At 64.1% G+C, this 56,288-nt stretch carries 54 protein-coding genes (2 of these 54 only partly in view); 31 read left to right on the forward strand and 23 right to left on the reverse strand.

The genetic code is table 11. From position 1 onward, the window contains the following. The 10 genes from AC3A4H_RS18475 to AC3A4H_RS18520 all read left to right on the forward strand — a co-directional run. On the forward strand, window positions 1-1,607 hold the 3' portion of the coding sequence (locus AC3A4H_RS18475) for a malate synthase G (protein WP_487768007.1). 565 nt of this gene lie to the left of the window's left edge; the window shows 1,607 of its 2,172 coding nt (coding positions 566-2,172); its start codon lies beyond the left edge, outside the window; it ends in the stop codon at window positions 1,605-1,607. A 22-nt stretch (window positions 1,608-1,629) separates the two neighbouring features. Next, window positions 1,630-2,307 carry a tRNA (adenosine(37)-N6)-threonylcarbamoyltransferase complex dimerization subunit type 1 TsaB gene (gene tsaB / locus AC3A4H_RS18480; protein ID WP_487768008.1) on the forward strand — a complete coding sequence of 226 codons (678 nt, stop codon included), beginning with the start codon at window positions 1,630-1,632 and terminating at the stop codon, window positions 2,305-2,307. Continuing rightward, entirely contained in the window at window positions 2,307-2,795 is a 489-nt protein-coding gene (locus tag AC3A4H_RS18485; RefSeq protein ID WP_487768009.1) for a GNAT family N-acetyltransferase, read from the forward strand. The genes tsaB and AC3A4H_RS18485 overlap by 1 nt, the downstream gene beginning before the upstream one ends. 38 nt (window positions 2,796-2,833) lie before the next feature. Beyond that, window positions 2,834-3,628 (forward strand): lyso-ornithine lipid O-acyltransferase, encoded by a 795-nt coding sequence (gene olsA / locus AC3A4H_RS18490; protein ID WP_487768010.1) that lies wholly within the window; start codon window positions 2,834-2,836, stop codon window positions 3,626-3,628. A gap of 81 nt (window positions 3,629-3,709) precedes the next feature. After that, window positions 3,710-5,107, forward strand: coding sequence for a tRNA (N6-isopentenyl adenosine(37)-C2)-methylthiotransferase MiaB (miaB, locus tag AC3A4H_RS18495; RefSeq protein ID WP_487768011.1), 1,398 nt, complete (start codon window positions 3,710-3,712; stop codon window positions 5,105-5,107). Window positions 5,108-5,173: 66 nt separating this feature from the next. Next, a complete protein-coding gene (locus AC3A4H_RS18500; protein WP_348779227.1) occupies window positions 5,174-6,169 on the forward strand; it encodes a PhoH family protein in 996 nt (331 codons plus the stop codon). Between the two features lie 17 nt (window positions 6,170-6,186). Further along, a complete protein-coding gene (ybeY, locus tag AC3A4H_RS18505; protein WP_487768012.1) occupies window positions 6,187-6,693 on the forward strand; it encodes an rRNA maturation RNase YbeY in 507 nt (168 codons plus the stop codon). 26 nt (window positions 6,694-6,719) lie between these two features. Further along, window positions 6,720-7,793 (forward strand): hemolysin family protein, encoded by a 1,074-nt coding sequence (locus AC3A4H_RS18510; RefSeq protein WP_487768013.1) that lies wholly within the window; start codon window positions 6,720-6,722, stop codon window positions 7,791-7,793. Window positions 7,794-7,865: 72 nt separating this feature from the next. Beyond that, entirely contained in the window at window positions 7,866-9,446 is a 1,581-nt protein-coding gene (gene lnt, locus AC3A4H_RS18515) for an apolipoprotein N-acyltransferase (RefSeq protein WP_487768014.1), read from the forward strand. Window positions 9,447-9,560: 114 nt separating this feature from the next. Then, on the forward strand, window positions 9,561-9,995 hold the full coding sequence (locus AC3A4H_RS18520; RefSeq protein ID WP_487768015.1) for a helix-turn-helix domain-containing protein: 435 nt from the start codon (window positions 9,561-9,563) through the stop codon (window positions 9,993-9,995). A 155-nt stretch (window positions 9,996-10,150) separates the two neighbouring features. Here the strand turns inward: AC3A4H_RS18520 and AC3A4H_RS18525 are convergent, their stop codons facing one another. The 6 genes from AC3A4H_RS18525 to AC3A4H_RS18550 form a co-directional block, all read right to left on the reverse strand. Next, complete coding sequence (locus tag AC3A4H_RS18525) at window positions 10,151-11,875, reverse strand: ABC transporter substrate-binding protein (protein WP_487768016.1); 1,725 nt, start codon at window positions 11,873-11,875, stop codon at window positions 10,151-10,153. 79 nt (window positions 11,876-11,954) lie between these two features. Beyond that, the gene (locus tag AC3A4H_RS18530; protein ID WP_487768017.1) at window positions 11,955-12,242 is read right to left on the reverse strand and encodes a DUF2160 domain-containing protein; all 288 of its coding nucleotides are present in this window, start codon (window positions 12,240-12,242) and stop codon (window positions 11,955-11,957) included. Window positions 12,243-12,245: 3 nt separating this feature from the next. Beyond that, window positions 12,246-13,130, reverse strand: coding sequence for a carbohydrate ABC transporter permease (locus AC3A4H_RS18535; RefSeq protein WP_487768110.1), 885 nt, complete (start codon window positions 13,128-13,130; stop codon window positions 12,246-12,248). Window positions 13,131-13,167: 37 nt separating this feature from the next. Further along, on the reverse strand, window positions 13,168-14,034 hold the full coding sequence (locus AC3A4H_RS18540) for a carbohydrate ABC transporter permease (protein WP_348779094.1): 867 nt from the start codon (window positions 14,032-14,034) through the stop codon (window positions 13,168-13,170). A gap of 1 nt (window position 14,035) precedes the next feature. Continuing rightward, the gene (locus tag AC3A4H_RS18545) at window positions 14,036-15,103 is read right to left on the reverse strand and encodes an ABC transporter ATP-binding protein (protein WP_487768018.1); all 1,068 of its coding nucleotides are present in this window, start codon (window positions 15,101-15,103) and stop codon (window positions 14,036-14,038) included. A gap of 11 nt (window positions 15,104-15,114) precedes the next feature. Then, window positions 15,115-16,194, reverse strand: coding sequence for an ABC transporter ATP-binding protein (locus AC3A4H_RS18550; RefSeq protein WP_487768019.1), 1,080 nt, complete (start codon window positions 16,192-16,194; stop codon window positions 15,115-15,117). A 735-nt stretch (window positions 16,195-16,929) separates the two neighbouring features. Between AC3A4H_RS18550 and metK the strand changes: the two genes are divergently transcribed. The 11 genes from metK (at window position 16,930) to AC3A4H_RS18605 (ending at window position 30,212) form a co-directional block, all read left to right on the forward strand. Further along, window positions 16,930-18,210, forward strand: a complete 1,281-nt coding sequence (metK, locus tag AC3A4H_RS18555; protein WP_487768020.1) for a methionine adenosyltransferase — start codon at window positions 16,930-16,932, stop codon at window positions 18,208-18,210. Between the two features lie 33 nt (window positions 18,211-18,243). Then, entirely contained in the window at window positions 18,244-18,945 is a 702-nt protein-coding gene (gene trmB, locus AC3A4H_RS18560) for a tRNA (guanine(46)-N(7))-methyltransferase TrmB (protein WP_487768021.1), read from the forward strand. 195 nt (window positions 18,946-19,140) lie between these two features. Continuing rightward, window positions 19,141-19,770: a ribosome maturation factor RimP gene (gene rimP / locus AC3A4H_RS18565; protein WP_348779099.1), complete on the forward strand. Its 630-nt coding sequence runs from the start codon at window positions 19,141-19,143 to the stop codon at window positions 19,768-19,770. Between the two features lie 40 nt (window positions 19,771-19,810). Next, window positions 19,811-21,403: a transcription termination factor NusA gene (gene nusA / locus AC3A4H_RS18570; protein WP_348779100.1), complete on the forward strand. Its 1,593-nt coding sequence runs from the start codon at window positions 19,811-19,813 to the stop codon at window positions 21,401-21,403. A gap of 38 nt (window positions 21,404-21,441) precedes the next feature. Next, window positions 21,442-22,092, forward strand: coding sequence for an RNA-binding protein (locus AC3A4H_RS18575; RefSeq protein WP_348779101.1), 651 nt, complete (start codon window positions 21,442-21,444; stop codon window positions 22,090-22,092). Next, a complete protein-coding gene (gene infB / locus AC3A4H_RS18580) occupies window positions 22,089-24,653 on the forward strand; it encodes a translation initiation factor IF-2 (RefSeq protein WP_487768022.1) in 2,565 nt (854 codons plus the stop codon). The genes AC3A4H_RS18575 and infB overlap by 4 nt, the downstream gene beginning before the upstream one ends. Window positions 24,654-24,817: 164 nt before the next feature. After that, window positions 24,818-25,228, forward strand: a complete 411-nt coding sequence (gene rbfA / locus AC3A4H_RS18585; protein ID WP_348779103.1) for a 30S ribosome-binding factor RbfA — start codon at window positions 24,818-24,820, stop codon at window positions 25,226-25,228. After that, on the forward strand, window positions 25,228-26,178 hold the full coding sequence (gene truB, locus AC3A4H_RS18590; protein WP_487768023.1) for a tRNA pseudouridine(55) synthase TruB: 951 nt from the start codon (window positions 25,228-25,230) through the stop codon (window positions 26,176-26,178). The genes rbfA and truB overlap by 1 nt, the downstream gene beginning before the upstream one ends. A 58-nt stretch (window positions 26,179-26,236) precedes the next feature. After that, window positions 26,237-26,614, forward strand: a complete 378-nt coding sequence (rpsO, locus tag AC3A4H_RS18595) for a 30S ribosomal protein S15 (protein ID WP_487768024.1) — start codon at window positions 26,237-26,239, stop codon at window positions 26,612-26,614. Window positions 26,615-26,933: 319 nt separating this feature from the next. Next, window positions 26,934-29,081 carry a polyribonucleotide nucleotidyltransferase gene (gene pnp / locus AC3A4H_RS18600; protein ID WP_487768025.1) on the forward strand — a complete coding sequence of 716 codons (2,148 nt, stop codon included), beginning with the start codon at window positions 26,934-26,936 and terminating at the stop codon, window positions 29,079-29,081. 111 nt (window positions 29,082-29,192) lie between these two features. Continuing rightward, window positions 29,193-30,212, forward strand: coding sequence for a class I SAM-dependent methyltransferase (locus AC3A4H_RS18605; RefSeq protein WP_487768111.1), 1,020 nt, complete (start codon window positions 29,193-29,195; stop codon window positions 30,210-30,212). A gap of 79 nt (window positions 30,213-30,291) precedes the next feature. Here AC3A4H_RS18605 and fabI read toward each other — a convergent pair whose 3' ends face one another. From fabI to fabA, 3 genes are read right to left on the reverse strand one after another with little or no spacing between them, the layout of a single operon-like run. After that, window positions 30,292-31,101, reverse strand: a complete 810-nt coding sequence (fabI, locus tag AC3A4H_RS18610; protein ID WP_348779107.1) for an enoyl-ACP reductase FabI — start codon at window positions 31,099-31,101, stop codon at window positions 30,292-30,294. Window positions 31,102-31,114: 13 nt separating this feature from the next. Continuing rightward, window positions 31,115-32,335 carry a beta-ketoacyl-ACP synthase I gene (fabB, locus tag AC3A4H_RS18615; RefSeq protein WP_487768026.1) on the reverse strand — a complete coding sequence of 407 codons (1,221 nt, stop codon included), beginning with the start codon at window positions 32,333-32,335 and terminating at the stop codon, window positions 31,115-31,117. Window positions 32,336-32,368: 33 nt separating this feature from the next. Further along, window positions 32,369-32,884 carry a 3-hydroxyacyl-[acyl-carrier-protein] dehydratase FabA gene (gene fabA, locus AC3A4H_RS18620; protein WP_348779109.1) on the reverse strand — a complete coding sequence of 172 codons (516 nt, stop codon included), beginning with the start codon at window positions 32,882-32,884 and terminating at the stop codon, window positions 32,369-32,371. Between the two features lie 237 nt (window positions 32,885-33,121). Between fabA and irrA the strand changes: the two genes are divergently transcribed. Next, complete coding sequence (gene irrA, locus AC3A4H_RS18625; protein WP_487768027.1) at window positions 33,122-33,550, forward strand: iron response transcriptional regulator IrrA; 429 nt, start codon at window positions 33,122-33,124, stop codon at window positions 33,548-33,550. Window positions 33,551-33,687: 137 nt separating this feature from the next. Here irrA and AC3A4H_RS18630 read toward each other — a convergent pair whose 3' ends face one another. Then, window positions 33,688-34,248, reverse strand: a complete 561-nt coding sequence (locus tag AC3A4H_RS18630; RefSeq protein ID WP_487768112.1) for an SH3 domain-containing protein — start codon at window positions 34,246-34,248, stop codon at window positions 33,688-33,690. Between the two features lie 163 nt (window positions 34,249-34,411). Between AC3A4H_RS18630 and AC3A4H_RS18635 the strand changes: the two genes are divergently transcribed. Continuing rightward, a complete protein-coding gene (locus AC3A4H_RS18635; RefSeq protein WP_348779112.1) occupies window positions 34,412-35,413 on the forward strand; it encodes a 2-hydroxyacid dehydrogenase in 1,002 nt (333 codons plus the stop codon). A gap of 9 nt (window positions 35,414-35,422) precedes the next feature. On the opposite strand, the gene AC3A4H_RS18640 is transcribed toward AC3A4H_RS18635, so the two are convergent. From AC3A4H_RS18640 to AC3A4H_RS18700, 13 genes are all read right to left on the reverse strand, one after another. Then, window positions 35,423-35,860: an aconitase X swivel domain-containing protein gene (locus tag AC3A4H_RS18640; RefSeq protein WP_487768028.1), complete on the reverse strand. Its 438-nt coding sequence runs from the start codon at window positions 35,858-35,860 to the stop codon at window positions 35,423-35,425. Next, a complete protein-coding gene (locus AC3A4H_RS18645) occupies window positions 35,857-37,098 on the reverse strand; it encodes an aconitase X (protein ID WP_487768029.1) in 1,242 nt (413 codons plus the stop codon). The genes AC3A4H_RS18640 and AC3A4H_RS18645 overlap by 4 nt, the downstream gene beginning before the upstream one ends. A 103-nt stretch (window positions 37,099-37,201) precedes the next feature. Next, a complete protein-coding gene (locus tag AC3A4H_RS18650; RefSeq protein ID WP_487768030.1) occupies window positions 37,202-37,969 on the reverse strand; it encodes a molybdopterin-synthase adenylyltransferase MoeB in 768 nt (255 codons plus the stop codon). Between the two features lie 31 nt (window positions 37,970-38,000). Continuing rightward, a complete protein-coding gene (recF, locus tag AC3A4H_RS18655) occupies window positions 38,001-39,143 on the reverse strand; it encodes a DNA replication/repair protein RecF (RefSeq protein ID WP_487768031.1) in 1,143 nt (380 codons plus the stop codon). Between the two features lie 40 nt (window positions 39,144-39,183). Beyond that, complete coding sequence (dnaN, locus tag AC3A4H_RS18660; RefSeq protein WP_487768032.1) at window positions 39,184-40,302, reverse strand: DNA polymerase III subunit beta; 1,119 nt, start codon at window positions 40,300-40,302, stop codon at window positions 39,184-39,186. Between the two features lie 201 nt (window positions 40,303-40,503). After that, window positions 40,504-41,973, reverse strand: a complete 1,470-nt coding sequence (dnaA, locus tag AC3A4H_RS18665; RefSeq protein ID WP_487768033.1) for a chromosomal replication initiator protein DnaA — start codon at window positions 41,971-41,973, stop codon at window positions 40,504-40,506. Between the two features lie 894 nt (window positions 41,974-42,867). Beyond that, the gene (gene rpsT / locus AC3A4H_RS18670) at window positions 42,868-43,134 is read right to left on the reverse strand and encodes a 30S ribosomal protein S20 (protein ID WP_348779119.1); all 267 of its coding nucleotides are present in this window, start codon (window positions 43,132-43,134) and stop codon (window positions 42,868-42,870) included. Between the two features lie 165 nt (window positions 43,135-43,299). Beyond that, complete coding sequence (locus AC3A4H_RS18675) at window positions 43,300-44,073, reverse strand: enoyl-CoA hydratase (protein ID WP_487768034.1); 774 nt, start codon at window positions 44,071-44,073, stop codon at window positions 43,300-43,302. 55 nt (window positions 44,074-44,128) lie between these two features. Then, the gene (gene mutM, locus AC3A4H_RS18680; protein WP_487768035.1) at window positions 44,129-45,019 is read right to left on the reverse strand and encodes a bifunctional DNA-formamidopyrimidine glycosylase/DNA-(apurinic or apyrimidinic site) lyase; all 891 of its coding nucleotides are present in this window, start codon (window positions 45,017-45,019) and stop codon (window positions 44,129-44,131) included. Further along, window positions 45,012-46,253 carry a phosphopentomutase gene (locus AC3A4H_RS18685; protein WP_487768036.1) on the reverse strand — a complete coding sequence of 414 codons (1,242 nt, stop codon included), beginning with the start codon at window positions 46,251-46,253 and terminating at the stop codon, window positions 45,012-45,014. The genes mutM and AC3A4H_RS18685 overlap by 8 nt, the downstream gene beginning before the upstream one ends. Window positions 46,254-46,362: 109 nt before the next feature. Then, complete coding sequence (locus AC3A4H_RS18690; protein WP_348779123.1) at window positions 46,363-46,959, reverse strand: TadE/TadG family type IV pilus assembly protein; 597 nt, start codon at window positions 46,957-46,959, stop codon at window positions 46,363-46,365. A 63-nt stretch (window positions 46,960-47,022) separates the two neighbouring features. Further along, window positions 47,023-47,607 carry a TadE/TadG family type IV pilus assembly protein gene (locus tag AC3A4H_RS18695; protein ID WP_487768037.1) on the reverse strand — a complete coding sequence of 195 codons (585 nt, stop codon included), beginning with the start codon at window positions 47,605-47,607 and terminating at the stop codon, window positions 47,023-47,025. 120 nt (window positions 47,608-47,727) lie between these two features. Beyond that, entirely contained in the window at window positions 47,728-48,153 is a 426-nt protein-coding gene (locus AC3A4H_RS18700) for a pilus assembly protein N-terminal domain-containing protein (RefSeq protein ID WP_487768038.1), read from the reverse strand. Between the two features lie 311 nt (window positions 48,154-48,464). On the opposite strand from AC3A4H_RS18700, the gene AC3A4H_RS18705 reads away from it, so the two are divergent. The 8 genes from AC3A4H_RS18705 to AC3A4H_RS18740 form a co-directional block, all read left to right on the forward strand. Further along, entirely contained in the window at window positions 48,465-48,635 is a 171-nt protein-coding gene (locus AC3A4H_RS18705) for a Flp family type IVb pilin (RefSeq protein WP_348779126.1), read from the forward strand. A gap of 172 nt (window positions 48,636-48,807) precedes the next feature. Beyond that, window positions 48,808-49,329, forward strand: coding sequence for an A24 family peptidase (locus tag AC3A4H_RS18710; RefSeq protein WP_487768113.1), 522 nt, complete (start codon window positions 48,808-48,810; stop codon window positions 49,327-49,329). Between the two features lie 184 nt (window positions 49,330-49,513). Beyond that, window positions 49,514-50,326 (forward strand): Flp pilus assembly protein CpaB, encoded by an 813-nt coding sequence (cpaB, locus tag AC3A4H_RS18715; RefSeq protein ID WP_487768039.1) that lies wholly within the window; start codon window positions 49,514-49,516, stop codon window positions 50,324-50,326. 101 nt (window positions 50,327-50,427) lie between these two features. Continuing rightward, window positions 50,428-51,915, forward strand: coding sequence for a type II and III secretion system protein family protein (locus AC3A4H_RS18720; protein ID WP_487768114.1), 1,488 nt, complete (start codon window positions 50,428-50,430; stop codon window positions 51,913-51,915). Between the two features lie 14 nt (window positions 51,916-51,929). Beyond that, window positions 51,930-52,619, forward strand: coding sequence for a CpaD family pilus assembly protein (locus tag AC3A4H_RS18725; RefSeq protein WP_487768040.1), 690 nt, complete (start codon window positions 51,930-51,932; stop codon window positions 52,617-52,619). Window positions 52,620-52,645: 26 nt separating this feature from the next. Beyond that, window positions 52,646-53,926: a CpaE/TadZ family protein gene (locus tag AC3A4H_RS18730; protein WP_487768041.1), complete on the forward strand. Its 1,281-nt coding sequence runs from the start codon at window positions 52,646-52,648 to the stop codon at window positions 53,924-53,926. A 29-nt stretch (window positions 53,927-53,955) separates the two neighbouring features. Beyond that, complete coding sequence (locus tag AC3A4H_RS18735) at window positions 53,956-55,419, forward strand: TadA family conjugal transfer-associated ATPase (protein ID WP_487768042.1); 1,464 nt, start codon at window positions 53,956-53,958, stop codon at window positions 55,417-55,419. 13 nt (window positions 55,420-55,432) lie between these two features. Then, window positions 55,433-56,288, forward strand: the 5' portion of a protein-coding gene (locus AC3A4H_RS18740; RefSeq protein ID WP_487768043.1) for a type II secretion system F family protein. Its footprint extends 158 nt past the window's final position; only the first 856 of its 1,014 coding nucleotides appear in the window; the start codon lies at window positions 55,433-55,435; the stop codon falls past the right edge of the window.

A 56,288-nucleotide genomic window follows, 5' to 3' on the forward strand; every position in this document is an offset into this window, starting at 1 on the left:
AGGCCGGCCCGCTCACCGTGAAGGATGGAAAGCTGGCCGTCGGCGAAACCGGCCTGGCCGACCCGGCGCAGTTCGTCGGCTATCGCGGCGAGGCGTCCGCACCTTCTGCGGTGCTGCTCACGAAGAACGGCCTGCATGTCGAGATCGTCATCGACCGCAACAGCATCATCGGCAAGACCGACCCGGCCGGCATCGCCGACCTCGTGCTGGAAGCGGCGCTGACCACGATCCAGGACTGCGAGGATTCGGTCGCGGCCGTCGATGCCGAGGACAAGGTGCTGGCCTACCGCAACTGGCTCGGCCTGATGCGGGGCGACCTTGCCGAGACCTTCGAAAAGGGCGGCAAAAGCCTCACGCGCAGGCTCAGCGACGATCGCGAATACACCGCGCCTGACGGCGGCAAGCTCGTGCTGCCCGGCCGCTCGCTGATGCTGGTGCGCAATGTCGGCCACCTGATGACCAATCCGGCCATTCTCGACCGCGACGGCAACGAGGTACCCGAGGGCATCATGGATGCGGCCGTCACCGCGCTCATCGCGCTGCATGACGTCGGGCCGAACGGCCGCCGCGCCAATTCCCGCGCCGGCTCCATGTATGTGGTCAAGCCCAAGATGCACGGGCCGGAGGAAGCAGCCTTTGCCGTCGAGCTGTTCGAGCGCGTCGAAAAACTGCTCGGCATGGCGCCGAACACGATCAAGATCGGCATCATGGACGAGGAACGGCGCACCACCGTCAACCTCAAGGAGTGCATCCGCGCCGCGAAGGACCGGGTGGTGTTCATCAACACCGGCTTCCTCGATCGCACCGGCGACGAGATCCACACCTCGATGGAAGCCGGTCCGATGATCCGCAAGGGCGACATGAAGCAGGCGGCATGGATCTCCGCCTACGAGGCGCAGAATGTCGACATCGGCCTGGAGTGCGGGCTTTCCGGCCGCGCCCAGATCGGCAAGGGCATGTGGGCCATGCCGGACCTGATGGCGGCGATGCTGGAGCAGAAGATCGCGCACCCGCAGGCCGGCGCCAACACCGCCTGGGTGCCTTCGCCGACGGCGGCGACGTTGCACGCCACGCACTACCACAAGGTCGACGTGCAAGCGGTGCAGGAGAAGCTGAAGAACCGGCCGCGCGCCAAGCTCGACGACATTTTGTCGGTGCCGGTGGCCGTGCGGCCCAACTGGACGCCGGAGGAAATCCAGCACGAGATCGACAACAACGCGCAAGGAATCCTCGGCTATGTCGTGCGCTGGATCGACCAGGGCGTCGGCTGCTCCAAGGTGCCGGACATCAACGATGTCGGCCTGATGGAAGATCGCGCCACGCTGCGCATCTCCTCGCAGCACCTCGCCAACTGGCTGCATCACGGCGTGGTCACGCATGAGCAGGTGATGGAGACGATGAAGCGCATGGCAGCGGTGGTCGACCGGCAAAATGAGGGCGATCCGCTCTACCGGCCGATGGCCCCCGACTTCGACAATTCCATCGCCTTCCAGGCCGCCTGCGATCTCGTCTTCAAGGGCCGCGAGCAGCCCAACGGCTATACCGAGCCGGTGCTGCACCGGCGCCGGCTGGAGCTGAAGGCGCGCGACCGGGCGGCGACCAAATAGTCGCCCGAAGGTCACGCCTCCGATGAAGCTTCTCGCCATCGATTGCTCGGCCCGGCTCTGCGCTGCCTGCGTCTACGACGCGGGGGCGGGGCAGGAGCTCGGCCGCCAGGTGCTCGATCTCGGCAAGGGCCACGCCGAGCACCTGATGGGCGTGATCGAGGAGGCGATGAAGGCGGCGGGCGTGGGCTTTTCCGATCTCGGCGCCGTCGCCGTCTCGGTCGGCCCGGGCTCCTTCACGGGTGTGCGCGTCGGCGTCTCGGCGGCGCGCGGCCTTGCGCTGGCGCTCAACGTTCCGGCTATCGGCGTGAACACCCTTGAGGCGCTGGCCGCCGAGGCGCGGGCGCTGCATGGGGCCCGCACCGTGCTAACCGCGCTCGACGGCGGTCGCGGCGAAATTCAGGCCGCAGTCTACGACAATGTCGGCGCAGTTCTTTTCGCCCCGGCGGTGATCGACCTCGAACGCGCGACGTTGCTGGCGACCGAACACTCCGCTGCCCTTGCCGGCACTGCGGCGGAAATGATTGCCGCCGCCCTGCCTGGGCAGAACAATCGCGTCGGCCCACTCGGATCGACGGCCGACATCGGCACCTATGCGCGCCTGGCTGCGGGCAAGGAGCCCGGCGAGCGCCCGAAACCGCTTTATCTGCGCGAGCCGGACGCCAAGCCGCAGGCAGGCTTCGTCCTGCCGAGGAGCGGCTGATGCGCATCCCCTTCGTCACCTCGCGCGAGTTTTCGCTGGAGCCGCTGACCGTCAGGGACAGCGATGCGATTTCCACGCTGCACCGCGAGGATTTCGTACGGCCGTGGACGGGGGGCGAGTTCGCCGATCTCCTGGCGCAGGAAACCGTGTTCGGCTTTGCCGCGCGCGAGGTCGGCCGCGGCAAGGGCCCGCCCATCGGCTTCGTCTTGGCGCGGCTGGTGGCCGGCGAGGGCGAAATCCTGACCGTGGCGGTGGCGCGTTCGCACCGGCGGCAGGGGCTCGGCTGGCGGCTGATGGATGCGGTGCTGCGCGAACTTCACTCCCAGCGCGCCGAGGCGCTGTTCCTCGAGGTGGACGAGACCAATGCCGCCGCCATCGCGCTCTACCGGGGGCTCGGTTTTCGCGAGGTCGGCAAGCGCGCCGACTACTACCGCACCGGCGGCAACGGCGCCAATGGCGCTCTTGTCATGCGCCGGGATCTCCGCTAGCCGCCATATGAGAGCAGGCTGAAGGAACTGCGCGGCGCATGATCACTTCGATCCGGATATGGCTGGCGTTCCTCTGGGTGGCGATGGGCCTGGCCGCACTGTTGCCGCTGGTTTCGCTCGGCATGAGGACCGGCCTCTATCAGCCGAACCGGCTGCGGCGCTGGTGCCATGGCCTCATCGTGCGCGCGCTGGGTTTCCGGGTTCATGTCCACGGCACAATCGCCCCGGTGCGGCCGCTGCTGCTTGCCGCCAATCACATTTCCTGGACCGACGTGATGGTGCTGGCGTCGTTCAACGACGTGTCCTTCATCGCCAAGTCGCAGATGTCACGCTGGCCGCTCATCGGCTGGATGGCGCGGCTGCAGCGCTGCGTCTTCGTCGAGCGCGAGCGCAAGCGCAAATCCGGCGAGCAAGCGAGCGAAATTGCCACGCGCCTGGCAGCCGGCGACGCGATAGTGCTTTTCGCGGAGGGCACGACGGGCGACGGCAACCTCATCCTGCCGTTCAAGAGCACGCTGTTCGGCGCCGCGGCACTTGCCATCGACGAAGGCGAGGTCGAGCAGGTTTTCATCCAGCCGGTGGCGATCAGCTACACGCGCCTGCACGGATTGCCCATGGGTCGCCAGCACCGCCGCGTCGCCGCCTGGATCGGCGACCAGGACCTGCTGCCGCACATCAAGCTCCTGCTCGCCGAAGGCGCGGTGGATGTGGAGGTGCATTTCGGGGAGCCGGTCGCCTTCTCGGCCGGCACCAACCGCAAGGAGACCGCGCGCCGCATGGAAGCGCAGGTCAGGACGATGATGCAGCGGGCCCTGCGCGGGCCCCGGTCGTGACAGGGTCGCGGCTTGGCCAGCGGGGCCGCGCGGTCAAGATTGGTCTGTTTTTTGCCATCGAAAAGCGTTAGAAGCCGCGACATGGAACTGGAGCAGATTTCTCAGGACGGTGCCGAGACCCTTGAAGGGGCGGCGGGTGTGGCCAAGAAGGTTTTCGTCAAGACCTATGGCTGCCAGATGAACGTCTACGATTCCCAGCGCATGTCGGATGCGCTGGCCGCTGACGGCTATGTCGCCACCACGGCCATCGAAGAGGCCGACCTGGTGCTCCTCAACACCTGCCACATCCGCGAAAAGGCCGCCGAGAAGGTCTATTCCGAGCTTGGCCGCATCCGCGAGCTGAAGGCCGAGCGGGCCAGGAATGGCAGCGAAATGGTCATCGGCGTTGCCGGCTGCGTCGCCCAGGCCGAGGGCCGCGAGATCATCCGTCGCGCGCCGGCGGTCGATCTGGTGATCGGGCCGCAGACCTACCACCGCCTGCCCGAAGCGCTGAAGAAGGTGCGCGGCGGCGAAAAGGTCGTGGAGACCGAATACGCGCTGGAAGACAAGTTCGACCACCTGCCGCAGCCCAGGCGCGCCGAAATCATCGGCCGCGGCGTGACCGCCTTCCTCACCGTGCAGGAAGGTTGCGACAAGTTCTGCACCTTCTGCGTGGTGCCCTATACGCGCGGCTCCGAAGTGTCACGTTCGGTCGCGCAGATCGTGGCCGAGGCGGAGCGCCTGGCGGCCGCCGGCGTGCGCGAGGTGACCCTGCTTGGCCAGAACGTCAATGCCTGGCATGGCGAGGGCCCGGACGGCAGCGAATGGGGCCTTGGCCGGCTTCTGTCGCGCCTGGCCGAGATCCCCGGCATTGCGCGGCTGCGCTACACCACCAGCCACCCGCGTGACATGGACGACGAGCTGATCGAGGCGCATCGCGACCTGCCGTCGCTGATGCCCTATCTGCACCTGCCGGTGCAGGCGGGCTCCGACCGCATTCTGAAGGCCATGAACCGCAAGCACACCGCGGCCGACTATCTTCGCCTCATCGAGCGCATCCGGGCGGCGCGACCCGACATCGCCATGTCGGGCGACTTCATCGTCGGCTTCCCCGGCGAGACGGATGCCGATTTCGAGGATACGATGGAGATCGTGCGCGCGGTGAACTACGCGCAGGCCTTCTCGTTCAAATATTCGCCGCGCCCCGGCACGCCGGGCGCCGAAATGGCCGACCATGTCGCCGAAGAGGTGAAGGACGAGCGCTTGCAGCGCCTGCAGGCCCTTCTCAACGAGCAGCAGAACGCTTTCCTCGGCAGCCTTGTCGGCCAGACGATCGAGACGCTGATCGAGAAGCCAGGCCGTCAGGCCGGGCAGATCGTCGGCCGCTCGCCCTGGCTCCAGCCGGTTATCCTTGATGAAGGCGCCGGTGGAATTGGTGAGATTATCCAGGTAAGAATCACGAAGACGGGCCATGCCAGCCTGTTCGCCGAGCGGGTCTGAGGGCGCCGAGATGAGGAGATACGGTTGAACGCCGACGCGAAGAAAGTGCCCGCAGGGGCCTCGGACATGGCGCATATCGTTCTGACCTTCGACGACAACAAGCTTGCCAGCGCGCTTTACGGCCAGTTCGACGAGAACCTGGCCCGTATCGAGCAGAAGCTCGGCGTCGACATCAACTCGCGTGGCAACAAGCTGACCATCAAGGGCGATCCTGCCGCGGCCGAGCAGGCCCGCCGCGCGCTGGACCATCTCTACGGCATCTTGCAGAAGGGGGCCGAGATCGCCCAATCCGACGTCGACGGCGCCATACGCCTGGCCATAGCGCCCGACGACCAGCTCACCTTGCCGACGCTGGAACGCAAGGGCAGGGTGGCGGCCGCGCAGATCTCTACGCGCAAGCGCACCATCTATGCCCGCTCGCTCAACCAGGACGCCTATATGCGCGCGCTGGACCGGGCCGAGCTGGTATTCGGCATCGGCCCGGCCGGCACCGGCAAGACTTATCTGGCGGTGGCGCACGCCGCCATGCTGCTGGAGCGCGGCATGGTCGAGCGCATCATCCTGTCGCGTCCGGCGGTGGAGGCTGGCGAGCGCCTCGGCTTCCTGCCCGGCGACATGAAGGAGAAGGTCGACCCCTATCTGCGCCCGCTCTACGACGCGCTGTATGACATGATGCCTGCCGACAAGGTCGAGCGTGCCATTGCCGCCGAGGTCATCGAGATCGCGCCGCTGGCCTTCATGCGCGGCCGCACGCTGTCCCATGCCGCCGTCATCCTCGACGAGGCCCAGAACACCACCTCCATGCAGATGAAGATGTTCCTGACCCGCCTGGGCGAGAACTCGCGCATGATCGTGACCGGCGATCCGAGCCAGATCGACCTGCCGCCCAACACGCGCTCGGGCCTGGTCGAGGCGCTGCGCATCCTCGACAACGTGCCGGGCGTGGTGACGGTGCGCTTCAACGACAGCGACGTGGTCCGCCATCCGCTGGTTGCGGAGATCGTGAGGGCCTATGAGCGCGACGGCAAGATCGAGCGCGGCCTCGGCGGTTCCGAAATCTGATTGGCTGACGGGACGTGATGGAAAACACCGCGGAAATTGGCGCCGCAGCGCTTCCGGTCGAGATCGACCTGATGGTGGAGGCTGGCGCCTGGCCCAGCGAGGATGAACTGGAGGCGCTGGCGCGCCGCGCAGTGGCCGCAGCCCTTGCCGAAACCGGCGCCACCGCTCCGACAGGCACCGAGCTCAGCCTCGTCTTTTCGGACGATGCCCACGTTCAGGTGCTGAACGCGGAATGGCGCGGCAAGGACAAGCCGACCAATGTGCTTTCCTTTCCGGCCTTTCCCACCGAGCCCGGTGCACCGCTGCCGCCGATGATGGGCGACATCATCCTTGCCGCCGAGACTGTCGAGCGCGAAGCGGCACTGGAAGGCAAGCCACGCGAGCATCATATTATTCACCTGGTGATCCATGGTTTCCTGCATCTCATGGGCTATGATCACGAGACCGACGCGGAGGCGGAGGAGATGGAGGGATTCGAGCGCCGTGCGCTCGCAAGACTTGCGATCCCCGATCCTTACGCGTAACAGATTAGGCAACAAACCGGACGACAATGAGCGAGAAACCAGACACTGCCGCCAAATCGGAGGTCGGCAGCGCGCCCTCCGCGCCAGAAAGCGCTGAAGAGGACCCTAGTCCCAATGCGGCGCTCAACAGCGCCGCAAGCGAGCCCGGCTCTCAGCGGCCTTCGCTGCTGGAGCGCCTTGCCGGGCTGTTCAGACCCCGTAATGGCTCGAGCCTGCGTGACGATCTGACCGATGCGCTGGCGGAAAGCGCCACCGAAGCGGAAGACTTTTCGCCCGGCGAGCGGGCGATGCTCAAGAACATTCTGCGGCTGCGCGAGGTGCGCGTCGAGGACGTGATGGTGCCGCGCGCCGACATCGAAGCGGTGGAACTCAACACCACGCTCGGCGATCTCATGGTGGTCTTCGAGCAATCGGGCCATTCGCGCATGCCGGTCTATGCCGAGACGCTGGACGATCCGCGCGGCATGGTCCACATCCGCGACGTTCTCGCCCACATCACCAGGCTGGCGCGCACGAAGAAGGGCAGGTCGTCCAAGAAGCCGATCGGCGGCGCGGCTCTTGATTTTGCCACTGTCGACCTGGCGCGCACGCTCGGAGAGCTGAATCTCATCCGCACCGTTCTTTTCGTGCCGCCGTCGATGCTGGCCTCCGACCTGATGGCGCGCATGCAGGCAGCGCGCACCCAGATGGCGCTGGTGATCGACGAATATGGCGGCACCGATGGGCTGGTTTCGCTCGAAGACATCGTGGAGATGGTCGTCGGCGACATCGAGGACGAGCACGACGAGGAAGAGCCGCTGATCACCCAGACCGGCGAGGGCGTCTTCGTGGTCGACGCGAAGGCGGAGATCGACGACGTGGCCAAGATGATCGGCGAGGATTTCACCGCCGGCGAGCATGGCGAATATGTCGACACCATCGGCGGCATGATCTTCAACACGCTCGGCCGGGTGCCGACCCGGGGCGAGGTTGTCCAGGCGATCCCCGGCTTCGAGTTCCACGTGCTCGACGCCGACCCGAGGCGCGTCAAGCGTGTGCGTATCGTCCACAGCCAGAAGGGCGACCGGCGCCGCCGCGCCGCCCGCACCGAACAGGCCTGAGACGGCGGCATTGGAGCGTGGGCCTCTTGCTGATAGACCTTCGTGGGTGATTCACGCGATGAGGGGCCGCCGATGGAGCGCCTTGCAGGGCGGATAATTTTGCTGTGGGGGTGGCGGCGCGCGCTCACGGCTTTCCTTGCCGGCGCGCTCGCCGTTCTTTCCCAGGCTCCTTTCGATTTCTTCGCGGTCTGCTTCGTTTCCTTCCCGGTGCTGGTGTGGCTGCTCGATGGCGCGACGGGCGCCCCCACCGGCCCGATGCGACGGCTCATGCCGGCCTTCGCGACAGGCTGGTGGTTCGGCTTCGGCTATTTCCTTGCCGGGCTGTGGTGGATCGGCGGGGCCGTACTGGTCGAGGCTGACAGCTTCGCCTGGGCGCTGCCTCTGGCGGTGGTGGGCATTCCGGCGCTGCTTGCGCTGTTCTACGGCCTGGCCTGCGCCGTGGCCCGCCTTCTCTGGAGCGATGGCATCGGGCGTATTGCCGCGCTGGCCTTCGGGTTCGGGCTGGCCGAATGGCTGCGCACTTTCCTGTTCACCGGCTTCCCGTGGAATGCGATCGGCTATGCCGCCATGCCGATACCGCTGCTGATGCAAAGCGTTTCGGTGGTGGGCATGATCGGCATGAACGCCCTGGCCGTCTTCGTGTTCGCCATGCCGGCATTGCTGGCCTCGCAGCGGCATCTGCGGCTGGGCGTCACATTGGCCGCGCTTCTGATGGCCGCACACGTGGCCTTCGGCTATGTCCGTCTCAATGCCCCGGTCGAGACAACTGGAGAAAACCTTTCCGTCCGCATCGTGCAGCCCAGCATCGACCTGAGCGAGAAATGGGACGCCGAAGTGCGCGATCGCATCTTCCGTACGATGCTGGACCTGTCGGGCGCGCCGGCGGAACAGGCAAGGCCGCAGCTGATCCTATGGCCCGAGACCTCCGTTCCGTTCTTTTTCACCGAGCGGCCGGACGCGCTGGTGGCGCTTGGCGACCTGCTGCACGATGGGCAGACACTGATCGCCGGCGCGATGCGCGAGGAAGGCGCAAGCATCGGCAGCGATGCGCGCTACTACAATTCCGTCCTTGCCATCGACGCCGCCGGCGAGATCGTCGACGCGGTGGACAAGCTGCATCTCGTTCCCTTCGGGGAATACATACCTTTTGCGGATCTGTTCGCCAGTTTCGGGCTCAGCCAGCTCGTCGCCGGACCGATGAACCTGGAGCCCGGCAACGAACGGCATCCGATCGCGCTTGCCGGAGGGGCGAAGGCGCTTCCATTCATCTGTTACGAAATTATCTTTCCGGCGCTGGTGGCTGTTGACCTTGCGTCAACGGATATTATTGTAAATGTTACGAACGACGCATGGTTCGGCGATACGCCGGGCCCCTACCAGCACTTCCGACAGGCGCAGATACGTGCCGTGGAAACGGGGTTGCCGTTGATACGAGCCGCCAACACAGGGATTTCGGGAGTGGTCGATCCTCGTGGTCGAATTGTAGACGCCTTGTCCATGAATGCCCGGGGTGTGCTCGATGCCGTCGTTCCGCTTGTTCGACAAGACAAGAAAATGTTCTGGAAGCACTCCGTTAATGGTTTGGTCATCCTGTTTTTCTTTGGCGCCATCGCTGCCGGGCTGGGGCTTGGACAACGGTTGCGCCCGAATTGACAGTCCGACAGAGCGGGATTCATAGTACGCCGCCCAAGGGGGAGGTCGGCGACAGGAGGAAATGGGAAGGCCAGCTCGCTAATCGATGAAAAATAAAAATAGAATAATGCCGAAATGGCGGCCGAGGACGAAATGAAGGAAAAGGAAAACAAGAAAAAGCCGAACCCGACCGATATCTATGTCGGAAGCAGAATTCGGCTGCGTCGAAACATGCTTGGAATGAGTCAGGAAAGCCTCGGCGAGCAGCTCGGAATTACTTTTCAGCAGATCCAGAAATACGAGAAAGGAACAAATCGCGTCGGCGCCAGCCGCCTGCAGGCGATTTCGTCCATTCTCAACGTGCCGGTGTCGTTTTTTTTCGAGGATTTTCCCAACCAGGAAGGCGCAGGCAAGGGCTTCGCCGAAGATGCTTCCTCCGGCTTCGGCCTGGATCTGGTTACCAGCCCCGAGGGGCTGCAGCTGAACCGCGCCTTCTTCAAGATTTCGGATGTGAAGGTGCGCCGCAAAATCATCGAACTGGTCAAGACGCTGGCCTCCGACGACGAGTGATCGCCGCCGACATCCGGCCATAAGTCACTGCAAAAAGCGCGTGCGCCTGAGCCCTGTCTGCTCTTGGTTGTCGGGAGCGGCTGCTCGCGCTGCGCCACGGGCAGGCGAAACTGGGAGAGGCGGGCGCCTGGCGCCGCCTCTCCCAAACCGGCGGCTTATTGCTGCCAGCTCTTTACCAGTTCGTCGTAGTTGATGGTAATCGGCTTTTCCTTTTCGTTCTCGACCTTGAACTGCGGGGCAATATTGCCCTTCGAAGCGGCATCCTTGCTCCAGTATGCGAGGTCGTGTTCTTCGGCCAGCTTCGGGCCGATATCGCCCTGGACGCCCGACTTCTCGATGCGGGCCATGACCTTCTCCTGCTCGGCGCAGAGCGAGTCCATGGCTTCCTGCGCGGTCTTTGCGCCGGACGAAGCATCGCCGATTGCCTGCCACCAAAGCTGCGCAAGCTTCGGATAGTCCGGCACGTTGGTGCCGGTGGGCGACCACTGCACCCGCGCCGGCGAGCGGTAGAACTCCACAAGGCCGCCAAGCTGTGGAGCACGGTCGGTGAAGCTCTGGTGATGGATCGTGGAGTCGCGGATGAAGGTGAGGCCGACATGGCTTTTCTTCACGTCCACGGTCTTTGAGGTCACGAACTGCGCGTAGAGCCAGGCGGCCTTGGCGCGGTCGTCCGGCGTGGACTTCATGAGCGTCCATGAGCCGACGTCCTGGTAGCCCAGCTTCATGCCATCCTTCCAGTAGACGCCGTGCGGGCTTGGCGCCATGCGCCACTTGGGCGTGCCGTCCTCGTTCATCACCGGCAGGCCGGGCTTGACCATGTCGGCGGTGAAGGCCGTGTACCAGAAGATCTGCTGGGCGACGTTGCCCTGTGCCGGCACCGGGCCGCTTTCGGAGAAGGTCATGCCCTGGGCCTCGGCCGGCGCATAGGCCTTCAGCCAGTCGAGATATTTCTGGATCGAATAGACCGCCGCCGGGCCGTTGGTGTCACCGCCCCGCGCCACGCAGGAGCCGACGGGACGCGAGTTCTCGTCGACCTTGATGCCCCACTCGTCGACCGGCAGGCCATTTGGCAGCCCCTTGTCGCCATTGCCGGCCATGGAGAGCCACGCGTCGGTGAAGCGCCAGCCGAGCGACGGGTCCTTCTTGCCGTAGTCCATATGGCCGTAGACCTTCTGGCCATCAACATCGCGACCGGTGAAGAATTCGGCGATGTCCTCATAGGCCGACCAGTTCACCGGCACGCCGAGGTCATAGCCGTATTTGGCCTTGAAATCGGCCTTGTTCTTGTCGTCGTTGAACCAGTCGTAGCGGAACCAGTAGAGGTTCGCGAACTGCTGGTCGGGAAGCTGGTAGAGCTTCTTGTCCGGCGCGGTGGTGAAGGACGTACCGACGAAGTCGTCCAGGTCGAGGTTCGGATTGGTGACGTCCTTGCCCTCATTGGCCATGAAATCGGTCAGGTTGCGCACTTGCTGATATCGCCAGTGCGTGCCGATCAGGTCCGAGTCGTTCACCCATCCGTCATACAGGTTCTGCCCGGTCTGCATCTGGGTCTGGATCTTCTCCACGACGTCGCCCTCCTGGATGATGTCGTGGGTCAGCTTGATGCCGGTGATCGCAGAGAATGCGGGGGCCAGCACGTCCGCCTCATACTGGTGCGTCGTGATGGCTTCCGACACCACCTTGATTTCCATCCCCTGGAAGGGCTTGGCGGCGTCGATGAACCACTGCATCTCCTTTTCCTGATCCGCCCGCGAAAGCGAGGAAAGATCGCCAATTTCCTTATCCAGAAAGGCCTTGGCTTCGTCCATCCCGGCATGGGCACTGCCTGCACCGACAAGCAGGACAAGCGCGGTACTCGATGTTAAAAGCTGCCGTCGCATTTCGTCTCCTCCACAAACAAGGTTTCAAGTGCGATCCGGAGCGGTCGCCGGCACGCGGCCGCTCCGACAGTTTCCCCCTCTATACGTAGCGGAACACCCCCACGGCATAGACTACGGAAAGAGCGAGAGCCCACCACAGGTTGGGACCAACGAGACCCAGCCAAGCGAGATGGATGAAGGCGCTGCCAAGCAGCGAGATGAACAGGCGATCGCCGCGCGTCGTTTCGAAGCGCAGGACGCCGACGCGCGGATTGCCGCCGGGCGAGACATATTCCCATGCGCCCATGGCTGCCAGCATCAGCGCTATGACGACGAAGAAGGCGGCGGTCGGCCAGGTCCACGCCATCCACGAGAAATCGAGGTTCATGCGTCAGACCCTCCCCAGCGCAAAACCCTTGGCGATGTAGTTGCGCACGAACCAGATCACGAGCGCGCCCGGGATCAGGGTCAGTACGCCGGCGGCGGCCAGAAGTCCCCAGTCCATGCCGGCTGCGGAAACGGTGCGCGTCATGGTCGCCGCGATGGGCTTGGCGTTCGTCGTGGTCAGCGTGCGGGCGATCAGAAGCTCCACCCACGAGAACATGAAGCAGAAGAAGCAGGCCACGCCGATGCCGCTCGCGATCAGCGGCATGAAGATCTTCACGAAGAAGCGGGGGAAGGAATAGCCGTCGATATAGGCGGTCTCGTCGATTTCCTTCGGCACGCCCGACATGAAGCCCTCGAGTATCCACACCGCCAGCGGCACGTTGAACAGGCAGTGCGCCAACGCCACGGCGATGTGCGTGTCGATCAGGCCGAAGGCGGAATAGAGCTGGAAGAAGGGCAGAGCGAACACGGCAGGCGGCGCCATGCGGTTGGTAAGCAGCCAGAAGAAGAGGTGCTTGTCGCCCAGGAAACGGTAGCGCGAGAAGGCGTAGGCCGCCGGCAGCGCCACCGCCACCGAGATCACCATGTTCATGACCACATAGATGATCGAATTGATGTAGCCGGAATACCAGGCCGCATCAGTGAAGATGATGCGATAATTGCGCAGCGTCGGCTCATGCGGGTAGAGCGTCAGCGAGGACACGATCTCGTTGTTGGTCTTGAAGCTCATGTTGATGAGCCAGTAGATCGGCAACAACAGGAAGACGATGTACAGCGTCGGAACGATCCACCACCAGCGGCTTTCCTGCCCACGGCGACGCATGCGGTGCGCAACCGAGCCCTGCGCCAGGTCGCTCTCCAGACGGCTGACAGCGACCCTCTCGTTCATCGTGCCTTGCCCTGTCCTCTCGTTCGCGCTGTTCATCTCAGCGCTCCGCATCGTAGTTGGTCATCACGGTGTAGAAGACCCATGACAGAAGCAGGATGATGAGGAAGTAGACCAGCGACATGGCGGCTGCCGGCCCGAGGTCGAACTGGCCCAGCGCCATCTTGACGAGGTCGATCGACAGGAAGGTCGTCGAGTTGCCGGGGCCGCCGCCGGTGACGACGAATGGCTCGGTGTAGATCATGAAGCTGTCCATGAAGCGTAGCAGCACCGCAATCAGCAACACGCGCTGCATCTTGGGAAACTGGATGTAGCGGAACACTGCCCAGCGCGACGCGCCGTCGATCTTGGCCGCCTGGTAGAAAGCGTCGGGAATGGCAACCAGCCCGGCATAGCAGAGCAGCACAATGAGGCTCGTCCAGTGCCAGACGTCCATGACGATGACCGTGACCCAGGCGTCGAACGGGTTCTGGACGTAGTTGTAGTTGATGCCGAGCGCGTTGACGGTATAACCCAGCAGGCCGATGTCGTTGCGGCCGAACACCTGCCAGATCGTGCCCACGACGTTCCACGGGATCAGCAGCGGCAGCGCCATCAGCACCAGGCACACCGGCACGCCCCATCCCTTGCGCGGCATGTTGAGCGCGATGAAGATGCCGAGCGGCACTTCGATCACGAGGATGATGAAGGAGAAGAGCAGGTTCCGGAACATCGCCTGCCAGAACCGGTCTGAGGCCAGCAGGTCCTCGAACCATTCGGTGCCTGCCCAGAAAAACTGGTTGTTGCCGAAGGTGTCCTGGACCGAATAGTTCACCACCGTCATCAGCGGGATCACGGCCGAGAACGCCACCAGCACCAGCACGGGCAGCACCAGGAACCAGGCCTTGTTGTTCTGGGTCCTTTCCATCTCACGCTCCCATCTCGACGCGCCAGGAATCGGCGTAGATGTTGATGCCCGCCGGGTCGAAGCTGATCCTGGGTTCGGCTGGAATGGCGTCGTCCTCGCCGATGATCGCCGCGATGTCGCGGCCTTCCAGGCTGGCGCGGACCACCTTGTGGCGGCCGACATCCTCGACCTTGCTGACAGAGACAGCCATGCCATGGCGGCCGAGCCGAACATATTCGGGCCGGATGCCGAGTTCGGTCACGCCGCCGATGACACCCGGCGCGCCCGGCAGGTCGATCGTCTGCGAGCCCAGCCGGGCGGTCCGGCCCTCGATCTCCACCGGCATGACGTTCATGCCGGGCGAGCCGATGAAATAGCCGACGAAGGTATGACGCGGCCGCTCAAACAGTTCCTCGGGCGTGCCGATCTGCACGATACCGCCGTCATACATCACCACCACCTGCTCGGCGAAAGTCAGCGCCTCGGTCTGGTCGTGGGTGACATAGACCATGGTGTAGCCGAAGCGCCGGTGCAGCTGCTTGAGCTGCGAGCGCAGCACCCATTTCATGTGCGGGTCGATGACGGTCAGCGGCTCGTCGAACAGGATGGCGTTGACGTCGGAACGGACCAACCCACGTCCCAGCGAGATCTTCTGCTTCTGGTCGGCGGTCAGGCCCCTGGCTTTTCGCTGTGCCCAATCGGCGAGGCCTATCATGTCGAGCGTCTCGCGCACGCGGCGCTCGACATCCGCTGCCGGCACGCCGCGGTTGCGCAGCGGGAAGGCCAGATTGTCGTAGACGGTCATGGTGTCGTAGATCACCGGGAACTGGAACACCTGCGCGATGTTGCGCTCCTGGGTCGAGAGCTCGGTCACGTCCCGGCCGTTGAACAGCAGGCGGCCATGCGAGGGATGGACGAGCCCGGAGATGATGTTGAGCAGCGTGGTCTTGCCGCAGCCGGAAGGCCCCAGCAGCGCATAGGCGCCGCCGTCCTCGAAGGTCTGCTGCACCTCCTTCAGCGCGAAGTCGGCCTCCCTGATGGGGTCCGGCAGGTAGGAGTGGCGGATATGGTTGACGTCGATGCGCGCCATTACCGTTCCCCTCAAGCCATCGGTTTCGGCTGGCCGATGGCACGGCCGCTTGAATCGAACACCATGATGTGGCGCGGATCGACGAACACCTCGATCTCGTCGTCTGCCTGCAGGTCGCGGATGCCGTGGGCGAGCATGACCCAGCGCGCGTCGGCCAGGCTGAGGTGCACGAAGCTCTCCGAGCCGGTGATCTCGGTGATCGCCACCTTGGCGCGCAACGGAACGGCGGCAGCGTTCGGCCGCTCGAGAAAAAGATGATGGGGCTGGAAGCCGATCGTGTAGCCGGTGTCGGAGATATCGGCGAGTGCGGCCGGCACGGGCAGCTTCATGCCGCCATCGAGAAGGAAATGCGCGCCCGCTTTCCGCAGCTCGATCGTGTTCAGCGGCGGATCGGCGAAGGTCCTGGCCGTCACCAGATCGACAGGCTTTCGGAACACTTCGAGGGTCGGCCCGAACTGCGTGACCCGGCCTTCCGAAAGGGTGGCCGTGTTGCCGCCGAGCAGCAGCGCCTCGTGCGGCTCGGTCGTCGCGTAGACGAAGATGGTGCCGGCCTCCGCGAAGATCTTCGGCAGCTCCTCGCGCAGTTCCTCGCGCAGCTTGTAGTCGAGATTGGCCAGCGGCTCGTCGAGCAGAACCAGGCTGGCATTCTTGACGATGGCGCGGGCCAGCGCCGTCCGCTGCTGCTGTCCGCCGGAAAGTTGCAGCGGCGTGCGCTCGAGATAGGGCGTGAGCTTGAGCAGTTCCGCCGTCTTCCTGACCTGGCGATCGACCTTGGACCGGTCGACGCCGGCGACGCGGAGCGGGGAGGCGATGTTCTCGTAGACCGTCATCGCCGGATAGTTGATGAACTGCTGGTAGACCATGGCGACGTTGCGCTTCTGCACCGGCAGGCCGGTAACGTCGCGGCCATCGAACCATATCGAGCCAGAGGTCGGCGCATCGAGCCCTGCCATCAGCCGCATCAGGCTGGTCTTGCCCGAGAGCGTCGGGCCGAGCAGCACGTTGAGGGAGCCGTGCTCGAGCCTCAGCGATACGTCGGTGATGTGGGTCGCGGCGCCCACCACCTTCGAGACCTGCCTGAGCTCAAGCATCAAGTCCTCCCCTCTCTGCCGCGCTATCCGGTCGCCGAGGTTCGTGGTCCGGCGACAGGCGCAAGAACTCCTCCCGCAGCGAAGCCTGTTCCGGGCTGAAACGCAACCCGCATTTGGTTCTGCATCACGTCCTCGGGCGTCGGCGCCCATTCGTCCTGCCGAGCAGCGCGGCCGCGCCGTAGGCCCCGGTCAGCCGCCGGGCACGGGCCGCACCGAGGTAAGTCCTCCCGTCGAATTCGTATCGCAAATTTTTTGGCTTATCGCGAAATCCCAAGCCGATTTATTTCGAAATAATAATGAGTGTCAAACGAAAAGAAACTGAAAGTTGTTCGGCCACAGCAGTTTTTTCTTTCTTGCTACTTTATACCCAAACAGCACTATCCGAATTGCAGATATCGCATTGTGTTATCACTTCAAAATGACATGTCTTGCCAGTGGCTTGGCGATCGCTGTGTGAATTTGGATTGTGCTATGGCTGGGCGATGTGGGAATAGCGCTCAGACGAAACTTTCGTTCTTCATCTAAATATCAATAAAACGAAAGTTGTCGCTTGCGGTTGTCGGCTAATCGCCAGCGGATGCCCTGTGCGACGGGGATGCGGGGATCCGCCGGGCGCCAATGCTCAAAAGGGCTTGATCCACGCCACAAGCAATCTTGCGGGCTACGCAGGGTTTCGCTAACGGTGTGTGGCCACAAGGCGGCATCCGGCCGCCCGTTTTTCTAGAGGGGACACCCGTGACGCGGCACAACTATTTCTTCACAAGCGAATCCGTTTCCGAAGGCCATCCCGACAAGGTGTGCGACCGCATCTCCGACGAAATCGTGGACATGGTCTATCGGGAAGCAAAGAAGGCCGGCATGAATCCGTGGGACGTGCGCGTGGCCTGCGAGACGTTGGCCACGACCAACCGCGTCGTGATTGCCGGTGAGGTTCGGGTGCCCCCGACGCTCTTGAAGATTGGCAAGGACGGCAAGCCGGTGCTCGACGCCAAGGGTCACCCGGTGATCAATCCGTCGAAGTTCCGTTCCGTCGCCCGCCGCGCCATCCGCGCCATCGGCTACGAGCAGGAAGGCTTCCACTGGAAGACCGCGAAGATCGACGTTCTGCTGCATGCCCAGTCCGCCGACATCGCGCAGGGCGTCGACAAGGCCCTCGACGCCAATGCCGAGGGTGCCGGCGACCAGGGCATCATGTTCGGCTATGCCTGCCGAGAGACGCCGGACCTCATGCCTGCGCCGATCTATTACAGCCACAAGATCCTTGAGCTGCTCTCGGCGGCCCGCCACGAGGGCAAGGGCGACGTCGGCAAGCTGGGTCCCGATTCCAAGAGCCAGGTGACCGTGCGCTATGTCGACGGCGTGCCGACCGAGGTCACGCAGATCGTCCTGTCGACGCAGCATCTCGATCCCGACTGGGATTCCAAGAAGGTCCGCTCGGTCGTGGAGCCCTACATTCGCGAGGCGCTCGGCGACCTGAAGATCGCCGACAATTGCAACTGGTACATCAATCCGACCGGCAAGTTCGTCATCGGCGGCCCCGACGGCGATGCTGGCCTCACCGGCCGCAAGATCATCGTCGACACCTATGGCGGTGCCGCGCCGCATGGCGGCGGCGCCTTCTCGGGCAAGGACACGACCAAGGTCGACCGTTCGGCTGCCTATGCGGCGCGCTATCTCGCCAAGAACGTGGTGGCGGCCAGGCTGGCCGACCGTTGCACCATCCAGCTTTCTTACGCCATCGGCGTGGCGCAGCCGCTGTCGGTCTATGTCGACCTGCACGGCACCGGAAAGATCGACGAGGCGGTTCTGGAGAAGGCGTTGCGTGAAGTGATGGATCTGTCGCCCTCGGGCATCCGCCGCCATCTCGACCTCAACAAGCCCATCTACGCCAAGACCACCGCCTATGGCCATTTCGGCCGCAAGCCCGGCCGCGACGGATCCTTCTCCTGGGAGAAGACCGACCTGGTCAAGGCTATCAAGGACGCTGTGGCGGCCGAACACGCATTGGCGGCCTGAGGCTTCGGGCCGCCGCAATTCCGGACTGTTTCAATGAATGCTGAACCCCGGCGCAGCCGCTCGACCGAAGCCTTTTTCGGTCGACGGCACGGCAAGACCATCCGTCCCCACCAGGCTGCGGCGCTGGAGGCCGGCCTCGCCAAGTACCGGATCGACCTGTCCGAGCCGGCGCCCGCCGATCTCGGCGCGCTGTTTTCCGCGCGGGTAAAGGGCGTGCGGCTCGAGATCGGCTTCGGCGGCGGCGAGCATATCTACCACATGGCTTCGACCCATCCGGACATCGGCTTCATCGGCGTCGAGCCCTTCGTCAACGGCATGGCGCGGCTGATGACCTCGCTGGGCGAAAATCCCCTGCCGAACCTGCGCGTCTATGATGATGACGCCACGCGGTTGCTGGACTGGCTGCCACAGGGTGCGCTCATGGGCATCGATCTGCTCTATCCCGACCCGTGGCCGAAGAAGCGACACTGGAAGCGCCGTTTTGTCAGCGCGGCCAATCTCGACCGCTTCGCCCGCGCCATGAAGAGCGGGGCGAAGTTCCGCTTCGCCTCCGACATCGACACCTATGTCAACTGGACGCTGCTGCATTGCCGCGCGCATCCGGCCTTCGAATGGCAGGCCGCGGATGCCGGCGACTGGCATCGCCCGTATGAGGGCTGGATACGCACCCGTTACGAGGCGAAGGCCGTCCGCGAAGGCCGCACGCCCGCCTATCTGACCTTCCTCAGGGCGTAGGCCGGCGGCTTCTGGCCGGCCGCTGTTTGTTCGATTTCTGTGGTCGAGCGACGATTACGTGCCCGCATACGGTGCAGCGGACTTGAAAATTGCCGATCTCTCGGCTATATCAGGATAAATTCTTGGTCGGTATGGCGAAGAGTGGGTCCACCCGGTCCCGCTCTTTTTTGTTACCGGCCCGAGGCTGGAAGCGAAATGACAGAAGAGACAGGCATCGCCGGAGATGACCGGATCATCCGCGAAAGCGGCGTTGAGGCGCGCGTGGCGGGCATCATTGCGCCCGTGCTGCGCGCTACGGGCTTCCGGCTCGTGCGCGTGCGTCTCTCGGGCCAGAACGGCCTCACGCTTCAGATCATGGTCGAGCGCGACGACGGCACCATGACCGTCGAGGACTGCGAGGAAGTAAGCCGCGCGGTTTCTCCGGTTCTTGATGTCGACGATCCGATCGAGAAGGCATATCATCTCGAGGTTTCCTCGCCCGGCATCGATCGCCCGCTGGTGCGCAAGGCCGATTTCACGACCTGGGCCGGCCATCTGGTGAAGCTGGAGACCTCCATCCTGGTCGGCGATCGCAAGCGCTTTCGCGGCCGCATCGGCGAGTCCGACGAGGATGGCTTCGTCATCGAGCGGGACCAGCCTGCCTATGGCGAGGAGCCGTCGGTGCGGATACCTTTCGAGGCGGTCTCCGACGCCCGGCTGATCCTGACCGACGACCTGATCCGCGATGCGCTGAGCAAGGACAACAAGGCGCGCAAGGAAGCCAAGAAACGCCGTGGCGAGCCCGACGAGGACGGCGCGGAAGACGAAACCGAAACCGAAGAGTGATTGAACGGCCGGCTCGACGGCAGCGTTCAGGGAGACCAAGATGGTAGTCAGTGCGAACAGGCTTGAGCTGCTGCAGATCGCCGATGCGGTCGCGCGGGAAAAGTCGATCGACAAGCAGATCGTGATCGCCGCGATGGCCGATGCGATCCAGAAGGCCGCGCGTTCGCGCTATGGTCAGGAAACCAACATCCGCGCCGACATCAACCCGCAGACGGGCGAGATGAAGCTGCAGCGGCTGATGGAGGTTGTCGAGAACGTCGAGGACTACGCGACCCAGATCTCGCTTGCCGAGGCGCGCGAGCGCAATCCCGATGCGCAGGTCGGCGACTTCATCGCCGAGCAGTTGCCGCCGATGGATTTCGGCCGCATCGCAGCGCAGTCGGCCAAGCAGGTCATCGTGCAGAAGGTGCGCGAGGCCGAGCGCGACCGCCAGTACGACGAATACAAGGATCGCATCGGCGAGATCGTCAACGGCACCGTCAAGCGCGTCGAATACGGCAATGTCATTGTCGACCTGGGCCGCGGCGAGGCGATCATCCGCCGCGACGAGCTGATCCCCCGCGAGAACTACAAGTATGGCGACCGCGTGCGCGCCTATGTCTATGACGTGCGCCGCGAGCAGCGCGGGCCGCAGATCTTCCTGTCGCGCACGCATCCGCAGTTCATGGCGAAGCTGTTCACCATGGAAGTGCCGGAAATCTACGACGGCATCATCGAGATCAAGTCGGTGGCTCGCGATCCGGGCTCCCGCGCCAAGATCGCTGTTGTTTCGCGCGACTCCTCGATTGATCCCGTGGGCGCCTGCGTCGGCATGCGCGGCTCGCGCGTGCAGGCCGTGGTTGCCGAGCTCCAGGGCGAGAAGATCGACATCATCCCGTGGTCGCCGTCGGCAGCCTCCTTCATCGTCAACGCGCTTCAGCCGGCGGAAGTCGCCAAGGTTGTGCTGGACGAGGAGGCCGAGCGCATCGAGGTTGTGGTTCCCGACGATCAGCTTTCGCTGGCCATCGGCCGCCGCGGACAGAACGTGCGCCTGGCTTCGCAGCTGACCGGCTGGGACATCGATATCCTGACCGAGCAGGAAGAGTCCGAACGCCGCCAGAAGGAATTCGTCGAGCGCTCGACGCTGTTCATGGAGGCGCTGAACGTCGACGAGATGGTCGGCCAGGTGCTCGCCTCGGAAGGCTTCACCAGCGTCGAGGAAGTTGCCTATGTCGATGCCGACGAGATTTCGTCGATCGACGGCTTCGATGAGGACACCGCAAGCGAGATCCAGACCCGCGCCAAGGAATATCTCGACCGCATCGAGGCCGAGCACGATGCCAAGCGCACGGAGCTGGGCGTTTCCGACGATCTGCGCGAGCTGCCGGGCGTAACCACCGCCATGCTGGTGGCGCTGGGCGAGGATGGCGTGAAGACGGTCGAGGACTTCGCCGGCTACGCGGTCGACGATCTCGTCGGTTGGAAGGAGCGCAAGGACGGTGAGACCAAGTTCTACCCCGGCGTGCTGGCAAGCTTCGGCGTCACCCGTGCCGATGCCGAGCAGATGGTGCTTGCGGCCCGCCTGAAGGCTGGCTGGATCACCGAGGAAGAGGCCGCTGCCGAAGAAGGCGCTGCCGAAGCCGCCGGTGAGTGAGGTGAGCGCCCATCGAACCGGATATGCCCTTGGAAGAGATGAACGATCGCACATGCATCGTCACGCGAAAGACCGCCGAACCGGATGAACTGATCCGGTTCGTCGTCGGTCCGGATCGTGCCGTCGTGCCGGACCTGAAAAGAAACCTCCCCGGGCGCGGTTGCTGGGTCAGCGCCGATCGCCTACATATAGACAAGGCGGCCGGGAAAAACCTTTTCGCCCGAGCATTCAAGCGCGACGTCGTCGTTTCGCCGCAGCTCGGCGAAATGGTCGACAGGCTTCTCGCCAAGTCCGCGTTGGGCGCTTTGGGGCTGGCTCGCAAGGCTGGCGCTGTAGCGCTTGGCGCCACCAAGGTCGAAAGTGCGGTCCGCAGCGGCCACGCCCTTCTTGTTCTCCATGCACGAGAAGCTTCGGAAGACGGCCTGCGCAAGATCACCCAGGCACGCCGTGCGACAGCCTATGCTGGCGGGCCGGAAATCTATGCCTATAAACTTTTTTCGGAAACCGATTTGAGTTTGGCATTGGGTGGCACAAATGTGATACATGCTGCGGTTCTTGCGGAGGACGCGGGACGAGCGGCGCAGAAGCGCATGGTTGCGCTTGACCGATACCGGGGCGGATCCCCGGATGAGCGGGCAATGTTTGCGGCGATTGCCGAAGAAGATGATGCCGCAGAGGATGTGGAATGAGCGATACTAAATCGGGTGACGACAACACTTTGAGCGTCAACACGAAGAAGACATTGACGCTGAAGCGCCCCGGCATCGAGCAGGGCACTGTGCGCCAGAACTTCTCGCACGGGCGCACCAAGTCGGTCGTCGTCGAGACCAAGAAGCGCAAGTTCACTCTGCCTGGCGAAAAGCCGGAGGCAGCGCCGGTGTTCACGCCCAAACCCGCGCCCAAGCCGCAGGTGCAGGCCGCACCCGTGGTGGAGACGCCCCGGCCCGCGCCCAAGCCGATGGCCGAACGGTCCGGCATGGTGCTGAACGAGCTTTCGTCCAGCGAGATGGAAGCGCGTCGCCGCGCGCTCGAGGGTGCCGTTGCCCGCGAGGCTGAGGATCGTGTCCGCGCCGCGGAAGAGGCAAAGCGCCGCCAGGAAGAGGAAGAGCGCCGCCGCCGCGAGCGCGAAGAGTCTGCACGCCGCCAGGCCGAGGAAGAAGCCCGCCTGCAGGCCGAGGCCGAATCCCGCCGCCGCGCCGAGGAAGAGGCCCGCCGCCGCGCGCCGCAGGCCGAGGTTGTCGATGATGAGCCGGTCGAGGCCAAGAGCAAGAGCGCGCCTTCGCCGCGCAGCGCTACGCCGGTCCGGCGCGTGGTTACGCCCGAGGTTGCGCGTCCCGTCAAGGCCAAGGGCGAGGAAGATCGCCGTCGCGGCAAGCTTACCCTGAACACTGCGCTGTCGGATGACGATGCGCGTTCGCGCTCGCTGTCGGCCATGCGCCGCCGCCAGGAGAAGTTCAAGCGCGCGATGCACCAGGAGCCTCGCGAGAAGATCGTGCGTGAAGTCATTCTGCCTGAGACGATTACGGTTCAGGACCTTGCGAGCCGCATGTCGGAACGCGCGGTCGACGTGGTCAAGTTCTTCATGAAGCAGGGCCAGATCCTGAAGCCGGGCGACGTGATCGACGCCGATACCGCCGAGCTGGTGGCATCGGAATTCGGCCACACCGTGCGCCGCGTTGCCGATTCCGACATCGAGGAAGGCCTGTTCAACATTCCGGACCGTCCCGAGGACATGCTGCCGCGTTCGCCGGTCGTGACCATCATGGGCCATGTCGATCACGGCAAGACCTCGCTGCTCGACGCGCTCCGCAATTCCAGGGTGGTCACCGGCGAAGCCGGCGGCATTACCCAGCACATCGGTGCCTACCAGGTCGAGAAGAACGGTCAGAAGATCACCTTCATCGACACGCCCGGCCACGCCGCCTTCACGGCCATGCGTGCCCGCGGTGCGCAGGCCACCGACATCGCCATTCTGGTGGTGGCGGCCGACGACAGCGTGATGCCGCAGACGATCGAGTCCATCAATCATGCCAAGGCGGCCGGCGTGCCGATCATCGTTGCGATCAACAAGATCGACAAGCCGACGGCCGACCCGCAGAAGGTGCGCACGCAGCTTCTGCAGCACGAGGTGTTCGTGGAATCGATGGGTGGCGACGTGCTCGAAGTCGAGGTGTCGGCCACCAAGGGCATCAATCTCGACAAGCTGCTCGAGGCGGTCCTCCTGCAGGCCGAGGTTCTCGACCTCCAGGCCAACCCGAACCGCACCGCCGAAGGCGTCATCGTCGAAGCCAAGCTCGACAAGGGCCGCGGCCCGGTTGCCACCGCGCTGGTCCAGACCGGCACGCTGCTGGTCGGCGACATCGTCGTGGCCGGCAACGAGTGGGGCCGCGTCCGTGCGCTCGTCACCGATCGGGGCGAGCATCTGAAGGAGGCGCTGCCGGCCACGCCGGTGGAAATCCTGGGCCTTCAGGGCACGCCGCAGGCGGGCGACCGCTTCGCCGTGGTCAACAACGAGGCCAAGGCGCGCGAGATCACCGAATATCGCCAGCGCAAGGCGCGCGACAAGGCGGCCGCACGGCATGCCGGCCAGCGTGGCTCGCTCGAGCATATGATGATGCAGTTGCAGACGAGCGGCCTGAAGGAATTCCCGCTCATCATCAAGGCCGACGTGCAGGGCTCGGTCGAGGCCATCGTTACGGCCCTCGACAAGCTGGGCACCGATGAGGTTCGCGCCCGCATCGTCCACGCCGCTGCCGGCGCCATTACCGAAACCGACATCTCGCTTGCCGAGACTTCGGGGGCGGTGGTGCTCGGCTTCGATGTTCGCGCCAACCCGCAGGCACGCCAGGCGGCCGAACAGGCCGGCATCGACATCCGCTACTACAACGTCATCTACAGCCTGGTGGATGACATCAAGGACGCGATGTCGGGCCTGCTTTCGCCGGAGCGCCGCGAGACCTTCATCGGCAATGCCGAGATCCTGGAGGTGTTCAACATCACCAAGGTCGGCAAGGTCGCCGGCTGCCGCGTCACCGAAGGCAAGGTCGAGCGTGGTGCGGGCGTGCGCCTGATCCGCGACAACATCGTGATCCACGAAGGCACGCTGAAGACCCTGAAGCGCTTCAAGGACGAAGTGTCGGAAGTGCCGGTCGGCCAGGAATGCGGCATGGCCTTCCAGAACTACGAAGATATCCGCCAAGGCGACATCATCGAGTGCTTCCGCGTCGAGATGGTAACCCGCAAGCTGTAAGAGGCCAGCTTCCTCTCCCGGGAGGAGGCAACTGCCAAGCGCAGAAGGCCTCGCCAAGTTGTGGACGTTCGATCCGCCCCCTCTCCCGCAGGGGAGGGCGGATCGCGTTTGCGATGACCGTTTCAGATCATATCGAACCGATCAGCCGAAAGGCATAGACAGCCATGTCACGTTCCCATGCTTCCGGGCCTTCCCAGCGCCAGCTTCGCGTCGGCGAACAGGTGCGCCATGCCCTGTCGGAGATGCTCCAGCGCGGCGAAGTGCGCGACGATATCGTCGAGACGACCGTGATTTCGATCTCGGAAGTGCGCATGTCGCCCGATCTCAAGATTGCAACCGCTTTCGTGTCGCCGCTTGGCGCGCCCGACGACGAAGCGGTGGTCAAGGCGCTGAACCGGAACGCCCGCTTCATCCGCGGCCGCGTCTCGCCGGCGCTCAGGCAGATGAAGTACATGCCCGAGTTCCGCTTCCGGCTCGATACGAGCTTCGACAATTTCACCAAGATCAATGAACTGCTCAGGTCGCCCGAAGTGCAGCGCGACCTGAAAGCCGACGACGACAAGGAGCATGAATAGTGGGCCGCCGAGGCAAGAAGAAAGGTCGTCCGATTTCCGGCTGGGTGGTGTTCGACAAGCCGGTCGGCATGGGCTCGACCGAGGCTGTGTCCAAGATCAAGTGGCTGTTCCAGGCTGAAAAGGCCGGCCATGCCGGCACGCTGGACCCGCTTGCCTCCGGCATGCTGCCGATCGCGCTCGGCGAGGCGACCAAGACCGTGCCCTATGTGATGGACGGCGCCAAAATCTATCAGTTCACCGTCGCCTGGGGCGAGGAGCGCTCCACGGACGACCTCGAAGGCCCGGTCACAAAGACCTCCGACAAGCGCCCGAGCGAGGCCGAGGTCCGGGCGCTGCTGCCGAATTACACCGGCGTGATCATGCAGACGCCGCCGCAGTTCTCCGCGATCAAGATCGCCGGCGAACGCGCCTACGACCTGGCTCGCGAGGGCGAGACGGTGGAAATTCCGGCGCGCGAGATCGAGATCGGCCGCCTCGACCTGATCGAGACGACGCCTGAAGGCCACTCGGTGTTCGAGATCGAATGCGGCAAGGGCACCTATGTGCGCTCGCTGGCGCGCGACATGGGCCGCGACCTCGGCTGCTACGGCCACATTGCAGCGCTGCGGCGCACGGAGGTGGACCCCTTCACCGACGAGGATTTCGTCACGCTCAACGAACTGGAAGCTGCGGCCCCTTCGGCCGAGGACAGGAATTCCGGCGTGGAGCTCGATTTCAGCGCGCTCGACGAGTTCCTGCTCGACACCGGTGCGGCGCTGGATTGCCTGCCCCAGGTGCCCGTCAATGACGACGCCGCAACGCGGATCAGGCTGGGCAACCCGGTGATCATCCGTGGCCGCGACGCGCCGGTGGAAGCCGACGAGGCCTGCGTGACGTCGCGCGGCAAGCTGGTGGCGATCGGCGCAATCGAGGCCGGCATGTTCAAGCCGCGCCGCGTTTTCACCGCGTGAGGGTCGCTGGTTCGGCCGGTTTGCATTAGCGCTGGCCTTTCCACGTATTTTGGACTATATGCGCCGCAGCATTGTGCCAATGTGGCGCAGTGCATGCATCGGCCCCTGCTGGACGACATCCCGGCTGAGGGCATCTTGTTTCCTCCAGATCGAAAGGAAAAGCGCGATGTCGATTACTGCCGAACGCAAGAAGCAATTGATCGCGGAATTCGCCACCGTCCAGGGCGACACCGGCTCGCCGGAGGTCCAGGTCGCGGTTTTGTCCGAGCGGATCAAGAACCTGACCGAGCACTTCAAGGGCCACAAGAAGGACAACCATTCCCGCCGTGGTCTTTTGGCTCTGGTTTCGCAGCGCCGCAGCCTGCTTGACTACCTCAAGCGCAAGGATGAGGCCCGCTACCAGACGCTGATCGAGAAGCTCGGCCTGCGTCGCTAACAGCTTGATCGGCGGACCTCGTCAAAAGGTCCGCCGATCTTCCATTCGGGGTCGGCCGCAGTGCCGGGTCCGCAGGCGTCAAGATGCCGGATGAGTTTCCTGGCACATCGGTCGCCGAACCGGTTCGGCAGGAGCAGAGGGCTCTGCTGGGCCGCCCATGGGCAGGTCATGGGGCAGGATTGCAGGATGCCTGGCGCGCTGTTGGCAGCGCAGAATGTCCAGACACCCCGTTGTCTTGCCCGTGGCTCGTCCGAAACAAGCCAGGGAAGAATGCGCTCGCATGTTGCGCGCTGCGCTTCCCGCATTCGAAGGACATGTCATGTTCAATCAGCACAAAGTGGAAATTGAGTGGGCGGGACGTCCGCTTATCCTCGAAACCGGCAAGATCGCCCGTCAGGCCGACGCCGCCGTACTCGCCACCTATGGCGAGACGGTCGTTCTCGCCACCGTCGTCTCAGCCAAGGAGCCGAAGCCGGGCTTCGACTTCTTCCCGCTGACCGTCAACTACCAGGAAAAGACCTACGCTGCCGGCAAGATTCCCGGCGGCTACTTCAAGCGTGAGGGCCGTCCGAGCGAGAAGGAGACGCTGGTCTCCCGCCTCATCGATCGCCCGATCCGTCCGCTCTTTGCCGATGGCTACAAGAACGACACGCAGATCGTCGTCACCGTCGTCCAGCATGACCTCGAGAACGACCCGGACATCCTGTCGATCGTCGCCACCTCGGCGGCCCTGACGCTGTCGGGCGTGCCCTTCATGGGCCCGATCGGTGGCGCCCGCGTCGGCTACATCAACGGCGAGTACGTGCTTAACCCGCACATCGACGAAATGCCGGAATCCAAGCTCGATCTCGTCGTCGCCGGCACCGGCGACGCCGTCCTGATGGTCGAGTCGGAAGCCCAGGAGCTTTCCGAGGACGTCATGCTCGGCGCCGTCATGTTCGGTCACAAGGGCTTCCAGCCGGTGATCGACGCCATCATCAAGCTGGCCGAAGTGGCAGCCAAGGAACCGCGCGAGCACAATCCGGAAGACCTTTCGGAACTCGAGAAGGAGATGCTGGGCATCGCCGAAACCGACCTGCGCGAAGCCTACAAGATCATCGACAAGCAGTCGCGCTATGCCGCCGTCGACGCAGCCAAGGCCAAGGTCAAGGAAGCCTTCGCTCCCGTGGGCGAAGAGGCTCCGAAGTGGTCGGCCGAGCAGGTCGCTACCGTGTTCAAGGAACTCCAGGCCAAGATCGTGCGCTGGAACATCCTCGACACCGGCTCGCGCATTGACGGCCGTGATCTCAAGACGGTCCGCAACATCGTCTCCGAGGTCGGCGTGCTGCCCCGCACCCACGGCTCGGCGCTGTTCACCCGCGGCGAGACGCAGGCCCTGGTGGTCGCCACGCTCGGCACCGGTGAGGACGAGCAGTATGTCGACGCGCTGACGGGCATGTACAAGGAGACCTTCCTCCTCCATTACAACTTCCCGCCCTATTCCGTCGGCGAAACCGGCCGCATGGGTTCGCCCGGCCGTCGCGAGATCGGTCACGGCAAGCTTGCCTGGCGCGCCGTGCGTCCGATGCTGCCCTCCGCCGACCAGTTCCCCTACACGCTGCGCGTCGTCTCCGAGATCACCGAGTCCAACGGCTCGTCCTCGATGGCGACCGTCTGCGGCACCTCGCTGGCGCTGATGGATGCGGGCGTTCCGCTCCAGAAGCCGGTGGCCGGCATCGCCATGGGCCTGATCAAGGAAGGCGACCGCTACGCGGTGCTCTCCGACATCCTCGGCGACGAGGACCATCTCGGCGACATGGACTTCAAGGTGGCCGGCACCTCCAACGGCATCACCTCGCTGCAGATGGACATCAAGATCCACGGCATCACCGAGGAGATCATGCAGGTGGCGCTCGGCCAGGCCAAGGACGGCCGCCTGCACATCCTGGGCGAGATGTCCCACGCGCTTTCCGAGGGCCGCAAGGAACTCGGCGAGTTCGCGCCGCGCATCGAGGTCATGCACATCCCGACCGAAAAGATCCGCGACGTCATCGGCTCGGGCGGCAAGGTCATCCGCGAGATCGTGGAAAAGACCGGCGCCAAGATCAACATCGAGGACGACGGCACGGTCAAGATCGCTTCTTCGAACGCCAAGGAGATCGAGGCGGCAAAGAAGTGGATCCACACCATCGTGGCCGAGCCGGAAGTGGGCGAGATCTATGAGGGCACGGTCGTCAAGACCGCCGACTTCGGCGCGTTCGTGAACTTCTTCGGCCCGCGCGACGGCCTGGTCCACATCTCCCAGCTTTCCAACGAGCGCGTCGGCAAGACCACCGACGTCGTCAAGGAAGGCCAGAAGGTGTTCGTCAAGCTCATGGGCTTCGACGAGCGTGGCAAGGTTCGCCTGTCGATGAAGATCGTCGACCAGGAGACCGGCAAGGAGATCGTCCGCGAGAAGAAGTCCGAGGACGAGGAATCCGTCGCCTGATCCAGGCAACCGTCTGATTATTTCGAGCGGGCGTCCCGAAAGGGGCGCCCGTTTTTGTTTCGGCCGAGTTTTCGTTTGCATCGGTGGGGCGGAACCGACTACTTGCCCGTCATGACCCGAGACACGCTCAAAACCCTGTTCCATCCATTCGAGGCGGATGCACTGCCGCTGCCTGCCACAGGCGAGCGCGTGCTGTTTCTTGGCGCCGAGCCAGGCTTCCGGTTACCGGAGGGATTTGAGGCCGAGCTGACGCTGGTCCAGGGATTTCGCCCCTGGTTCAAGCCGCTGGAGGCCTCTGAGAGCCGCGTGACGGCTTTGCCGGCAGGAGAGGGCTACGATGCGGCGCTTGTGCTCTGCGGCCGCCACAGGGGCGCCAACGAGCTCATGATCGCCGAGGCGCTGGAGCGCGTGCGCGCGGGTGCGCTGGTGCTTGTGGCCGGCAGCAAGGACGACGGCATCGCCAGCCTGCGCCAGCGCCTGGGCGAGCTTGTCACGATCGAAGACCAAATGCCCAAGCATCACGGCATCGCCTTCTGGCTGCGGCGGCCTGACGAGGTTGCGGGCATCGTGGAGCAACTGCGCGCCGGCAATGGCGAGCGGCTGCTCGACGAGCGTTTCGTCACCGCGCCCGGAATGTTCTCGGCAGACGAGATCGATGCGGGCTCGAAGCTGCTGGTCGAAAACCTGCCGGACAAGGTATTCGGCGCGGTCGCCGACTTCTGCGCCGGCTGGGGTTTTATCGCGGCCGAGCTTGCGCAGCGCTTCCCGAAGATGTTCACGCTCGATCTTTATGAGGCGGACTTTTGTTCGCTCGAAGTGGCAAGGCGCAATCTCGCCGGCGTCGGCCCGATGCAGAAGAACTTCTTCTGGCACGATCTCCTGGGGGAGCCGGTTTCGCGCCGCTACGACTTCATCTTCATGAACCCGCCCTTTCACCAGCGCCGGGCTGCCGAGCCGGACATCGGGCAGGGCATGATCAAGGCTGCCGCGGCAGCACTGAAGCCGGGTGGCCGGCTGATCATGGTCGCAAACCGCCAGCTTCCCTATGAGAAGACGATTTCGGCGGCCTTCTCGGACCAGCGGGAACTGGCGAGGTCGAATCTATTCAAGGTGCTGAGCGCGCGCCGCTGAGCCGGCCACTTCCTTGCCGGCGTAAAAGAAAACGGCCGGTGAAGCCGGCCGTTCGCGTATCGATCATGAATAGTGGCGCTTACTCGCCGCTGTCGCTCTGCTTCAGCTCTTCCAGCGTGGGCATCGAGACGATGTGATAGCCCGAATCCACATAGTGGATCTCGCCGGTCACGCCCGAGGAAAGGTCCGACAGCAGGTAGAGTGCCGAGCCGCCGATCTCGTCGAGGGTGACGGTGCGGCGCAGCGGCGAATTGCGCTGCTGGTAGGAGAACATGTGGCGCGCGTCGGCGATGCCCGCGCCAGCCAGCGTGCGGACGGGGCCGGCCGAGATAGCGTTCACGCGGATGCCGCGCGGGCCGTAGTCGTCGGCCAGATAGCGCACACTGGCCTCCAGGCCGGCCTTGGCAACGCCCATCACGTTGTAGTTCGGCATGACGCGCGTGGAGCCCGCATAGGTCAGGGTCAGCATCGAGCCGCCATCTTTCATCAGGGCGGCCGCGTTGCGGGCCACTTCGGTGAAGGAGTAGCAGGAAATCACCATCGTGCGGATGAAGTTCTCGCGGGTGGTGTTGGCGTAGAGGCCCTTCAGCTCGTTCTTGTCGGAAAAGCCGATCGCATGGACAATGAAGTCCAGGCCGCCCCATTTGTCGCCCAACGTCTCGAAAACCGAGCTGACGGAGGCACTGTCCTCAACGTCGCAGGGCAGGATCATCGTGGCGTTCACCTGCTCGGCCAGCGGCTTGACGCGCCGACCGAACGCTTCGCCCTGATAGGTGAAGGCCATTTCGGCACCGTGCGCCGCAAGCTGCTTTGCGATGCCCCAGGCAATCGAGTGGTCATTGGCGACGCCCATGACGAGGCCGCGCTTGCCTTTCATCAAACCTTCCATCGGAAGAATATCCTCAGCCGTTGTAACGCTGGAAAACGAGCGTGGCGTTGGTGCCGCCGAAACCGAAGGAGTTCGACAGCACCGTGTCGATCTTTGCGTTGTCGATGCGCTTGCGCACGATCGGCATGCCTTCGAATTCCGGGTCGAGTTCCTCGATATGGGCGCTTTCGCCGATGAAACCGCCCTGCATCATCAGGAGGGAGTAGATCGATTCCTGCACGCCGGCTGCGCCCAGCGAATGGCCGGTCAGAGACTTCGTCGAAGTGATGTTGGGCATCTTCTCGCCGAACACTTCGCGGATGGCGCTCATCTCCTTCGAATCGCCCACCGGCGTCGAGGTGCCGTGGGTGTTGATGTAGTCCACGGAGCCGGAGACGGTGGAGAGCGCCTGCTTCATGCAGCGCACAGCGCCTTCGCCCGAGGGCGCGACCATGTCATGGCCGTCGGAGGTCGCGCCATAGCCGACCACCTCGGCATAGATCTTGGCGCCGCGCGCCTTGGCATGCTCCAGCTCTTCCAGCACCAGCACGCCCGCGCCGCCGGCGATGACGAAGCCGTCGCGATTGGCGTCATAGGCGCGCGAGGCGACCGAAGCGCGGTCGTTGAACTTGGACGACATGGCGCCCATGGCGTCGAACAGGTCCGACATGGTCCAGTCGAGATCCTCGTGGCCGCCGGCGAAAACCATGTCCTGCTTGCCCCACTGGATCAGCTCGTAGGCATTGCCGATGCAATGCGCCGAGGTCGAGCAGGCCGAGGAGATGGAGTAGTTCACGCCGTGGATCTTGAACCAGGTGGCCAGCGTGGCCGAAGCGGTCGAGGACATCGCCTTCGGCACGGCGAAGGGTCCGATCCGCTTGGGGCTGCCGTTCTTCAGCGTGGTTTCGGCGGCTTCAACGATGGTTCTGGTGGAAGGGCCGCCGGAGCCCATCACGATGCCGGTACGCTCGTTGGTGATGTCGCCCTGTTCCAGGCCGGCATCTGCAATCGCCTGCTCCATGGCGACATGGTTCCAGGCGCCGCCGCGCGACAGGAAGCGCATGGCGCGGCGGTCGACCTGCTCGGTCGGATCGAGCGTTGGCGCTCCCCATACCTGCGACCGGAAGCCGTGTTCTGCAAAGGACTCGGAGAAGCTGATGCCCGATTTGGCGTCGCGCAGAGAGGACTGCACCTCTTCGGCGTTGTTTCCGATGGAAGACACGATACCCAGGCCCGTAACAACGACGCGTCTCATGAGTGCTCCTTCAATGGCCGGCGCGACGCTGGGTCAGGCCGCCGCTTCCTTGAACAGGCCGACGCGAAGGTCGGTGGCCTTGTAGATGGTTTCGCCGTCGGCCTTCAGCCAGCCGTCGCCGATGCCGAGCACCAGGCGGCCGCGCATGACGCGCTTGAAGTCGACGCCGTACTCGACCTTCTTGTTGGCGGGGGTGACCATGCCGGTGAACTTGACTTCGCCGGTGGAAAGCGCGCGGCCCTTGCCGGGCTCGCCGAGCCAGCCGAGGAAGAAACCGCTGAGCTGCCACAGGGCATCGAGGCCGAGGCAGCCCGGCATCACCGGATCGTTGATGAAATGGCAGGGGAAGAACCAGAGGTCACGGCTGATGTCGAGCTCCGCGCGCACGAAGCCCTTGTCGAACTCGCCGCCGGTGTCGCTGATCTCCGTGATGCGATTGAACATCAGCATCGGCGGATAGGGAAGCTGTGCGTTACCCGGGCCGAACAGTTCGCCGCGGGCGCAGGCAAGCAGCTCCTCGTAGTCGTAGCTGGATTTCGAAACCGCCATAAATATCTTCCCCGTGTGGGTTCCGGACGTGCCGTACGTTCGCCCTGTTCAGTACCACAGACTGTTTCCGCTCGGAAACCGAAGTTTGCGATTAACCCGACCGCCTGTCCGGGTCAATGTGCGCCTATTGATCACGTTCCCCTGACGGAATATATGTCAGACAAGATATGGGCTTGCCGCATTCGTATATATGCACGGGCAAGCCTGCTTATTAGCTGGAGCGGACTTGGCAGATTGATGGATTTGACCGTCCCCGAAGAGATGGCGATAGAACAGCGCGTGCGTGACGCGGGGCTGCGGCCGACGCGGCAACGAGTCGCGCTGGCCAATCTGCTGTTTGCCAAGGGCGACCGCCACCTGTCGGCCGAAGAGCTGCATGAGGAAGCGGTTGCGGCCGGTGTGCCGGTTTCGCTCGCCACGGTCTACAATGCCCTGCATCAGTTCACCGAGGCGGGCCTGCTGCGTATCCTGGCAGTCGAGGGGTCGAGAACCTATTTCGACACCAACACCTCCGACCACCACCATTTCTTCATCGAAGGCGAGAACAAGGTTTTCGACATCGTGTCCGGCCCGGTGAAGGTGCTCAACCTTCCGGAGCCGCCGGAAGGTCTGGAAATCGCCAACGTCGATATCGTGGTGCGCCTGCGCCCAAAGCGGACGCGCTAGACCGACACTCACTCGATAGCTTCGCTCAATAGAAGCAACGTGCGTGGAGCTTGTCCGGCACCGCAGTGACTTGTGCCATCTGCTCGTTCAGGCGCGACCAGCCACGGTGGCTTGGCGCTCGGTCTGGCGGGGTCCAGTCAATCCTTGACGATCTCGCCCGGATAGGCGCCCCAGACCTGGTTCTGGCGCAGCCACCCGCTCACGCCATCAAAGGTCATTTCGCACCAGTCGCCGTTGCACGACTTGATCTTGCCGACCACGCCGGGGTCAATGATGGCTACCGCGCGCGCCTCGGGGTCCGGCTTGGCCAGCAGGTCGATCTTGGCGTCCTTGCCGCGCTGCCAGGGGGCGGTCATCGCGGTTCTCTTGCCTGAGAGAAGCGACTGGTTGATCCAGCCTTCCGCGCCCTCGGCGTCGCGCACGCGGCGCCAGTTGTCGTATTCCTGGATGATTTCCATCGGCAGGCCCGCCTTCATGTAGAGCCAGTCGACGCCATAGTTGATGCCCGGGCCGATGCGTGAATTGACGCGGCCGGATTTCAGGCTGACGAAGCGGGGCAGGGGCAGCCCGCTTGGTCCCAGCGTCACCTCTTGCGACGGTGCCGCCTCGCTCGCGCCGATCGAAGCGCCGGTCGACAGGAGTGCAAGACTGGCCAGAACAGCACCAACGATTGCGCGTGACGACATGAAACGAGACACCTTCATTCTTTTTCTTTGGCCGCGGCGCCGATGGGGCGCAGCTGCCCTTTTTCTTTGTGTTCGGCGGCACCGCTTGTTACAGAGACAGTGACCCCAAGGCTGGTTTCAAGTTTCGCCCGTCTTGGTTAAAGAGGTCTCAACGGGATCCGCATTCGAGGACGCAATGGCAGGCAAAAAGAAGCCTCTCGTGGTGATTACGCGCAAGCTTCCGGACCAGGTCGAGACCCGGATGCGAGAGCTGTTCGATGCGCGGCTGAACCTCGAAGACCGGCCGATGAGCCAGCCCGAACTGGTTGCGGCCATGAAGGAAGCCGATGTTCTCGTGCCGACGGTGACCGACCGCATCGACGCGGCGCTGATCGAGCAGGCAGGCGAGAATCTCAAGCTGATTGCGAATTTCGGCAACGGCGTCGACAAGATCGACGTGACGGCCGCCGCCAAACGGGGAATCACGGTCACCAACACGCCCAACGTGCTGACCGAAGACACCGCCGACATGACCATGGCCTTGATGCTTGCCGTGCCGCGCCGCCTGGCCGAAGGCGCCACCCTGCTCGAGGGCGGTGGCAAATGGGCGGGCTGGTCGCCGACGTGGATGCTTGGCCGACGCATCTGGGGCAAGCGGCTCGGCATCGTCGGCATGGGCCGCATCGGCACCGCGGTGGCGCGCCGCGCCAAGGCCTTCGGCCTGTCGATCCACTATCACAACCGGAACCGGGTGTTGCGCAGCGTCGAGGACGAACTGGAGGCGACCTACTGGGAAAGTCTCGACCAGATGCTGGCCCGCATGGACATCATCTCGGTGAACTGCCCTTCCACGCCGGCAACCTTCCACCTGCTTTCGGCGCGCCGGCTGGCGCTGATGCAGCCCTCCGCCTATCTGGTCAACACCGCGCGCGGCGACATCATCGACGAGGATGCGCTGGTAAAGCTGCTGCAGGAGGGCAAGATCGCCGGTGCCGGGCTCGACGTGTTCGAGAATGAACCGGTGGTCAATCCCAAGCTGGTCAAGCTTGCCGCCAAGGGCAAGGTGGTGATCCTGCCGCATATGGGCTCGGCCACCATCGAGGGCCGCATCGACATGGGCGAGAAGGTCATCATCAACATTCGCACCTTCATCGACGGTCACAGGCCGCCGGACCGGGTGCTGCCGATTCGTCTCTGAGGCGGCGCCTCAGGCTGCGTCTTGCGAACCGCGGTCGGGCGACGTGATCTCGCCTTCAGCGCTCACCTTCACCCTGCGACCTGCGAAGTCAGCAAAATGCTGGCGGTCCAGCCTCGCGGCCACCGGCGTCGGCCACCCCATTTCACGGGCCACGATCAGGCCCAGCAACAGGATCGCGTCGGGCTCGTGCAACACCAGCGCGGCCGGGGCATTGCCGTTGTGCGCCAACTCCATCAGCACGGCAGATGCCGAGGACGAGCCGATGGTGCCCGGCAGGAACAGCACGCGGCCGGCCATGCGCGCACCATGTTGCGGGTGGCGAACATCGGCGATCCGGCCCGTCTTCGGGTCCACCCCGCCCCAGAAGGAGATCGGTGCGGTCAACACCAGCGCTTCGCCGGCGCCGCCCGCACCCGGCACCAGGACTTCGCCGCGAAGGCCGCTCATCGGCCAAGCTCCGCAAATGAAGGCTTGCCGGCAACCGCGCTTTCCACGCAGTCGGCCAGCGAGCCGTAGAGCACGCCATAGCCCGTGTTGCCCGGCGCATATTGCGCGAACTTGCCGGAATTGGTCATCAGCACGCCGTCGCGCCTGTCGGCGAGGATCGGCGTGACGACCACGCAGGTGTCGGCGACGATGACGACGCCACAGGCCTCCAGGGCCTCACGGCTGCCGTCTTGCTCCAGGGCCGACAGCACATGCCGCCCGGTGCAGGCATAGATCGGCACGGCGAGCCGCCGGCCCGCGAGCAACCGTTCCAACGCGTCGAACTCGTCCAGCGACAGATGCGGGCTGCCGATGGCCACCGCATCAATGCGGTCGGTTCTCTCGGCCGTGGAGAGCCGCCTGCGCGCATCGGCCACCATGTCCGGCGTCACGCGAATCTTCGTCTGAAGCTCGATATCGGCAAAGCAGGCCGCCTCCGGCGTGACGCCGGCGATGTGGAACAGGCCGACCGCGCCCGACGAAGCCGCCGCCGCGCCAAAAGCCTTCAGCGCATCCTCGCCGGGATGATTTCTCACGCCGACGACGACGCCGATGTTGTTGCCCACTTCGCGGCCATAGAGACTGCCGAGCACCGGCCAGGCCGTTTCAGACGCCAGGAATGCGGCGGGCAGGGCGGAAATGTCGAAGACCAGTGTCGGGCGCCGATTCTCTGGCCGGTGCAGGCCGTAGTGGGGCGCGCGGCCGCTGATCGCGCAGGCGATGTCGAGGAAGTCGCCATAGCGGTTGGTGCGTGCGCCCAGTACCGAATTGCAGAAGACCACGGCGTTCGATTCGCCCCAGGCGACGTCCGTGCCGGGGGCCGGCCGGTGGCCGGCCTGGTAGGGCGCGCAGGTCCAGCTTTGCTCGCAACCGAGCTTGCGGTAAGCCTCCATCATCCGCCGCGCCATGCCGCGCGCCGGCTCTTCCAGCCGCACGCGCGAGCAGCCGGTGAGATCGAGCGCGCCGACATTCAGCGTCGAGCGCACGGCAACGCGGGCGCCACCCTCCACGAGCTTTTCTGCGAACAGCGTGCCCGAATCGCCATGATAGAGCGCGCCGTCGATATGGGCGGATGCGATCGGGATCAGTCGGGGCGCGCCGAGCAGACGCGCGCTGTCGGCCACGATGCGCATGGCCATGGCCTTGCCGTCGCTGCCGGCGGCGATGGAGCGTTCCTCGGCTGTGAGTTCAAGACTCACGCGAGCACCTTTTGACTGGTTGTGGGAAGCATCAGGGCGTAGCGGATCTTTTCGCCGGGTGCCACTTTCCGAAGCTCCGCTGGCAAAATGCGAGGTCCAAGCCTCATTTCGTCCGCTTCCGGTAACGCACAGTGTCGAAGCGGGCTGCCAGCGCATCGTAGAGCAGCAGCCGGCCCACCAGCGGCTCGCCGATGCCGGTAATCAGCTTGATCGCTTCCATGGCCTGCAGAGTGCCGATCACGCCAGTGAGCGCACCGACGATGCCGGCCTCGGCGCAGGAAGGCACGAGCCCCGCTGGGGGCGGCTCGGGGAAGAGATCGCGATAGCCCGGGTTCGACGTCCCGTCCGCCCCGGCCTCGAACGGCTTCAGCACCGTCACCGAGCCGTCGAAGCGGCCGACAGCGGCATGCACAAGTGGCCGCCCAGCGACTGCGCAGGCGTCCGCAACGGCGTAGCGCGTGGCAAAATTGTCGGAGCCGTCGACGACGAGGTCGTATTGCGCCACCAGCGCCCGGGCATTCTCGTCGGTCAGGCGCATCTCGTGCAATTCGACCCCCGTGTTGGGGTTGATCCGGGCGAGCGCGGCCTTGGCGCTCTCGAGCTTGGACTGGCCGACCGACTCAGTGTCGTGGATCACCTGCCGTTGCAGGTTGGACAAGGAAACCGTGTCGTCGTCGACGATGCCCAGCGTGCCGACTCCGGCCGCCGCAAGATATTGCAGCACCGGCGCGCCGAGCCCGCCGGCACCGATGACCAGCACACGCGCGCGCTTCAGCTTCTGCTGGCCGGCGCCGCCGATTTCGGGCAGCACGATGTGGCGCGCATAGCGCTGGAGTTCGTCCGGGGTGAGGGGGGCAGCGGGGGCGTTCATGCCGCGATCATATCGGTGCCGCCTTGTCTTGTCAGGCGTCTTCGGTGGGTCGAACCGAGCCGTGGTCGACGGTGAGGAACTGCGCCTTGCCGCGCAGGCTCGAAAACAGCGAGGGCTCGGTGCCGGTCATGAAGGCCTGGCAGCCAAGCTCTTCGAGAATCGCGAACAGGGCGGCCCGGCGCCCGGCATCGAGATGGGCCGCGATTTCGTCCAGCAGCATGATTGGCACCGTGCCCGACATCTCGCCGCAAAGCCGCGCATGCGAGACCACGATGCCGACCAGAAGCGCCTTCTGCTCGCCGGTGGAGCACAGTTCCGCCGGCATGGCCTTCGGCCGATGGCGGACGATGAGGTCGCTGCGATGCGGTCCCTCCAGCGTGCGGCCGGCTGCGCGGTCGCGGTCGCGGCCCTCGGCAAGCGCGCGCCGGAAAGTTTCTTCGATCTCGACGGCGGGCAGCTGGCCGATCTGGCTCTCCAGCGTTCCGGAAAGCGCGAGGTCGGCCTGCGGGAAGGGGCCGGTGGCCGGCAGCTTCTCGATCATCGCCGCCAGCAGCCGAACCATTTCGGCGCGCGCGGCGGCGATCGCCACGCCGGTCTCGGCCATCTGCGTCTCGATCGCCTCGAACCAGTGCCGGTCTCGCGATTCCTCGGCCAGAAGCCGGTTGCGGCCGCGCATCGCCTTTTCGTAATCAAGCGCGCGCTGGCCATGGCTGGGGTCGATCGCCAGCACGAGACGGTCGAGGAAGCGGCGGCGATCCCCCGCCGGTCCGGTGAACAGCGTGTCCATCGCCGGCGTCAGCCAGACCACGCGCAGCCAGTCGAGCATCTCGTCGGCCGATTTGGCATTGGCGCCATTGATGCGCACGCGCCGCCCGCCTTCGCCGGGCACTTCGCTACCCGTCGTGCCGGTGCCGATCTCGACGTCGCCGAATTCGCCCTCGATGCGGGCATGTACGGTGAAGCCGCCGGCGCTGCCCTCGCGGGCGACATCGCCATAGGGCGCACGCCGCAGGCCGCGGCCCGGGGTCAGGAAGGAGATGGCTTCCAAAAGGTTGGTCTTGCCGGCGCCGTTGTCGCCAGTGAAGACGACGGCGCCCGGCTGAAGGTCCAGCGACAGGCTCTGGTAGTTGCGGAAGTTTGTAAGCGTAAGCCTACTGATGTGCGTCGACGCCACGTCCGCCTACCGTTCATCGACCTGTTCGAGTGCCTGAAGCCTAGACGCGCATCGGCATGAGCACGTAGAGCGCGTGGTCGTCGGCCGTGTCGCGGATCAGCGTCGGCGAGCCGGGGTCGGCCAGCAGGAACTTCGCCTCACTGCCGGAAAGCTGCGCAGCCACGTCGAGCAGGTATTTCGCGTTGAAGCCGATTTCGATCGGGTCGGACGAATAGTCGGCCGCGATCTCTTCGATGGCGCTGCCCGAATCCGGGTTGTTGACAGCCAGCGTCACCTGTCCGTCCGAAATCGACAGCTTCACCGCGCGGCCGCGCTCAGACGAGATGGTCGAGACGCGGTCGACCGCGCGGGCAAAGCTCTCACGGTCGATGATGAGCTGCTTGTCGTTGCCGGTCGGGATCACGCGCTGATAGTCGGGGAAGGTGCCGTCGATCAGCTTCGAGGTCAGGACCACGCTGCCGATGGTGAAGCGGATCTTGGTGTCGGACAGCTCGGTGGTGACGACCACATCCGGGACGTCGACCAGCTTCTGCAACTCGCTCACCGTCTTGCGCGGGATGATGATGCCCGGCATGCCTTCCGAGCCCGCCGGCGCGTCCATTTCGGCGCGGGCGAGGCGGTGGCCGTCGGTGGCCACCGAGCGCAGCTTCAGCTTGCCGCCGACCTCCACCGTATGCAGGAAGATGCCGTTGAGGTAATAGCGCGTCTCCTCGGTGGAGATCGCGAACTGGGTCTTCTCGATCAGCGCCTTCATGGCGGCCGATTCGAGCCGGAAGACGTGGGTGAACTGGCCGGCCGAGAGCTCGGGGAAGTCGGACTGCGGCAGGCACTGCAGGCGGAAGCTCGAGCGGCCAGAGATCACCGACATGGCGTTGCCGTCTTCGTCGGTCTTCAGCATCACCTCGGCACCGTCGGGCAGCTTGCGCACGATATCGTAGAGGAGGTGCGCAGGCACCGTCGTCGCGCCAGCCTGCTCCACCGTCGCCGCGGTCGCTTCCGTCACTTCCAGGTCGAGGTCGGTCGCCTTCATTTCCAGGCTTGCGCCGTCGGCGTGCAGCAGCACGTTGGACAGGATCGGGATCGTGTTGCGCCGCTCCACCACGCGATGGACGTGGTTCAAGGACTTCAGAAGATTTGAGCGTTCCAGGATAACACGCATGACGAAACAAGCTCGCTTGAATGAAGAAGCGGGGGTGCCGGGCTCGCCACCCGCGCAAGGCCCGCTAGGGTCGGAATGGGGCAAACTGACAGGAAAAGACGGCAAAAGGCAAGCCCGCGGTGCTGCTCAAACGCAGTCGCGGGCTTTTTGGGAACAAGCTGCGGCAGGATTGCACCTGCCGCGGATGCGCCTTGCTGTCGCTCAGGCCTGGTCGGTGATCAGCCGGCGCAGAAGCTCGAGTTCCTGGGCCAGCGTGTTGTCTGCGCCCGAAAGGCCCTCGATCTTGCGCACGGCATGCAGCACCGTGGTGTGGTCGCGGCCACCGAAACGCCGCCCGATTTCCGGCAGCGAACGCGGGGTCATGACCTTGGCAAGGTACATGGCGATCTGGCGCGGCTTGACGATGGTGCGCGTGCGGCGGTTGGACAGAAGCTCCGTCTTCGACACGTTGTAGTGCCGGGCAACGATGCGCTGGATGTCCTCGATGCGCACCCGCTTCGGCTCGCCGGAGCGGTAGATATGGCCCAGAATCTCGTCGATGCGCTCGATGTCGAGCTGGGGCTCGAACGACTGGCGGAAGAGCAGCTGGTTGAAGGCGCCTTCAAGCTCGCGGCCGCTTCCGGTCACCGTGCGCGCGATGTGCGAGAGGATCTCGTCGTCGATGTGCAGGCTGGGATCTTCGGCCTGGGCGCTTTCCAGGCGCGTCTTCAACATGCTCATGCGCATGCCGAAGTCGGGCGCCTGCATTTCCAGCGCCACGCCGCCATTCAGGCGCGAGCGGACGCGCGGCTCGAGCGATTCCAGCTCGGATGGCGGCCTGTCTGCGGCCACAACCACCTGCTTGGCGCTGTCCAGCAGCATGTTGATGAGGTGGCAGAACTCGTGCTGGATCGACTTGCCCTGCAGGAACTGCATGTCGTCGATGATCAGGAGGTCGATGTCGCGCAGCTGTTCCTTCAGGCTCAGCGCGTTGTTGTCGCGAATGGCCGTCGCGAAGCGCCACATGAAGTACTCGGCGGTCAGATAGACGACGCGCGACTGCGGGTTCTGCTTCAGCGATTCCGCCGCGATGGCCTGCAGCAGGTGAGTCTTGCCGAGGCCGACGGTGGCGTGGATGAACAGCGGGTTGAAGCGAACGGCGCTCTGTGCCGATTCCGCAACCGCACGCGCGGCTGCGAAGGCAACCCGGTTCGACGGCCCGTCCACGAAGGACTCGAAGGTGTAGCGTGCATCGAGCGGCGAGCCGAGCACGTTCTGCCGCTGGTCGCTGCTCGCCGGGCTCTGCGCGGCCGGGGCAACGCGCTCCACGCCGACGCTGGGCGCCGTGCCGGTGGAAAGGGCCGTGTGGGTCTGCCTGGTGGTCTTGCTGCGCTGGACCTTCTCGACCTCTTCGGCCACAGGGGCGAGCCGGGTCGCCGTGCGCACAACGATTTCGACCTTCAGGACCTCGGCATCTTCCTGCTTCCACAGCTCGGAGATGAGGTCGAGATAATGGCTGTTGATCCACGAACGCAGAAACGCGGTGGGAACCGAAATCCGCACCAGGCCCTTCGACGCTTCCGCCAGCTTGATGCGGCCGAACCAGCTTGAGTAGACCTCGCTGCCGAGACGAGCCTTCAACTGCGCCTTGACCCGGTCGAATGTCTGTTCCGCGCCATTGGCCGCAGCCATGTCGTTCCCCTTGATCAGATTTACTGGAAAAAGAAAGTCAGATTTGGCTTTCTTGTCGATGCCACTATGCATAGTCGCAATCCTCGTCTTTGTACCTGCACCGGGCCACCGCGGATGCATAATCTTGCCTCCGCCTCGTCGGCAGCCCTTCTACTCTCAAACGCCGCCACCGCTACTCGGCAACGGGCACCGTTAATCCTCCAGTCCGCAGTCAAAAGCTGCGGTGCCGCCTGATGAACGCGGCAAAACCAGTCTTTCCGGCGAAACTCGCCAGAACGCGCTTCTCCTTACGATTTTAGTCGTTACCCCACTCGCCATTCACATTGAAAAGGCAAAACCTAGCGTGCGCGCGAAAATGAATCCGCTGCCAACACCCCTTGATTTCAGGCTAGGTTCCCAGGCCGTCGGCCCGCCCCTTCAATGGCTAGACACTACAAAAAACGTTGTGGAAAGGGCAAGCTCACACCTAACCCATTTTTAATGAATCTGGGCGGCGAAAGGCTTGACTCTGACTTTCAGGAGGAGGGCAGAATCGACAAAAGTCTTACGATTCAATCTCTTTTCAATGTGGCAGGAAACCGAACGGCCAAGAGGAAATTATTTTAAAAAATCTTCTTGACATCTCGTTGCGCGAAGCCGCACCCGGCACATATGGACAAGCTGTGGATAAAGTTCTGTAAGCGGCTGATAAGCTTCGTCATTTTCGCCTGTGCAGTTTTGCACGCGAGTCCCGCGCGGGCGATCTGCGGCGAGGTCCCGAGTCTATGCCGGCAAAGTAATACTCGAATTCGGCCTGATGCCTCGAGTGTATCGACGAGCGTATGGTCTTCGGAAACGAAAAAACCCGGCCTCGCGGCCGGGTTTTTCTTGAATTGCTTGCAGTGCGCTGTCGACTTACGCCGACAGTGTCTTCACGCGATGGGCAAGGCGCGAAACCTTGCGGGACGCGGTGTTCTTGTGCAGCACGCCCTTGGTGGCAGCGCGCATCAGTTCCGGCTGAGCTGCCAGGAAGGCGGCTTCGGCTGCCGCCTTGTCGCCGGAGGCCAGGGCCTCTTCGACCTTGCGGACATAGGTGCGGACGCGCGAACGACGGTTCTTGTTAATCGCGGCGCGGCGGGCGATCTTGCGCGTTGCCTTCTTGGCCGAGGGTGTATTGGCCATGGTGCCTCTCTCTGTTCAATGATGGCGTCCGGTTGAAAACAGCTTCAGGACGCAAAAACAAACAGGCAGCCACAGGCCGCCTCAGTTGGTGCCGGCTTATAGTGCAGCTTTGTGCGCCCGTCAACGCCGTTTCGGCCGCAATCGCCAGATCGTCTGCCGCCAACATCAGCGGTTCTTGAAGTTGGCCGGTCGCTTTTCCGAAAACGCGGCCATGCCCTCCTTCTGGTCTTCAAGGGCGAACATGGAGTGGAACACGCGGCGTTCGAAGCGCAGCCCCTCCGCAAGCGTCGTTTCGTAGGAGCGGTTGACCGCCTCCTTCACCATCATCACCGAGGGCAGGGAGAAGTCGGCGATCTTTTCCGCAGCCTTCAGCGCCTCTTCCAGAAGCTCGCCCGCCGGCACCACGCGCGAGACCAGGCCGCTGCGCTCGGCCTCGGCCGCGTCCATCATCCTTCCGGTCAGGCACATGTCCATGGCCTTGGACTTGCCGACAAATCGTGTCAGCCGCTGCGAGCCGCCCATGCCGGGCATGACGCCCAGCGTGATCTCAGGCTGGCCGAATTTGGCGGTGTCGGCGGCGATGATGAAATCGCACATCATGGCGAGCTCGCAGCCGCCGCCAAGCGCGTATCCGGCCACCGCCGCGATCACCGGCTTGCGCACGCGCGTGAAGGTTTCCCAGCCGGAGAAGAGGTCTTCCAGATACATGTCGATGTAGGTCTTGGCCTGCATCTCCTTGATGTCGGCACCGGCGGCAAACGCCTTCTCCGAGCCGGTCAGCACCATGGCGCCGATCTGCGGGTCGGCGTCGAACTTCTGGCAAGCATCGAGCAGTTCGCCCAGCACTTCCGAATTGAGCGCGTTGAGCGCCTTTGGCCGATTGAGCGTAATCAGCCCCACCTTGCCCCGTGTTTCGACGATGAGCGTCTGATAGGTCATCCGGCAACCCTCCTGTTTCCGGCGGCCCGTGCCGCCTTGTCCAATCTTGGCTTTGCTAGCGCTGGCAGGCCGCGCAATGAAAGGTCGACCTGCCGCTCTGCACGATGCGCTCGACATGCCCCTTGCAGCCCGGCTTGCGGCAGGCCTCGCCTTCGCGGTCGTAGACCGAGAATGCATGCTGGAAATAGCCGAGTGAGCCGTCGGCGTGCACGTAGTCTCGCAGCGAGGAGCCGCCGGCCTCGATCGCATCGGCGATGACCGACCGGATGGCAGTCGCCAGCCGCTCGCAGGCCTCAATTCCCTTCTTGCCGCCTTCGGCTATGGTTCCGGCCGCGCGCGTCGGCGACAGGCCGGCCCGCCATAGAGCTTCCGACACGTAGATGTTGCCTAGCCCCGCGATCAGCCGCTGGTCCAGCAGAGCGGCCTTCAGGGGCGTCCGGCGGCCGCGGAACAGCTCCGCAAGCAGTTTCCCATCGAGTTCATTGCCTGTCGGCTCCACGCCCAGGCTGGCCAGCATCGGGTGTTCGCTGGCGTTCCCTTCCGCAAACAGCATGAAGCCGAAGCGCCGCGGATCGTTGAAGACGATGCGGGCAGCGTCGCCCGTCGCCGCCGCGAGATGAAAGACCACATGGTCATGCGTGGCGGATTTCGAACGGGCGTGGTGGAAGTCGCCCGGCGCATCGGCGGTATCGTCGGTCTCCACGCGGAAGGAGCCGGACATGCCGAGGTGGCAGATCAGCACCGGACCGTCCTCGACATGCGTCGTCAGATATTTCGCGCGTCGTCCCAGCGAAACGATCCTGCGTCCCTCCAGCCGCTCTGCAAAGCGCTCGGGGAAGGGAAAGCGCAGGTCCGGCCGGCGCGTCTCGACGCGCATGATGCGCGCACCTTCCATGACGGGCTGCAGCCCGCGCCGGACGGTTTCGACCTCGGGCAGCTCAGGCATGGTTCGCGACCTCGGGAAGGAACGATTTGCCATGGCGCCCCGGCTCCAGGCCAAGATGCTGGGCCACCGTTTCGCCGATGTCTGCGAAGGTCATGCGCAGGCCGACGTCCCCTCCGGGCAGGCCCGGAGCGATGCCCATGATCGGCACGCGCTCGCGCGTGTGGTCGCTGCCCCTCCAGGATGGGTCGCAGCCGTGGTCGGCGGTCAGAAGCAGAAGGTCGTCGGGCTTCAGCCGGGCAAGCGCCTCGGGCAGTCGCGCGTCAAAGGCCTCGAGCGCGGCCGCGTAGCCGGCAATATCGCGGCGGTGGCCGTAGAGAGTATCGAAATCGACGAAGTTGGCGAACACCAGGTCGCCGTCGCGGGCATCATCCATCGCCTTCAGCGTCTCGTCCAACAGTTCCATGTTGCCGGCCGCCTTGCGCACTTCCGACACGCCCTGATGGGCGAAGATGTCACCGATCTTGCCCATGCCGATGACCCGGCTGCCGCGCGCCGTCAGCCGATCGAGCAAGGTCGGCTCCGGCGGCGGCACGGCAAAGTCGCGGCGGTTGGCGGTGCGCTGGAAGTCGACCTGCGTCTCGCCCACGAAGGGCCGCGCGATGACACGGCCGATGTTGAGCGGATCGAGCAGTTCGCGCGCGATCAGGCACAGTTTGTAGAGCCGTTCGAGCCCGAAATGGGTTTCGTGCGCGGCGATCTGGAACACCGAATCCGCCGAGGTGTAGCAGATTGGCTTGCCGGTCCGGATGTGTTCCTCGCCAAGCTTCTCGATGATCTCGGTGCCGGAGGCGTGGCAGTCGCCGAGAATGCCGGGAAGCGCCGCCCGCTCGACCAGCGCGGCGATCAGGTCCGGCGGGAATGTCGGTACGGTTTGCGGAAAATAGCCCCAGTCGAAGGGCGCGGGCACCGCGGCGATCTCCCAATGGCCGGAGGGGGTGTCCTTGCCGCTGGAAATCTCCTCTGCCGCGCCGTGGAAGGCGGAAGGAAGCAGGCCGGCTGCGCCATTATCCGCCAGGAAGCCGCTCGCCGTTGCGGCTGCGCGGCCGAGCCCCAGCGACAGCATGTTGGGCACGCGCAGCCGGCCGGCGCGCAAGCCCTCGCGGTCCGCACGGCCGAGCGCGCAGGCCTGCGCGATGTGGCCGAAGGTGTCGGAGCCTTCATCGCCGAAGCGCGCCGCGTCGCCGGCGCCGCCTATGCCGAAGGAGTCGAGAACAAACAGGAATGCGCGGGCCATCAGGGTTCCGGCTCTTCGTTGCGGGAGTGCCCAACAGATATGCGGCGCGGCGCGGGATGGCAATTCGCAAAACAGCCCGCCTTAGCGGGCAGGCTGTTGAGCTGCTCGCTCAGCAGTCGCCGCAGGTGATGTTGGGGCTCATGCGCGGCCGCAGATAGTAGGTGTCCTTCATGGCAATGCGGTCGAAGGCGGCCGTCAGGCCCAGTGGCGATTTTTGCGCGGCCGACCAGGTGATGAGCGGCCGGTAGTCGAGCCCGCTCTCCACGCGGATCACAAATGTGTTCCTTATCTTCAATTGCTCGGGCACCGCGGTCGTCGAATTTTTCGCGTATGGCTCGCTGAACAGCCCGTTGGCGACCTGCCTCGACCAGTCGACCAGGACCCTTGGGGTCGCCTCATCGGTGATCTTGATTGCGGTGACGACGATCTTCGGCTTGGAACGGCTGTAGGGCTGGATGAGCGCCTGGTCGAGTTGCATGATCGATTCGAGATCGGCCTTTTTGATGCTTCCCGGCTGCTGCGTGATGAGGTCGGCGACCATGCTGCCGATGCGGCCGACCTTCCGGTTGGTCTCGATGCCCAGAGACAATTCCATTGTGACGAAATACAGCGCCAGCAACAGCGGCGCGATGAGCGCGAACTCGACTGCGGCAATGCCCTTCCTGTCGCCCCAGAGGCGCCTGACGTCTCGAAAAAAAACCGACATCCGTCCCATCCGTGCACCCGCGCTCACAGACATGTTCGCTCGCTTCCGATCCCGCCGCGCCGCTCAATCCGGGAATGGTTCATTTTGCCAGATCGCAGTTGCCGACTGCAGCGTCTTGCCGCCGGGGAGATTGGACATGGAGGCGCGCATGAAGTCGGTTACCACCGGCCATTTGTAGTACACCCGCAGCATGTTCTTGGTGGTCGACTTGCCGGGATTGACGCCAAATCCGGTCGTGTCGAGATCGCCGGAGGGAGTGAACTTGGTCTTTATGTTGGCCGCATCTGCGAAAGTGGAGAACTGGCGAAGGTCTATTGCGAGGCCGGGACACCCCTTGGAGACGATTATCTCGAGCCGTTCGCAAACAAGACCTCTTACCTTTGAGGCAAGCAGCACCGGGTTGCTCGGGTCCGGCCTCAGCTGGCCGGTCCGAAACTGGCGGGCCACTTCATCGGCCGCATTGGAGACGATCTGCTGCGCGGTGAAGGAGATGCAGCTTTCCAGAATCGCGAAGATGAGCAGCGAAAAAGGAATGGCAAGCATCGTGAATTCGATCGCGGTCGCACCGCTGCGGTCGCGCGCGAACCGGCCGAACAGGCCGCGCCGGCTCGGTTGGGCGGTTCCAGTCGCATTCCGATCCTCGTTCATGGACGCTTCCTGCCGACCCCAGTCCTTGTTCCGGATCGTACTTACCGCAAATCCATTTAGGACCGGTTTGGATGACCGTTAGAATTTCCCAGAGTTTGTTTACGGATGCGCAACGATCGCCTAGCGCGCCGCACTCATCTCGGCTTCCGAGGACCTCTCGGCGTCACTCTTGTACGAGCTTTCGCAATATGGCGTGCACGACAGGGTCTGGACATCCCCGCGCCGGTATATGCGGACCGACGCGGCTACATCGCGCGCCACGACGACCTGCTCGTCGACGATCGGCGCGCCTTCTTTGTCGAGCACGACGAGATTGGTTACTCCAAAACCCTTGCCCGTGAGAACAATGGTCGTCGCGTCCTGCACAGAGGCGTCGGCGATTGCCGGGTTTCCGACGACGATGGTGTCGGCCGGTCGCGCCAGCCGCACGATCTTTGCCTGGTTCATAACCACCTCGATGCCTGCACCCGCCATGGCCTGTGCGCTCGCAGCCACAAGCCCGACCGCTGCCGCAAAGACGCGGATGGATGACTGCACCTTGACCATACGACGCCCCGCCCGAAGAAAGTCTTCAACGGAATATGAACGGCATTGGTGAACCAAGGGTTAAGTGAGGTTGTATCCGTTTCCCGCCGCGCCTCAGCCGCGGGGAGGGGCAAGGCCTGATGCCGGGATCCGGGTGTTTGCGCCTGCTTTGCTTGCGGTTAACTACAATGTACGCCAGTGCGCGGAAATACTTCGGTAAGGCTATTTGTTAAGCGGATCGAAACAGCTCCCACGTAGGGTGTGGTCCATCCGATCAATCCACCAGAAAAATTGACGGAAGTGCTGTAACCACGTGGAGTAGGAGCTCTCGAATGGCCAACATCTTCGCACGTTTCGTAAAGGACGAATCCGGCGCGACCGCTATTGAATACGGTCTGATCGCCGCCCTCATCGCACTCGCCATCATGGCCGGCGCCGGTGCCCTCGGAAATAGCCTGAACCAAAAGTTCCAGAACATTTCCGAGACGTTGAACAAGGCCTGACGGCGGGATTGAGTGCTTTCTGCATTCAATCGTGTCCTGGATTTGCAAAATGGGTCGCCATCTGGCGGCCCATTTTGTTTCGTGACGCCGCCAAGACATTCTTTGGACTCATCAATCCTTAATGCACGGCGTGCATGCTCTCGGCGTGCCAACTTTTCTCCGCGTGATGCTCATGCTTGTAGCGCTGATCTTCGTCGTGTTTCCTTTCTGCATGCTGTTTGCGGCCATCTCCGACACGTTGTCGATGACCATCGCCAACCGCGTGCCGCTCATCCTGCTGGCGACTTTCGCGGTCGTGGCGCCGATGACGGGCATGGACCTCGCCACCTATGGCCTGCATTTCGCCGCTGGCGGATTGGTGCTGGCCGTCACCTTCGCGCTGTTTGCCATGGGCGGAATGGGCGGCGGCGATGCAAAGTTGCTTGCGGCGACGGCGCTGTGGATGGGCTTCAACTTCCATCTGCTTGAATATCTGATGACTTCGGCCGTTCTGGGCGGTCTTCTCACCCTGGCCATATTGAGCTACCGCGGCTCCGCCATCGCGATCTACACGGGCCGAAACATCTTCCTGCGCAATCTCGCGGACAAGTCGGCAGGGGTGCCCTATGGCATCGCGCTGGGGCTTGGCGGACTGCTGGCCTATCCGGACTCGCCCTTGATGGTGTGGGCGCTCGGCCAGCTCGCTGCCAGATAGGCGATGAAACAGACCCTAGTCACGATCGCCGCTCAAGGCACGTCATCTGCTGTTGCGCACCCCAAGTTCTTCCTTAACCTTAAATTAATCACGCCTGTAAGGGATGCGTTAACCCTAATTTGACGATTGGTTCAGCATTGTCCGCCTTGGCTCACTGGGTTGCAAGAGGCGAGGGTCGGACAACATGGCGGCATCCCGACTGATTATTCTGGGCGTGGCGGTGGCGGCGGCCGGCGGCGCCGGCTACGTCGCGAAGAACATGGCCGCTGTTCCGCCGCCGGTGGCGGTCAATGCCGGTCCGCAGGAGCCTGCCGTTCGGCTCTCGGACGTTCTTGTCCTGTCCGGCGATGTTCCCATGGGGGCGCCGGTCGACGGCCACCTGTCATGGCAGGCCTGGCCTGCCGACGGGGTGCACGCCACCTTCATCACCCGCAGCGCGGAACCTGATGCGCTCGAGAAGTTGCAGGGTTCCATCGCTCGCGTGGCAATGTATGGCGGCGAACCGCTGCGCCGCTCCAAGCTGGTCGGCGACGGGCAAAGCTTCATGTCCTCGATCCTGCCCGGGGGCAAGCGCGCCGTGGCAACGCGCATCGCTGCAGATACCTCGGCGGGCGGCTTCATCCTGCCCAACGATTTCGTCGACGTGATCATGACGCGCCGCAATGACGCGGAAAACAGCAATAGCGGCTACATCACCGAGACCGTCCTCAAGAACATCAAGGTTCTGGCGATCGACCAGGCGATCCAGGAGGACGAGGAGGGGCGCCGCGTGAAGGTCGGCGAGACTGCCACGCTGGAGCTTACGCCGCAGCAGGCCGAGATCATCACCGTTGCGCAGCAGATGGCCGAACGGCTGACCCTTTCGCTGCGGTCCGTCGCCGATGCGCAGGAATTGGCGGATGGCGAAGCCGATTATCTGGTCGCGGGCAGCGGCCGGCGCGGCACCGTGCGCCTGATCAAGGCGGGCGAAGTGTCGGAAGTGGGAGCACGTAGATGAATTTGATCCGGAAAGTCCCGCTTCTCGGAAAGGCACGCTCCATTGGCGCGGCAAGGGCAGCCGTCACCCTCGCCGCCGGCATTTCGCTGCTGCTTGGCGATATGGGCGCGGGCCATCTGGGCCTGGGAGAAGCCTTCGCGGCAAGGGCGCAGATCGGCAGCCAATCCGGCGGCGAGAGCCAGCGGGTCAAGCTCGGTCTCAACAAGTCGATCGTGGTCGATCTGCCCGCCGACGCCTATGACATTCTGGTCGCCAACCCGGCCGTCGCCGACGCGGTTACCCGCACTGCCCGGCGGATCTATCTGTTTGGCAAGTCGGTGGGCCAGACCAACATCTTCGTCTTCGGCCCCAACGGCGAGCAGATCGCCAGCCTCGACCTGGCCGTGGAGCGCGATGTCGCGGGGCTGGAGGAGCACATCAAGCGCTTCATCCCGACCTCCAGCGTCAAGGTGGAGCTCATCAACGACAACGTCGTCCTGACGGGCACGGTCGAGACCCCGCTCGATGCCAAGCGCGCAGTCGATCTCGCCACTATCTTTGTCAGCGGCGGTGAGGCGACCACTGGCCAGTATTCGCAGACAGCCATTGCCGGCTCGGCCAATGGCGGCGTGGACATTGACAACCCCGACAGCCAGCGGCGTACCAGCAGGATCGTCAACATGCTGCAGATCGTCGGCGAGGACCAGGTGACGCTGAAAGTCACGGTCGCGGAAGTCAGCCGCAACGTGATGAAGCAGCTCGGCGTCAATATCATCGCCGGAGGCCACAGCGACGGTATTTCCTGGGGCGCCATCAGCGACAGCGTCATGGGCCTCGGCAAGCCACTTTCCGGCTCGCAGCTGGCGCTCGGAACCTCGATGCTCGACGCCTACATCAACGCCATGGAGCAGTCCGGTGTCATGAAGACGCTGGCCGAACCGACGCTGACGGCGGTGTCCGGCGAAAAGGCGACCTTCAAGGTTGGCGGCGAGTTCAACCTGGTGACCGGGCGGACGAACGCGATTTCGGACGACAACAAGACCGGCGAGACGACGTACAGCATCGAAAGGCTCGAATACGGCATCGGGCTCGAATTTCAGCCTGTCGTGCTCTCGCCGGGCCGCATTAGCCTGAAGGTGCGAACCTCGGTTTCCGAACCGACGACGGAGGGGTCTGCCACGCTTGGGGGGCTGATTCCCCGGAGAGGCTTCAACACCCCAGGCATGACCGCTCTTTCCATTCGCAAGCGCCTGGCCGACACCACGGTCGAGCTGCCGTCCGGCGGGTCGATGATGATCGCCGGCCTTGTGCGCGACGATGTCAGGCAGGCGCTGAACGGCGTGCCTGGCCTGTCAAAGGTTCCGGTGTTTGGCACGCTTTTCCGCAGCCGCGATTTCGTCCGCAACGAAACCGAGCTGGTCATCATCGTCACGCCCTACCTGGCCAAGCCGGTGGCACGCAATGCGCTGGCCCGGCCGGATGACAACTTCAATCCCGCCAGCGACGGCGCGGGCATGTTCCTGGGCAGGGTCAATCGCGTCTACGGAACCATGCAGACGAGCAGACCGAACGGCCGCTATCACGGCGTCGTCGGCTACATCTACAAATGATCGGGGGACCTGAAATGTTTCAGGCAATGTTTGGCAATAGGGGTGCGCCGGTGCTGGCGGTCCTGGCGGCTGCACTGCTCGCCGGCTGCGCTGCGCCGCGCGACAGCATCACGGTCGGCGCCATCCCCGACGACTACCGCACCAATCATCCCATCGTGATCGCCGAGCAGCCGCAGGTTCTCGACCTTCCGGTTGCGGCCAGCGAACGCGGCATGACCGAGTTGCAGCGTGTGGCGCTGCAGGGCTTCTTCGCCGACTATGACCGCAGTGCTGCGCCTGTGGTGACCATACTGGTGCCCCGCGGCGCATCCAACTCGCTCGCCGCCGGCGAGGCGGGCCGCGAGTTCGCGCGCTTCGCCCAGGCGAATGGCGTTCCCCCCGGGCGTATCCTCGTCTCGTCCTACCAGTCGACGGTGGCCGGTGCGGCTGCGCCCATTCGCGTCTCCTATCTGGCGATGAAGGCACAGACGAACAGATGCGGCCGCTGGCCGGAGGACCTGGCCGACACGACCGACAACCGGCACTACGCCAATTTCGGCTGCGCCTACCAGAACAACCTTGCCGCCCAGGTCGCCAATCCGGCCGATCTGCTCGGTCCGCGCCAGCAGACCGAAATCGACGCCGAACGGCGCGGGGTGGTGCTCGAAGGCTATCGCAGGGCACCGTTCTACAATCCGGTTCCGCGCCGAGAAGTCGAATATTGATCAATCTCCGTATGGAGCATGCGAGTATGGACAACCTGGCTTACGACAGCGAGCCTGAAGGCGGCGAAACCGCACAGCCGGACCCGGCGGCCATGAGCGCATTGCGGCCGGTGCCGCGGATCTCCATCCAGGCATTCTGCGAGACCGAAGGCGTTGCCGGCCCCATCCAGCGGGCCGGCGAGGACCGCCGGATGACGAGAGCGCATCTGAAGGTGCACATGGGCGGCATCGCCACCGCGGTCGAATTCTACCAGACGGCGCCGACCCCCAACCTGATCATCCTGGAATCGCGCAACGAGCCCAAGGCGCTCCTGGAAGCGCTGCGCGAACTTTCCGAAGTGTGCGATCCAAGCACGAAGGTGGTCATCATCGGCCACTACAACGATGTCGGGCTCTACCGCGAGCTGATCCGCTCCGGCATTTCCGAATATGTCGTGGCGCCGATCTCGATGGTCGACGTCATCAGCGTGATCTCGTCCATCTTCGTCGACCCGGAGGGCGAGCCGATCGGCCGGTCCATCGCCTTCGTCGGGGCGAAGGGCGGCGTAGGGTCTTCCACCATCGCCCACAACGTCGCCTGGAGCATGTCCGCGCTGTTCAGTTCGGAGGTGATGGTCGCGGATCTGGACCTCGCCTTCGGCACCGCGAATATCAACTTCGACCAGGATCCGGCGCAGGGCATCGCCGAGGCCGTCTTCTCGCCCGAGCGCATCGACGACGTCTATCTCGACCGGCTGCTGGCACAATGCGCCGAGCGCTTGTCTTTGCTAGCGGCGCCGTCGACGCTGGACCGCGTCTACGACTTCGACGCCGAAGCCTTCACCCAGATCATCGATACGGCGCAGCGCAACGCTCCGCTGGTCGTGCTCGACGTGCCTCACATCTGGAGCGGATGGTCGAGGAACACGCTGATGATGGCGGACGAAGTCGTCATCACCGCCACGCCCGAACTGGCCAATCTGCGCAACACCAAGAACCTGATCGACATGCTGGCGAAGCTGCGTCCCAACGATGCTGCGCCCAAGCTGGTGCTCAACCAGGTCGGGGTGCCGAAGCGGCCCGAAATCTCGGTTGCGGACTTTTCCGAACCGCTCGGGATCACGCCCATGGCCGTCATTCCCTTCGAGCCGCAGCTCTTCGGCAATGCATCCAACAATGGCCGCATGCTGGGCGAGATGGACGCCAAGAACGCCATCGTGCAGACCATCAACGAGATTTCCCATGTGCTCACCGGCCGCAGCGAGGTCAAAGCCAGGAAGAAGGCGGCCTTCGGCGACCTTCTCGGCAGGCTGAAGCTGAAGAAATGAGCACCGGGGCGAAGCGCGGGTAGACGAGAATGTTTGGCAAAAGAGGCAGCGACCAGGGCAGTCGACACCGACCGGAGTTCCGTGCGCCGGCTGCTGCGGCGCCGTCGCCGCAGCCTGTCGTGGAAGCCCGGATCGCTGCGCCGGCGCCGCGCCGACCCGTCGACGCGCCCGCACTGGCGCCCGAGCCGCCACGCGCGCCGCGCGAGCGCAGCGAGACCTATTACGATACCAAGTCGCAGGTCTTTTCGGCGCTGATCGACACCATCGACCTGTCGCAGCTCGCCAAGCTCGATCCCGAGAGCGCGCGCGAGGAAATCCGCGACATCGTCAACGACATCATTGCGATCAAGAACTTCGTGATGTCCATCTCCGAGCAGGAGGAACTGCTCGAGGACATCTGCAACGACGTTCTGGGCTACGGCCCGCTGGAGCCGCTGCTGGCGCGCGACGACATCGCCGACATCATGGTCAACGGCGCCAAGCAGGTCTTCATCGAGGTGAACGGCAAGGTCGAGCAGACCGGCATCCGCTTCCGCGACAACCAGCAGCTGCTCAACATCTGCCAGCGCATCGTCAGCCAGGTCGGCCGCCGCGTCGACGAATCGAGCCCGATCTGCGACGCGCGCCTTCCGGACGGCAGCCGCGTCAACGTCATCGCTCCGCCGCTTGCCATCGACGGCACCGCGCTTACCATCCGCAAGTTCAAGAAGGACAAGCTCACCCTCGACCAGCTGGTGCGTTTCGGCGCGATCTCGCCGGAAGGCGCGGAGGTGCTGAAGATCATCGGCCGCGTGCGCTGCAACGTCATCATCTCGGGCGGCACGGGCTCGGGCAAGACGACGCTGCTCAACTGCCTGACCAACTATGTCGACCGTGACGAGCGCGTCATCACCTGCGAGGACTCGGCCGAACTGCAATTGCAGCAGCCGCATGTGGTGCGCCTGGAAACGCGCCCGCCCAACCTGGAAGGCGAGGGCGAGGTGACCATGCGCGACCTGGTCAAGAACTGCCTGCGCATGCGCCCCGAGCGCATCATCGTCGGCGAGGTGCGCGGACCGGAAGTGTTCGATCTCTTGCAGGCGATGAACACCGGCCATGACGGCTCGATGGGCACGATCCACTCCAACAGCCCGCGCGAATGTCTGAACCGAATGGAATCGATGATCGCCATGGGCGGCTATTCGCTGCCCCAGCGCACCGTGCGCGAGATCATCGTCGGCTCTGTCGACGTCATCATCCAGGCGGCGCGCCTGCGCGACGGCTCGCGCCGCATCACCCACGTCACGGAAGTGATCGGCATGGAAGGCGACGTCATCATCACGCAGGACCTCATCCTCTACAACATCAAGGGCGAAGACGCTTCCGGCCGGCTGATCGGCGAGCACGTTTCAACCGGAATAGGGCGGCCGCATTTCTGGGACCGTGCGCGCTACTACGGCGAAGAACAGCGCCTCGCCAATGCGCTGGAAGCAATGGAAAAGCGGGCGGACTGAGAGACTGGGTGAAATGTTCGGTTTGGACCTGACGGTATTGGTGTTTATCCTGCTGGCCGGCTGCAGCGCCGGCGCGGTGGCCTACGCCTTCCTGTTCAAGTCCCTGGAGAACGAAAAGAAGGCCGACCGGCGGCTGCAGACGGTCAAATATGCCGAGACCGACCGCTCCGTGGTCAAGGCGGCGCGCGACAAGGCGAACGAGGCCAGCAGGCGGCGCAAGTCCATCCAGGATTCCCTGAAGGAGCTGGACGAGAAACAGAAGGCGAGCGACCGTAACACCAGGAAGCCGCCGCTGCGTGCGCAGCTTCGGCAGGCCGGCCTGCAGGTGACGGTCGAACGGTTCTATGCCTACTCGGCGGTCTGCGGCGTGGCGCTGTCCGTTTTCGCCTTTGTACTGGGCGCGCCGTTGTTGCTGCTTCCGGGCGTGCTCATAGCCGGCATCTTCGGCGTGCCGCGCTGGTTCGTGGCCTTCAAGCGCGCGCGCCGCGTCAAGGCTTTCCTCAACGAGTTTCCAAACGCGCTCGATGTCATCGTTCGCGCCGTGAAGTCGGGCCTGCCGCTCAACGACGCCGTCCGCCTCATCGCGGTCGAGGCCCCCGAGCCGGTCAAGACCGAGTTCCGCCGCATCGTTGAGGCCCAGCAGGTCGGCCTCTCCATTCCGGACGCTGCCATGCGCATGACGGAGACGATGCCGTGCTCGGAGGCCGGCTTCTTCGGCATCGTCATCCAGATTCAGAGCCAGGCCGGCGGCAACCTTTCCGAGGCGCTGGGCAACCTGTCGCGCGTGCTACGCGACCGCAAGAAAATGAAGGCCAAGGTGCAGGCACTTTCCATGGAAGCCAAGGCATCGGCGATGATCATCGGCGCAT

The sequence above is a fragment of the Pseudaminobacter sp. Soil_N_29 genome (assembly GCF_057656055.1).

Coding starts and splice junctions, on each gene's coding strand:
- AC3A4H_RS18605 (WP_487768111.1), top strand. CDS start 29,193: ATGACCCGAGACACGCTCAAAACCCTGTTCCATCCATTCGAGGCGGAT.
- mutM (WP_487768035.1), bottom strand. CDS start 45,019: ATGCCTGAGCTGCCCGAGGTCGAAACCGTCCGGCGCGGGCTGCAGCCC.
- trmB (WP_487768021.1), top strand. CDS start 18,244: ATGAATGCTGAACCCCGGCGCAGCCGCTCGACCGAAGCCTTTTTCGGT.
- cpaB (WP_487768039.1), top strand. CDS start 49,514: ATGGCGGCATCCCGACTGATTATTCTGGGCGTGGCGGTGGCGGCGGCC.
- AC3A4H_RS18535 (WP_487768110.1), bottom strand. CDS start 13,130: ATGAACGAGAGGGTCGCTGTCAGCCGTCTGGAGAGCGACCTGGCGCAG.
- lnt (WP_487768014.1), top strand. CDS start 7,866: ATGGAGCGCCTTGCAGGGCGGATAATTTTGCTGTGGGGGTGGCGGCGC.
- infB (WP_487768022.1), top strand. CDS start 22,089: ATGAGCGATACTAAATCGGGTGACGACAACACTTTGAGCGTCAACACG.
- AC3A4H_RS18540 (WP_348779094.1), bottom strand. CDS start 14,034: ATGGAAAGGACCCAGAACAACAAGGCCTGGTTCCTGGTGCTGCCCGTG.
- AC3A4H_RS18675 (WP_487768034.1), bottom strand. CDS start 44,073: ATGACCTATCAGACGCTCATCGTCGAAACACGGGGCAAGGTGGGGCTG.
- AC3A4H_RS18525 (WP_487768016.1), bottom strand. CDS start 11,875: ATGCGACGGCAGCTTTTAACATCGAGTACCGCGCTTGTCCTGCTTGTC.
- AC3A4H_RS18650 (WP_487768030.1), bottom strand. CDS start 37,969: ATGAACGCCCCCGCTGCCCCCCTCACCCCGGACGAACTCCAGCGCTAT.
- rbfA (WP_348779103.1), top strand. CDS start 24,818: ATGTCACGTTCCCATGCTTCCGGGCCTTCCCAGCGCCAGCTTCGCGTC.
- tsaB (WP_487768008.1), top strand. CDS start 1,630: ATGAAGCTTCTCGCCATCGATTGCTCGGCCCGGCTCTGCGCTGCCTGC.
- fabB (WP_487768026.1), bottom strand. CDS start 32,335: ATGAGACGCGTCGTTGTTACGGGCCTGGGTATCGTGTCTTCCATCGGA.
- AC3A4H_RS18720 (WP_487768114.1), top strand. CDS start 50,428: ATGGGCGCGGGCCATCTGGGCCTGGGAGAAGCCTTCGCGGCAAGGGCG.
- olsA (WP_487768010.1), top strand. CDS start 2,834: ATGATCACTTCGATCCGGATATGGCTGGCGTTCCTCTGGGTGGCGATG.
- AC3A4H_RS18695 (WP_487768037.1), bottom strand. CDS start 47,607: ATGAACGAGGATCGGAATGCGACTGGAACCGCCCAACCGAGCCGGCGC.
- AC3A4H_RS18725 (WP_487768040.1), top strand. CDS start 51,930: ATGTTTCAGGCAATGTTTGGCAATAGGGGTGCGCCGGTGCTGGCGGTC.
- AC3A4H_RS18635 (WP_348779112.1), top strand. CDS start 34,412: ATGGCAGGCAAAAAGAAGCCTCTCGTGGTGATTACGCGCAAGCTTCCG.
- AC3A4H_RS18700 (WP_487768038.1), bottom strand. CDS start 48,153: ATGGTCAAGGTGCAGTCATCCATCCGCGTCTTTGCGGCAGCGGTCGGG.
- AC3A4H_RS18640 (WP_487768028.1), bottom strand. CDS start 35,860: ATGAGCGGCCTTCGCGGCGAAGTCCTGGTGCCGGGTGCGGGCGGCGCC.
- AC3A4H_RS18575 (WP_348779101.1), top strand. CDS start 21,442: ATGAACGATCGCACATGCATCGTCACGCGAAAGACCGCCGAACCGGAT.
- dnaN (WP_487768032.1), bottom strand. CDS start 40,302: ATGCGTGTTATCCTGGAACGCTCAAATCTTCTGAAGTCCTTGAACCAC.
- AC3A4H_RS18510 (WP_487768013.1), top strand. CDS start 6,720: ATGAGCGAGAAACCAGACACTGCCGCCAAATCGGAGGTCGGCAGCGCG.
- rimP (WP_348779099.1), top strand. CDS start 19,141: ATGACAGAAGAGACAGGCATCGCCGGAGATGACCGGATCATCCGCGAA.
- fabI (WP_348779107.1), bottom strand. CDS start 31,101: ATGGAAGGTTTGATGAAAGGCAAGCGCGGCCTCGTCATGGGCGTCGCC.
- AC3A4H_RS18705 (WP_348779126.1), top strand. CDS start 48,465: ATGGCCAACATCTTCGCACGTTTCGTAAAGGACGAATCCGGCGCGACC.
- miaB (WP_487768011.1), top strand. CDS start 3,710: ATGGAACTGGAGCAGATTTCTCAGGACGGTGCCGAGACCCTTGAAGGG.
- AC3A4H_RS18530 (WP_487768017.1), bottom strand. CDS start 12,242: ATGAACCTCGATTTCTCGTGGATGGCGTGGACCTGGCCGACCGCCGCC.
- rpsO (WP_487768024.1), top strand. CDS start 26,237: ATGCGCCGCAGCATTGTGCCAATGTGGCGCAGTGCATGCATCGGCCCC.
- fabA (WP_348779109.1), bottom strand. CDS start 32,884: ATGGCGGTTTCGAAATCCAGCTACGACTACGAGGAGCTGCTTGCCTGC.
- AC3A4H_RS18685 (WP_487768036.1), bottom strand. CDS start 46,253: ATGGCCCGCGCATTCCTGTTTGTTCTCGACTCCTTCGGCATAGGCGGC.
- AC3A4H_RS18545 (WP_487768018.1), bottom strand. CDS start 15,103: ATGGCGCGCATCGACGTCAACCATATCCGCCACTCCTACCTGCCGGAC.
- pnp (WP_487768025.1), top strand. CDS start 26,934: ATGTTCAATCAGCACAAAGTGGAAATTGAGTGGGCGGGACGTCCGCTT.
- AC3A4H_RS18520 (WP_487768015.1), top strand. CDS start 9,561: ATGGCGGCCGAGGACGAAATGAAGGAAAAGGAAAACAAGAAAAAGCCG.
- nusA (WP_348779100.1), top strand. CDS start 19,811: ATGGTAGTCAGTGCGAACAGGCTTGAGCTGCTGCAGATCGCCGATGCG.
- irrA (WP_487768027.1), top strand. CDS start 33,122: ATGGATTTGACCGTCCCCGAAGAGATGGCGATAGAACAGCGCGTGCGT.
- ybeY (WP_487768012.1), top strand. CDS start 6,187: ATGGAAAACACCGCGGAAATTGGCGCCGCAGCGCTTCCGGTCGAGATC.
- rpsT (WP_348779119.1), bottom strand. CDS start 43,134: ATGGCCAATACACCCTCGGCCAAGAAGGCAACGCGCAAGATCGCCCGC.
- AC3A4H_RS18735 (WP_487768042.1), top strand. CDS start 53,956: ATGTTTGGCAAAAGAGGCAGCGACCAGGGCAGTCGACACCGACCGGAG.
- dnaA (WP_487768033.1), bottom strand. CDS start 41,973: ATGGCTGCGGCCAATGGCGCGGAACAGACATTCGACCGGGTCAAGGCG.
- AC3A4H_RS18710 (WP_487768113.1), top strand. CDS start 48,808: ATGCTTGTAGCGCTGATCTTCGTCGTGTTTCCTTTCTGCATGCTGTTT.
- AC3A4H_RS18730 (WP_487768041.1), top strand. CDS start 52,646: ATGGACAACCTGGCTTACGACAGCGAGCCTGAAGGCGGCGAAACCGCA.
- AC3A4H_RS18485 (WP_487768009.1), top strand. CDS start 2,307: ATGCGCATCCCCTTCGTCACCTCGCGCGAGTTTTCGCTGGAGCCGCTG.
- AC3A4H_RS18500 (WP_348779227.1), top strand. CDS start 5,174: ATGGCGCATATCGTTCTGACCTTCGACGACAACAAGCTTGCCAGCGCG.
- AC3A4H_RS18550 (WP_487768019.1), bottom strand. CDS start 16,194: ATGCTTGAGCTCAGGCAGGTCTCGAAGGTGGTGGGCGCCGCGACCCAC.
- AC3A4H_RS18690 (WP_348779123.1), bottom strand. CDS start 46,959: ATGTCGGTTTTTTTTCGAGACGTCAGGCGCCTCTGGGGCGACAGGAAG.